The organism is Aminipila sp., assembly GCF_032051575.1.
Classification (GTDB): domain Bacteria; phylum Bacillota; class Clostridia; order Peptostreptococcales; family Anaerovoracaceae; genus Aminipila.
In genome coordinates, this window is sequence record NZ_DAMBYD010000002.1 from 1 (window position 1) to 45125 (window position 45125).

Sequence of the window (45125 nt, forward strand, 5' to 3'; positions counted from 1 at the left end):
CTCAGAGAATCATGATTTCCCGTCAGGGCAACATTAATGCCAAGAAAGAACTTGCGAAAGCAATTGCAGGAATTAAATAAGAATTTCATCTAGAGTGGAATTTGATATAAGCCATTCAGTTGAATGCTGGATGGCTTCATTTAAAAAGGCATTAGTTTAGGGGGGAATTAAGATGAACTGGAAAGAAATTTATGAAGACAGAAAGTGTACAGCAGAAGAAGCTGTCAAATTAATTAAGTCCAATAATAAAGTTGTATTTGCTCATGATGTAGGTGAACCGGCGGCATTAGTAGCTGCAATGATTAAAAATGCAAAGAACTACAAAAATGTAGAAATATCTCACATGTTTACATTAGGCACGGGAGAATATTGTAAGCCGGAGTATAAAGAGAACTTCCATGCAAATCTTTGGTTTTTAAGCGGCCAGACACGTAAATGCGTGGAGGAAGGGTACGGTGATTATACACCACTATTCTTCCACGAAGTACCAAGACTAATGAGAGATGGAACTATTCCTGTAGATGTAGCTATGATTATGGTTACTCCTCCAGATGAACATGGTTTTGTATCCACAGGTGTTTCAGGAGACTATACAGTGCAGGCTGTAAAATCCGCTAAAACGGTTATAGCCCAGGTCAATAAAGAAGTTCCGTTTACATTTGGAGATGCCGTTTTTCATGTTAGCGAAATAGATGTATTCGTAGAGCATGACGAACCCCTGCCAACCCTGCCAGCTGCAAAAATTGGAGAGATTGAGGAAGCCATAGGAAAACATTGTGCAGAATTAATTAATGATGGAGATACTCTTCAATTGGGAATAGGAGCTATACCTGATGCTGTATGTCATCAGTTATTAGATAAAAGGCATCTGGGTATTCACTCTGAAATGTTAGGTGATGGAGTCGTTAAGCTTTATGAAGCAGGTGCAATTGATAATTCCATGAAGGGCATTGACAAAGGAAAGTTTGTATTTAACTTTGTAATGGGTTCAAGTGAATTATATAAATTCTGCGACAAAAATCCGGCATGTCTTTTGAAATCAGTGGACTATGTAAACCACCCACAGGTTATAGCACAGAACCCTAACATGGTAAGCATCAACGGAGGTCTTGGAGTAGACCTTTATGGGCAGATTGCTTCAGATACAATAGGATATAAGCAATTTTCAGGTGTAGGCGGCCAGGTAGACTTTATAAGAGGTGCAGCTATGTGCACAGGTGGAAACGGAAGGGCTATTATCGCAATGCCTTCTGTAGCTAAGAAAAAAGATGGATCCATGGTTTCCAAGATAACACCTTCTCTAGGTGAAGGTCAGGTAGTGACTACATCAAGACATGATACAGACTATGTTGTAACTGAATATGGAATTGCAAAATTAAAAGGCAAAACTGTAAAAGACAGAGCCAGAGCATTAATTAGTATTGCACATCCAGAGTTTAGAGATGAATTGAAAGAAAGCTTCGAAAAAATGTTCAAAGAAAAATTTTAATAGTAGTGAAAGGAATTTAATATGAGAGAATATATGCCTTACGGCGCAGAGGCGCCATACATAAAAGCAGGTCCCTTTAAATTCAGATTACCATTCATTCATTATCGTTTTGAAATAGCCGATTATGTTCAGGGGCTATTGATGTGTGCAGTATGCTTAGGAGCCATCCCGCTTTTACAGGATACTTTAAAAATGCCATTTGAGATTGCATTAGCCATTGTTGTATTAAATGGATTCTTATATACTTGGCATACTTTCCTTGGAGATCCAGTTGTACCTGGATGGATTACCCCAGCGATACCTTTATTAGTAGCATATTGCTTGACTTTCCCAGAAGGGCATGCAAGAATGCAGGGGCTGGTTGCCTTTGAAATAACTCTTGGTATCTTTTCAATTCTTTTAGGATTAACGGGTGTTGCTGGAAAAATTATTGGCCTAGTGCCTTCATCCATTAAGTCAGGTATTATATTAGGCGCTGGTATTTCAGCTATTTATATGATTTTTAAAGAAGGCGGCAAGTTTGAGGCTATGCCAATGACTACTACAGTATGTTTAATCGTTGCATTTTATTTACTATTTTCTAATGGTTTTAAGAGATTAAGTACGAAGAATAAAGTATTTGAATTAATTGCAAATCTTGGAATTCTTCCGTCGGTACTTATCGCTGTAATTGTAGCTCCTCTAGTAGGAGAAAGTGCTATGCCAAATATCCAGTGGGGATTCTCATCTCCCGATTTTGTTGGACTATGGACTGACTGGGTGCCTTGGGGTGCTGTAGGCTGGCCTACTCCGGTAATGTTTTTACAGGCAATTCCAACTGTATTGGCTATTTATATTGTATTATTCGGTGATGTAGTTCAAAGTAAGGCATTAGTGCATGATGCAGATATAACCAGAGAAGATGAAGTCGTAGATTACAATCCGAACCGTGCCCATTTGATTTTTGGCCTAAGAAATACGATCATGGGCGTTATTGGTCCTGATATTACAATGTGTGGACCTCTATGGGCAGCCATGCAGGTAGTTGTATGCGAAAGATATAAAAAGGGCAGAAAGAGTATGCAGTCCCTGTTTGGTGGAGCAGCAAGTTTTAGATTTGGTACATTTACTGGTTATTGGTTAATGCCTATCGTAACACTTGTTCAACCTATCTTACCTGTTGCATTGGCTCTGACAATGATTGTTCAAGGGTTTGTAAGTGTTCGTATCGGTGTTCAGCAGTCAACAAGCTTTAAGGATTTAGGTATTGCTGGCGTAATTGCAGGCGTACTTTTAGCAAAAGGATCTGCATGGGGGTTGGCAGTAGGTATTCTAGCATGCTTACTGTGCTATGGTAAAGATTTCTTTAAGGGCGATACTACTTTTGGACATTTATGGTCAGAAGAAGTAGAAGCTATGACAAGAGAAGATTCTACACTTGAACCAGACGAAAAACCTGCATTAAAAGCTATATAAAAATAAATAGAAAGCAGTGTGTTTTTTAGCACACTGCTTTCTATATTAGCGGAGTGGCGAAGCCACATTTTTTAATCAATCATACCATACTTCTGTAATTTCCTATGCAGGGAACGCCTACTGATTCCTAAGGCTAATGCAGCTTTTGTCTTATTACCATTGGATTCTGACAGTGCTTTTTTTATTACCTCTTTTTCAATATTATCAATTGCAGCATTAAGAAGCGGCTCCTGCTCTGTACTTCCTGCCACATAAGTTTTACTGGCCTCCCGTATTTCTACAGGTAAACAATTAATATCTATCATAGAACCAGAAGAGATAACTACACAACGCTCAATTATATTTTCAAGTTCTCTTATGTTTCCAGGCCAGCAATAGCCTTTCAGGCATTCAAGAGTTTCATTACTTACAACTTTAGGATTTGTAATTCCAGATATCTTTGCGGAGTTTTCAAGAAAGTATTTAATTAAATCTTCAATATCTTCAGGGCGTTCTCGTAAAGGAGGTAAATGGATAGGTACTACGTTTAAACGGTAGTATAAATCCTCCCTAAATTGGCCCTTTTGAACCTCGTCCTTAAGGTTTTTATTGGTGGCAGCTATCACGCGGACATCCGCGTGAATACTCTTGACTCCACCTAATCTTTCAAAGGTCTTTTCTTGAAGAACACGAAGAAGTTTTACTTGCAGGGAGGGGGAGACGTCTCCTATTTCATCAAGGAAAATAGTTCCTCCGTCAGCTACTTCAAAGCGCCCTGGCTTAGAAGAAACCGCGCCAGTGAAAGCACCTTTGTCGTATCCAAAAAGCTCACTTTCCAGAAGATTATCTGGAATGGCACCACAGTTTACTTTAATAAGTGGTTTGTCCTTTCTAGGGCTCCAACGGTGGATAGCAGAGCAGATGACTTCCTTACCAGTACCTGTCTCACCGGTTAACAGGACTGTGGAGCCAGCGGCAGCCACTTGTTTGGCTAATTGTAAGACCTGCTGCATTTTAGGACTTTTACTTTTAACTTTTAAATCAGATGTATCCATATTGGCATTAGCACCAAATTTATAGGTATGTTGTCTTGTCATAGTTAATTTCTTCACAGCTGTTAAGATTTCTGTAAAGTCAAAAGGTTTTGTTACATAATCCTGAGCACCATTTTTTATAGCTTCAATGGCCGTTTCGGTAGTAGCGAATGCTGTGATTAATATAAAACCAATATCTGGTTCTAGTTCTTTTACTTTGTGCAAAAATTCCAGGCCTGTCATTCTCGGCATTTTTATATCGCTAACGATAATGTCTATACTGATAGTCTGAAGCAGCTCTAAACCTTCAAGCCCATCACAAGCAGTATAAACTTTATAACCTTCTTTTGACAAAACTTTGCTTAGGAGCTGTCGCACATTGAGCTCATCATCAACTACTAAAATATTTGTCTGTTCCAAATAAAGTCCCTCCTACCATTCGTTTGAAGTAAATGGATCAAATGATTGTAAAAGTATAGTAAACTTTGTCATTTGTCCTATAATACTTTCTACTTCCAAAATACCTTTATGCGCTTCTATTGTTCTTGAAGCTATAGCAAGCCCCATTCCGGAGCCATTATCTTTAGTTGTAAAGAAAGGCTGGAATATTTTTTCTGATAATTCTCTAGGTATACCTATTCCGTTATCCCGTATTTCTATATATACCATTTTCCTTTTTTCGCTATATCCTGTTTTTATATCAATGTTTCCACCATTAGGCAGAGCCTGTACCGCATTAAGTATTAAATTTAATATAACAGGTTCAAAAAGCTCAGTATCTATCAGGACTTTTGGAATAACCCCAAAGTTAGTTATTATCTTAATATTTGATGGAAGTTCGTTTTGAACTAAAGTAATGACATATGAAATGATATCCTTGATTTCTACTTCAGCTAATTTTGGTATTTTGGGCCGGGCGAAGTTTAAGAAACGGTCAAGCATCAAACTCAGCCGGTCTACTTCATGCATAATAATCCCTAATTCATCTAAATTAATATTCTGCTCACCTAATTCTAATCGGATTAATTGTGCATAGCCTCGTATACTGGTTAAAGGGTTCTTTATTTCATGTGCCAGACTTGCAGCCATTTCTCCTAATGATTCTAAATTCTTTGTTCTGTTTGCACTTTCTTGAAATCTTTCGATGTCCTCTATTCTTCTAAAAACACAAATGGCGCCAATCACTTCATTCCTTAAACCAAACTGGATATTAATACTATATAGAATAGGGATTTTTGTACCACACACATCATAAATATCTGTTAAAGTTTTTAATTGAAGGCTGCCTTTTGCAAGACAACGACGTAAGGCATCTATAAGGGGTTTCAGTTCTTTTGGAATTGGATTTTTTACATCAAGTCCTAAGACTTCTTCGGATTTAATTCCTATTAAGGACTCAGCTATTTCATTATAAGTAGTAATCTCTCCGATATTGTTAATGCTTATAATTCCTGCAGATAAATTGTCATAAGCCTGTTCTACATACTCCATAATTTCATGCATAGAAGCAGCTTCACCAGATTTTAAAAGGACTTGCTGCATAGTTGACTTTAGCTTATTTAACATGGTATTAAAAGAGGTTGCAATATCTGAAAGTTCATCTTTGTTTTTTGTAGTTATTTCATGACTTATGTCACCTTGTGCAATAACTTCTAAAGCATTGGATAGAGATTTTATAGGTTCTGTAATTGACATAGAGATTTTTTTTGCTAAAGGCCATAGAATAAATAGCAAAATAGTAATTAAAACGATAACTCCTGTCTTTAGATTATTAAGAGCACCGAAGGAGGAAGAAAAGCTTTCTTCTGTACAGACATACCAGCCTTGCAACTGTGGTATGCCATCAATTGCGGAGATTCCGCAAATATATTCCTGACCATTTTTATATATATATTGATAAGTATTTTTTGACTTGAATTCTAAATTATAAGGTATCTCGGTATCGGTATATCCAACCGTTTCATAATTTTTACTGAGTAAAAAAGTATCTGCTAAAAAGGACTCAGAAAGCTGGCTTTCCTGTTGTATTAGTAAGAAGTAGTCTTCGGGAGTCAGACTATCTTTCTGAGAAGCCTCTATAAATTTACAAATTAGCAGGGCACGTTCTTCAAGGGCTGATTCTTTCATATTGTGGCCTATTTTTTCCACACTGGAAGTTAAAATAAAACCTATAGTTATGAGTAACCCAACAGCTAAAATGACTAAATAGTACATGGTTCTTGTCTGAATTGATTTAAACATACTAAACCTCTATTTACCTTTTATTTATATTTGTTAAGAATGTAACAACATTATAACATAAGAAAGGTCCGCAAGGAAGAATTATCAGGATAATTTAGGCATAAGTCCTCAAAAAACAATAAAAAAACGTGGCCTTGATTGCCACGCCTTAGATTATTTAATCAAAATGTTTTTAGATTCTAAAGTTTGTTTTATAAGTTCATAAGTATTCTCATCCCTGCATCCGATTTTATGAAGATGGACACCTTCAGTCAAAATACTTAAAGGTAAATCGGTACTATTTTTGATTTTATCAAGAAATACATCAACATCATAACGGGAAATGATGTTAAGTCTGCCGGAAAGCTGGCCATATAATGAATGCTCTATGGTTACATCGATAACTTCAGCACCAAAATCAACTATGGTATAAAGTTCTTCACGCAATTGCTCCGCTGTATGTTTACAGGCAAGAATCCCTTCGAAGTTATGATTGTTTTTTGCAGTATCATATTCAGAAAGAATATATCCTCTAGGAGTTGCTGAGATATCCAACCCCCCTGCACGAAGTATCGCCACATCACTAACTATAATCTGGCGGCTTACATTTAGAAGGGTGGCCAGACTAGAAGCACTTGTTGGTGCGGAACTTGACTTTAAATGGGATATGATAAGTTCTCTTCTTTCGCCTGCATTCATATAGCTCACTCCTTATAACAGTAAATTTTATAAAAACATCATAACATCGATTTATATATTGGTCAATAAAAGAAAAAACTGCCCTAAATTAGAATTTCTAATGAAGGACAGCTCTCCCCTTAAGTTGAGTTATATATTATATGATTAAGGCTAATTAATGTGGGCAAGCAACTTATAATATTCATAGCCTGCCAGTAAAATATCTTCGTCAAAGTTAAAGTTATTACTGTGAAGCGGTACCTTAGCACCTGTTCCTAAAAGAGTAAATACAGCAGGGGCTTTCGTTCCATAGTAAGAAAAATCTTCTGAAATCATAACAGCCTCTGATAATTCCTCATAATAACTTAGTTTTTGTAAATGTGGCTTTATAGTCTGGTAAAGTTCCACATTGTTTATAACAGGAAGGTAGCCATCAGAGCAGTGCACTTTGATTTGGCAACCATATTTATTTTCATACTCTCTGGCAATCTCATTCAAGCGGGATTCCATCAAATCAAAAGTTTCAAGGTTAAAAGCACGCATTGTCCCTAAAAGGGCAGCTTTCCCAGCGATTACGTTGCGAGCAGTTCCACTATTTATTTTACAGATTTTCAATAGTGTGCGTTCATCCACAGGAGATTCAGTTTCCTGCATTTTATAGATGTCTAATATATACTGAGCTGCAATATATAGCGCATCAATGCCCTTTTGAAAAGTAGCAGCATGAGTACTTTTTCCTTTGATTTCTATGCTGACCTCTGAGGATTTGGGCATTAAAGGGCCACCTTTTGTAGATAACTGTCCCTTTGGAATACTTGGCCATAAATGTAGGCCAAAGGTTCTTATTACTTTATATTTTTCAAATATACCTGATTCTGCAATAGGCCTTGCGCCTCCAGTAGTCTCCTCAGCGGGCTGAAATATTAGCAGTATATTGTAAGGTAAATCCTCCGTATTATTTACGTATTCAGCAAAACCCAAAAGCATTGACATGTGACCATCATGACCACATCCGTGCATCTTTCCAGGATGTTTAGAAACGAAACGGTGCGTATTTGTTTCGGGAATGGTCAAACCATCCATGTCACTTCGATACGCTGCTGTAAATTCCTTACCTTTATTAAAAAAAGCACAAATTCCAGTATTCACAACTGTAGTGAATTCGCAATCCATATCACCTATGACATTCATGATATAATCTCTGGTTTCAAACAATTGATCACCTATCTCAGGTATTTTATGAAGTGAACGGTGGTGCTTTATTAAAGTACTGAGCATGTCATGGTCGTTAAATTCAACTGCCATCTTTTCTGTCTCCTATCATGACCTAATATTGTCTTTAAACAAATATGAATAATGATACAACTTTTATTACTTTATGTCAAATAAAATAATAAAAGTTTTTTAATTGTAATATTATTGCAACATAAAATCTTCACACAAATATGATATAATAATCGTTATATTAGCATTATGGAGTTAAAATAATGTTTTAAAGGGAGAGAGCACTATATGCTTGGATATGTAATTCCTGATAAGGGAGAACTGAAAATGCGGGAATATGAAGTATACAGTGCATACTATTGTGGTATATGTAAAAGTATTGGCAGACGGTATGGACAATTACCCCGATTTACATTGAGTTATGATTTTGTGTTTTTGGCCGTATTACTGGCGGCCCTTGAACAGGAAAAAGATGATATAACAGCAGAACATTGCATCATTCATCCGATAAAGAAGAAACCCATATCAGTAGAAAACAGAGCTATTGAATATGCTGGGGATGTGATGCTGATTTTGGCGTATTATAAACTGATGGATGATTATTATGATGACCATAGCTATAAAGCGAAAGCCGCAGCTATAGGGTTATTACCAACCATACAAAAGATACGTGTGAAGAAAAAAGAACTATGTAATCTTACAGAAGAAAATCTTAAACTCCTTTCTGACCTGGAGAAGGACAAGTGTTCAGAAATTGACCGGGTAGAAGAACCATTTGCACAGATTATGCTGGAGATATTCAAAAATGGTGTGCAAAAAATAGAAAAAAACGAGAGCTTGATTAAACTTCTTGCCCATATTGGGTATCATTTGGGGAAATGGATTTACCTGATGGATGCCTATGAAGATGTGGAAGAGAACATTACAAAAAAAACTTATAATCCACTATTATATAGATTTGAATATGGACAAACTAAGGAATCTATACAAGAATTTAAAGAAAGAATAAAACCCATAGTGGAGTTTAATTTGATACATTATCTAGCAGAAATAAGTAATGCAGCAGATCTTTTAGATATAAAGAAAAACAAGGGGATAATTGAAAACATTATATATTTCGGATTGCGCAGACGTACGGAACAAGTACTAGAAAGTAATATAGAAAATACCGAAAATGATGAAGAAGAGGAGAAATAGTATATGAATAATCCATATGAAGTATTGGGAGTAAGTCAAAATGCAAGTGAAGATGAAATCAAATCAGCTTATAGAGAACTTGTAAAAAAATACCATCCAGATAAATATCAGAACAATCCATTGGCAGATTTAGCTCAGGAAAAGCTGCAGGAGGTGAATGAGGCCTACGATTATTTGATAAAAAATGGTTCTGGTGGAAGCTATAATAATGCCTACAACAGTACTACAGGGCAGGGGAGTCAAGAACAGTCTGTACCTGAATATAACGATATTCGAGGTATTATTGATTCTGGGAATTTAAATTTAGCAGAACAGAAGCTGGCTAGAATTCGAAATCGTGATGCAGAATGGTTTTTCCTTTCTGGTATGATTTCTTATAAAAAGGGCTGGTATGATGATGCATTAGCTAAGATTCGTACAGCAGCCAGTATGAATCCAAATAATTTTGAATATCAGAATGCCCTTAGCAATATAATGAATGCAGGCAGAATGTATCAGAACAACTCTTATGGCAGAGGGTATCCTAATGATGATATGATGTGCAAGTTATGTCAGGCATATATGTGTGCAGATTGTTTATGTGATTGTATATAGGTGATAACAATGATGAATGGAATTGGTGTTAAAAGAAAAAGCGGCAAAATAATAGCCCTTGGTGGTGTGCTTTTAGCATTATCTTTAATATGCCTTTATGTGGCTTCTTTTGTTCCTGGGCTTGAAATAACTTTTTATACAATCAGTTCAGTTTTTATACCGATTATGATGATAGAAAGCAAAGGCAAAGGTGGGTGGCTTTTATATATTGCCTGTTCTGTCATGTCTTTGTTGATATTGCCCAATAAAGTAGCTGCTGTACCTTATATTTTTTTCTTTGGAATCTATGGAATAATCAAATGCTATATAGAAAAAATGAAAAATCCTATTTTGCAGCTGACTTTAAAGTTTGCTATTTTTACAACAATAATTTTGGTGGCATATAACTTCTTTTATAGTTTATTCTTTGGAGTAATAAATTTAAAAGATGCGCCTCCATTCATACTACTTGTAATGGGCGAAGTGTTTTTCTTACTATACGATTTCATATTAACCGGCGTAATAAATTATTATTATCGAAGGTTTTACGGACGAATTTAGAAAAATCCTCGAAAGAGGATTTTTTATATTTTAGTTATATTATTCAAGCATAACAAATAACTTATTTATAAGAAACATTTTTGTGTGAAAAACTTATAAATAGGGAGGAGCTTATATGAATATAGCCATTATAGGTAAAGGAGCTATGGGAAAGCTTTTAAAGGAGCTTATAGATAAAAAGGACGGGCTCAAGTGTGTCGGAATTATTGAACCACTGGGTGGAGAAAAGTTAAATGATATAAAGGAAAGCATTCATGTAATTATAGATTTTAGTAATCCCGCCAATTTAAATATGATTGAAGAATTTGCAAGAGAAAATGGATGCGGGGTTGTTATAGCAACCACGGGCTTTAGTGAAAAGCAAAGACAGCAGATTTTGGAGCTGTCTAAAAAAGTGCCAGTTGTAAAGGCTGCTAATTTTTCATTAGGCATTACGGTAATGAAAAAAATGCTTACACAAATAACACCTATATTAAAAGATAATTTTGATATGGAGATCATAGAAAAGCATCACAATAAAAAGCTGGACTCTCCAAGCGGTACAGCTAAAATGCTGGCAGAGGCTATGAATCCAAAAGGCGAATTTGATCAAGTGTATGGGCGGAAAGGTGATGGCAAACGGGGTAAAGAAATAGGAATCCATGCGGTTAGAGGAGGAACAATAGCTGGAGAGCATACAGTTATTTTCGCAGGCGAAGATGAACTTTTTGAGATCAAACATACAGCGGCTTCGAAAAAGATATTTGCATTAGGAGCTATAAAAGCAGCGGAATTTATAGGTGAAAGACTTGCAACGGGTGCTAACAATGGTGAAATCAGTGTGGGAATGTACGATATAGAAGAGGTGTTATTCTTATAAAGAACTCCATAATAAAAGAGGCGGTAGCAAAATAAGATTGCTACCGCCTTTTCTTTTCAAAGAGACTGTAGCGGTTGCTACAATCTCTCTATAATTCCCGCATATAAAAGAAGGTCTGCATTAAATTTAAAGATCCATATCCCCACTGCGGATTTGGGTATTCCATTACATCCGTTCGATCACAGCCTCTAATGAGAAAAGCTTTAATCAAAGGCGCACAAAACCCTAAATCGTTACCCTCTATAATTCCCCATTGAAGCATCAATGCACATGCACCGCAGATAATAGAAGTAGCAACACTTGTGCCATCCATGGAGCCATAACCCGAAGGAAAGAATCCGCCTACTTGATAACCTGGAGCAACCAAATCAGGCACATCTGCGGATAAAATAGAAGGCCCCCAGGATGAGTCAGGATAGAGACTGCCACGAATGCTATTGTAAGCACCACACCGTATAGTACCCATACCATTGCCTGGAGACGTAATGGTAGTATATGGGTTGGATGATAAAAATTCAACGTCAGGAGAAACAAAGCCAGTCAACGGCAGCCAGGCATGAATCCTGCCATCTATGATGATATCGCCATAAACAGTGATAGTCCATATACCTGGAGTAGCATCAAGAATTTTTACGATGGTAACTTGATCCCCGCTGCCTTCCAGTGGAAAGCTATATGAAACACTGACTTCAGAGCGTTCAAGAACAAGACGGGTAGTGAAAGTGTACTTAGATTTTGCGGGAACCCGGCTTACCAGCTCACCAGTAGGGGATCGGACGGAAACTGAAATTCGGTCACATATTTTAGAAGTAATATTAACAAATATATCACCTGCTCTTTCCCCTGCCTTTATATCTATATTTTCGGGTTTTCCATTCGCAGACAATTGTTGGAAAAAGTGATGCCTAGCCTGACTCTCGTTACCAACAGCTGTACATACACAGACACCTGGGATATTAGAAACATTAAAGAGATATTCTTCCGTGTTCCCAAAACCATCGTGGCTGTCATAATTTGCACCGAGCCCAACGCATATGACTACTGGACGGTTAAGTTCTTTTGCCTTTTGCAATATATACTCTACGCCAAGTAAGACTCCAGAAGAACTAAAAGCATTCTCCTGATCCACTGGTACTAAAAAACGATTTAGATAAAAAGGATATGCTTTTTTTAGTTTCACCATGATTATTTCAGAATCAGGTGCTGCCCCTACAAAATCTCCAATAGATCGGCCTGCGGCTACAGAGGCTAAAAAAGTCCCATGGCCGGCCACGTCTCTATGCGGTACAACATCATAAGGATTGTCAGATGCTAAAGCGATATTAATCTGCGCATTTGTATATTCTGTACCCAGAGGAAAGCCAGCAGGAGGGGTTCCAGGAATACTCTGATCATAGATATATTTAATTTTGCTGGTACCATCTTTATACTTAAACACATCTAGCGTATAATCAATCCCAGTATCTACAAAACCAATTAGTACATTTGCGCCATTGAGATTCAAGTAAGGCTGCTGCTGGACTTGTATGATACCTGAAGATTCTAAACTCGGACGAGCCAAAAGTCCCAAAAGTTTTGGAACACTATTGATGTAGTCGGTACCCATATATTGAATCATTTCTGTATAGTCTTTTATTTTTGCATAGCATATTATGGTGGAACCCTTAACCGTATGACTGGTAATGAGTCCTGGATGATTTAGTATGAGCCGTTCATAATAGGAATCCTTTAGTACATAAAAGTCTACAACATCTGGTGAATATAGGATATCGTCATTCAAGTAAATACACCTCCAGTTTGCTTGCATTTATAGTTCGCGCATATAAAAAAACGTCTGCATTAAATTCAATGTGCCATATCCCCATTGGGGATTTGGGTAGTCCATTACATCTGTACGGTCACAGCCGCGAATCAGATAAGCTCTAATTAAAGGTGTACTAAATCCTAAATCGTTACCTTCTACAATCCCCCATTGGAGCATTAGGGCACATGCACCGGAGGTAATGGCGGTAGCAACACTTGTTCCATCCATAGTGCCATAGCCGGCAGGATAGAAGCCGCCTACCTGATAACCTGGAGCTACTAAATCAGGCATATCCAGAGCTAACCTAACAGGACCCCAGGAAGATTCAGGATAAAGACTGTTACGAATACTGTTGTAAGCACCACAGTGTATACCGCCAGGTGCATTAGCAGGGGATGTAACAGTGTTATAGGGGGTTGATGATAGAAATTGAACACTAGGGGATACAAACCCTGTCAGGGGCAGCCATGCATTAATGCTGCCGTCTAAAACAATGTCGCCATAAATCGTAATAGTCCATATACCTGGAGTGGCATCCAGTATTTTGACAATAGTAACCTGATCCCCACTTCCTTCAAGAGGAAAATAATATGAAATTCTAACTAAGGAACGTTCAAGTACCAGTTGGGTTTCGAAAGAATATCCCGATTTAGCAGGTACACGGCTGACCAGTTCCCTCGTAGGCGAACGGACAGATACGGAAAATCGGTCACTGATTCTATTTGTAATTATGAGGTATATATCGCCAGCATTTTCTCCTACCATTATATCTATGCTTTCATTTTTTCCGTCTTTAGAAAATCTCTGAAAATAATGATGCCTTGCCTGACTTTCATTACCTACAGCCATGCACAAACAGACTCCAGGCAAATTGGAAATATTAAATAGATAATCTTCGATAATTCCATATCCATCATGACTGTCGTAGTTTGAACCCAGTCCAACACATATGACTGCCGGACGGCCAAGTTCCTTTGCTTTCTGTAAAATGTATTCTACGCCCAGCATAAGGCAAGTAGATTCAAAAGCATTTTCCTGTTCCACTGGAACCGCAAACCGATCAAGATAAAAAGGATATGCCTTTTTTAGCTTTACCATGATAATTTCGGAATCAGGTGCTGCCCCTATGAAGTCACCAACAGAGCGTCCTGCTGCGACGGAGGCTAAAAATGTACCATGCCCGGCAGAATCCATGTGCGGAACGATACCAGCAGGGCTATCAGAGGCTAAGGCAGCATTAATTTGTTCATTCGTATATTCTGTACCCAGCGGAAAACCAGCAGGCGGGGTTCCAGGAATACTTAGATCATAAATAAACTTGATTTTACTGGTACCGTCTTCATACTTAAAAACATCTTGTGTATAATCAATTCCAGTATCCACAAAACCAATTAGTACACCTTGCCCGTTTAGATTCAGGTAAGGCTGCTGTTGGACCTGTATGATACCGGCGGCTTCCAGACTTGCTCGGTCTAAAAGTCCCATAACCTTTGGTACAGTATTTATATAGTCAGCACCCATATATTCAATCATCTCAAGATAATCTTTTATTCTTGTATAACATATGATATACATATCTCTAATCGTCACACTGGTAATAATCCCTGGGTGATCCAGAATAAAACGTTCATATGCGGAGCCTTTTCTAATATAAAAGTCTACAATATCGGGAGAATAAAGGATGTCGTTATCCACGAAAATGCACCTCCTGTCTGGTATTATTAACCAAGTTATCATCGCATTGATTTATTATAATTCACGCATATAAAAAAACGACTGCATTAAGTTCAAGGCTCCAAATCCCCACTGCAGATTTGGGTATTCGATGACATCACTACGGGTACAGCCACGAATCAGATAAGCTTTTATTAAAGGAGTGCTAAATCCTAGATTATTACCTTCTACGATTCCCCATTGAAGCATCAACGCGCATGCACCAGCAGTAATAGCGGTGGAGACACTTGTGCCGTCCATAGTGCCATAGCCAGTAGGATAGAAGCCCCCTACCTGATAGCCAGGTGCAACTAAATCTGGCACTTCTTCAGATAATCTGGTAGGTCCCCAGGAAGATCTGGGGTACAAACTATTTCGAAGGCTGTTGTAAGCACCACAGCGTATAGAACCTAGGCCATTGGCAGGATATGTAATGGTGGTATAAGGGTTTGATGATAAAAATTCAACAGTGGGTGAAACAAAACCTGTCAGTGGCAGCCAGGCGTTAACACTGCCATTAAGGAGGATATCCGCATAAACAGTAATGGTCCAAACACCTGCAGTAGCCTCTAGTATTCTGACTATAGTCACCTGATCCCCACTTCCTTCAATTGGATAGTAATATGAAATGGTGACTTCAGAACGCTCAAGCACAAGACGGGTTGTGAAAGTGCGTCCCGCTTTGGCGGGAACACGGCCTATCAGCTCTCCTGTAGGTGAACGTACGGATACTGAGGTTCGATCACTGACTCTATTGGTGATAATAATGAATATGTCCCCAGCATCTTCACCCACTTTAATATCTATGTTTTCAGGTGCTCCCTCTGAAGAGAACTGTTGAGAGTAATGATGCCTTGCCTGGCTCTCATTACCGACTGACACACATATACAAATTCCAGCTATGTTAGAGATATTATATATATATTCTTCAAGCATTCCATATCCATCATGGCTGTCATAGTTGGAGCCCAGTCCAATGCATATAACGACAGGACGGTCAAGTTCTTTCGCTCTTTGGAGAATGTATTGAATACCAAGCATAACTGAAGTTGATTCAAAGGCATTTTCCTGTTCCGCTGGAACAAGAAACCGATCAAGATAAAAAGGATATGCCTTTTTTAGCTTTACCATGATTATTTCTGAATCGGGTGCAGCCCCTATAAAATCATCAACCGGGCGTCCTGCAGCTATAGAAGCCAGAAATGTCCCATGACCAGATACATCCCTGTGAGGGACCATATCATAAGGCGTTTCAGAGGCTAAGGCAGCATTAATTTGTTCGTTTGTATATTCTGTTCCTAGTGGAAAACCAGCAGGCGGGGTTCCAGGGATACTTAGATCATAGATATACTTGATTTTACTGGTACCGTCTTCATACTTAAAAACATCTTGAGTATAATCAATACCTGTGTCCACAAAGCCAATCAGTACCCCTTGCCCGTTTAGATTCAGGTACGGCTGTTGCTGGACTTGGATAATACCAGCAGCCTCCAAACTTTCCCGATCTGTCAATCCAACAACATTTGAAACACTATTTATATAATCTGTACCCATATATTCAATTACTTCTGTAAAGTCATTTTGCTTCATGTAACATATAATATATGTACCAAAAACTGTGTGAGTAGCAAGAAGGCCTGGATGATTTAGTATAAAATTTTCATAATAGGAATCTTTCCTTATGGTAAAGTCTACGATGTCTGGGGAATATAGTATATCTTCATTCACAAAAATGCACCTCCAGTTTGAATATATGAGTCAACAGGCTTATAATTCACGCATATAAAAAAAAGTCTGTAATAAGTTCAAGGTCCCAAATCCCCATTGTGAATTTGGGTATTCCATTACATCGGTACGATCACATCCTCGAATCAGATAGGCCCTAAGTAAAGGTGTGCAAAATGCCAAATCGTTTCCCTCTACGATGCCCCATTGAAGCATTAAAGCACATGCACCAGAGGTAATGGCAGTGGCAGCACTAGTGCCGTTCATCGTACCATAACCTGTAGGGTAAAAACCGCCAACCTGATAACCCGGAGCTACTAAATCTGGCAAGTCGATAGCTAATCTGGTTGCACCCCAGGAAGACTCCGGATAGAGACTGTTGCGGATACTGTTGTAAGCACCGCAGCGTATACAGCCAGGAGCATTGGCAGGTGACGTAATGGTGTTATAGGGGGTAGCTGACAAAAATTCAACGTTAGGTGAAACAAAACCGGTTAATGGCAGCCAGGCGTTTACACTGCCGTCTATAATGATGTCACCATAAACAGTAATAGTCCATATTCCTGGAGTCACATCTACTATTTTAACTAAGGTTACCTGATCCCCGCTTCCCTCGATGGGATAGTAATAGGATACAGTGACTTTCGAACGATCAAGCACAAGCTGGGTGGTAAAAGTAAATCCTGATTTGGCAGGAACCCGGCTTACCAGTTCGCCTGTGGGTGATCGGACTGACACGGAAATCCGATCACTAATTAGATTTGTAATAACAATAAATATGTCGCCAGCATTTTCTCCCACTTTTATATCCATGTTTTGAGGACTGCCTTCTTTAGAAAATTGCTGATAATAATGGTGCCTTGCCTGGCTTTCATTCCCTACGGAGATGCATACGCAGACCCCGGAAATATTAGAAACATTAAATAGATATTCTTCAAGAATTCCTGAGCCATCGTGGCTGTCATAATTAGTCCCAAGTCCAATGCATATAACGACAGGACGGTCAAGTTCCTTTGCCTTCTGTAAAATGTATTGTATACCAAGCATAAGCGCAGATGATTCAAATGCATTTTCCTGATCCACTGGCACAGAATACATATTTAGGTAATAAGGGTATGCCTTTTTTAGCTTTACCATAATTATCTCTGAATCAGGAGCAGCACCTATAAAGCCACTGATAGGGAGCCCTGCTGCCACAGAGGCTACGAAGGTGCCGTGACCGGACACATCCCTATGAGGAACCATATCATAAGGGACACCAGAAGCCAGGGCAGCATTAATTTGTTCGTTTGTATATTCTGAACCTAAGGGAAAACCAGCAGGTGGAGTTCCAGGGATGCTTTGATCGTATATATATTTAATTTTACTGGCACCATCTTCATATTTGAAAACACCTTGAGTGTAATCAATACCAGTATCTACAAAACCAATGAGCACATTTTTCCCTTTAAGGTTCAAATAAGGCTGTTGCTGAACTTGTGTGATACCGGCGGATTCTAAACTTGGATAATCCGAAAGGCCCATTATCGTAGGTACACAATTTATATAGTCAGTACCTGTATACTGCATCATTTCTTCGTAATCCTTTATTTTTGTATAGCATATTTTAAACATACTTATATTATGAACAGCAATCAGACCTGGATGATCTAATATAAATGAATCATAATAGGAACCTTCCCTTATCATAAAGTCTACAACGTCGGGTGAGTATAAGGTATCATCATTCACGAAAATCCACCTCCTGTTTCATTATAATTGACGCATATAGAGAAAGGATTGCAATAAGTTCAGAGTGCCATATCCCCACTGTGGATTTGGGTATGAAATCACATCATTTCGCCTACACCCACGAATTAGATAAGCTCGGATTAAAGGGGTACTAAATCCTAAATCGTTTCCTTCTACAATTCCCCATTGAAGCATCAATGCGCATGCACCAGCAGTAATAGCAGTGGCAACACTTGTGCCATCCATAGTGCCATAACCAGTGGGATAGAATCCACCTACCTGATAACCTGGAGCCACTAAATCAGGAACATTAGCTTCTACTCTGGTGGGCCCCCAGGAAGATTTGGGGTAGAGGCTGTCACGAAGGCTGTTATAAGCACCGCAGCGTATGGCTCCGAAAGCAGTGGCAGGGGAGGTAACGGTGTTATAAGGATTAGGGGATAAAAATTCAACAGTAGGTGATACAAAACCCGTAAGTGGCAGCCATGCGTGGATTCTGCCGTCTATAATGATGTCACCATAAACAGTAACGGTCCAAACACCTGCACTAGCATTTCGTATTCTAACGATAGTCACCTGATCCCCACTGCCTTCAAGTGGATAGAAATAGGTAATGCGTATTTCAGAAGGCTCCAGTACAAGCTGGGTTGTAAATGTGCTTCCTGATTTGGCAGGAACACGGTTTACCAGTTCACCTGTGGGTGAACGCACTGATGCAGAAATCCGGTCACAAATTCTATTGGTAATCATAATAAACAGATTACTGCCACTTTCCCCCACTTTTATGTCTATGTTCTGGGGCGCTCCTTCTTCAGAAAACTGCTGAAAAAAGTGGTGTTTTGCCTGACTTTCATTACCCACAGAGATACAGGTACAGACTCCAGGGATGTTACAGGTATAATATAAATATTCCTCAAGAGCGCCAAAACCATCATGACTGTCATAATTTGATCCAAGTCCAATACATATGACTACTGGACGTTTAAGTTCTTTAGATTTTTTTAAAATATATTGAATTCCAAGCATTACAGAAGAAGATTCAAAAGCATTTTCCTGCTCCACTGGAACAAGATATCGATCCAAATAAAAAGGATATGCTTTTTTTAATTTCACCATGATTATTTCAGAATCGGGTGCGGCACCTATAAAATCACCAACAGAACGTCCTGCTGCCACAGAAGCTAAAAAAGTACCGTGACCTGATGCATCTCTATGAGGGAGAACCTCATAAGGAGTATCAGAAGTCAGAGCCGCGTTAATTTGTTCATTTGTATATTCTGTACCCAGAGGAAAACCAGCAGGTGGAGTTCCGGGTATACTCTGGTCATATATGTATTTGATTTTACTGGTACCGTCCTCATATTTAAAAACCTCTTGTGTATAGTCGATACCAGTATCCACAAAGGCCATTAAGACATTTCCACCATTGAGATTCAGGTAAGGCTGCTGCTGAATGGGAATGATGCCAGCAGCTTCCAAGCTTTCCTGGTCTGTCAATCCAAGAATGTTTGAAACATTATTGATATAGTCTGAGCCCATATATTCAATCATTTCTGTCAAATTCGCTATCCTTACATAGCAGAGGATATAGGTATCTGCAATAGTCTGAGTAGTAATTAATCCTGGATGTTCCAGTATAAAACGTTCATAATAGGAACCTTTTCGTATGGTAAAGTCAACAACATCTGGTGAATATAGAATATCGCCATTCACGAAAATGCACCTCCAGTTTGGGTATATAAAAGCAACAGATTGTTATAATTCGCGCATATAAAAAAAAGTTTGTAGTAAGTTCAAGGTTCCAAATCCCCATTGTGGACTAGGATAGTCCATTACATCAGTACGGCGGCAGCCTCGAATCAAATAAGCTCTGATTAAAGGTGAGCTAAAGCCTAAATCATTACCTTCCACAATCCCCCATTGAAGCATTAATGCACAGGCACCAGAGGTAATGGCAGTAGCTGCACTTGTACCGTCCATAAAGCCATAGCCAGTGGGATAGAAGCCGCCTATCTGGTAACCAGGAGCTACAAAATCAGGTAAATCTAGAGGTAATCTGGTAGCACCCCAGGAGGAATTAGGATAGAGGCTGTTACGAATACTATTGTAAGCACCACAGCTTATACCTCCAGGAGCATTGCCAGGGGATGTAATGGTGTTATAGGGAGTTGATGATAAAAATTCAACAGTAGGTGAAACGAAACCTGTTAGGGGTAACCAGGCATTAATGCTGCCTTCTAAAACGATGTCACCATAAACAGTAATCGTCCAGATACCTGGAGTAGCGTCTAGTATTCTTACTATAGTAAGCTGGTCCCCGCTGCCTCCAATGGGATAGTAATATGAGATGTTAACTTTAGAACGCTCAAGCACAAGCTGTGTTGTAAAAGTATAGCCCGATTTGGCAGGAACACGGCTCACCAGTTCACCTGTAGGAGAACGTACAGATACTGAAACTATATCACTTATTGTATTTGTAACAACAACAAATATGTCCCCAGCTCTTTCGCCAACCTTTATGTCGATGTTTTCAGGTTTCCCATCCGTAGATAATTGTTGAAAGTAATGATGTCTTGCCTGGCTTTCGTTCCCAACTGCGAGGCATAGACAGATCCCTGGATTGTTAGAAATATTATATAAATATTCTTCAAGAATTCCATATCCATCATGACTGTCATAATTTGAACCTAGTCCGATGTTTATAACTACTGGACGGTCAAGTTCCTTTGCTTTCTGTAAAATATATTCCACTCCAAGCATAACGGATGTAGAAGAAAAAGCATTTTCCTGTTCCACTGGAACACAGAAACTGTCAAGGTAAAAAGGATAGGATTTCTTTAGCTTCACCATGATGATTTCAGAATCGGGGGCAGCACCTATAAAATTACCAACAGGGCGTCCTGCTGCTACTGAGGCTATGAATGTGCCATGTCCTGCAACATCCAGGTGCGGAACGATTTCATAAGGGGTATCAGATGCAAGAGCCGCGTTAATTTGCTCATTTGTATATTCTGTACCCAGAGGAAAACCAGTAGGCGGATTTCCAGGAATACTCTGATCATATATATATTTAATCTTACTGGTACCGTCTTCATATTGAAAAACTTCCTGCGTATAGTCAATGCCAGTATCCACGAAGCCAATCAGCACATTGCTACCTTTGAGGCTCAGGTAAGGCTGCTGCTGGACCTGTATGATGCCAGCGGACTCCAGACTTGCTCGATCCAGAAGTCCCAGAACGGTTGGGATGCTATTTATATAGTCATTACCCATATAAGCAGTCATTTCTGTGAAATCTTTTATTTTTGCATAACATATTATATATATACCAATAGAGTGACTAGCAATAAGCCCTGGGTGCTGTAGTATAAGTGGTGCGTAATAGGAGCCTTTTCGTATCATAAAATCTACAACATCTGGAGCATATAAGATATCGTCATTCAAGTAAATACACCTCCTGTTTAAATATATTACAAGATTACCTATAGTATTATAATCGGCGCATAAGAATAAATGACTGCATTAAGTTCAAGGCACCATATCCCCATTGCACATTAGGATATGTTATTAAATCACTACGGCTGCAGCCACGAATCAGATATGCCCTAATTATAGGGGTGTTAAATCCCAAATCATTACCTTCCACAATTCCCCATTGAAGCATCAATGCACAGGCCCCGGAGGTAATGGCTGTAGACACACTAGTACCGTCCATAGTGCCATAGCCGGTCGGATAGAAGCCGCCGACCCGGTAGCCGGGAGCTACAAAATCAGGCACATTTGGAGAGTGCCTGGTAGGACCCCAGGAGGAATTGGGATAGAGGCTGTTATTCATGCTATTATAGGCGCCACAGCGAATAGGACCCAGATTGATGGCAGGAGATGTAATCGTGGTATACGGGGAAAACGACAAAAATTCAACCGTAGGAGAAACGAAACCTGTCAGCGGTAACCAGGCATTAATGTTGCCGTCTATAATAATGTCACCATAAACCGTAATGGTCCATACGCCTGGAGTAGCATCTCGTATCCTGACCACAGTAGCTTGATTTCCGCTGCCTCCAACGGGGAAGTAATAGGAAACGCTCACCAGGGAACGCTCAAGCACAAGCTGGGTTGTGAAAGTACGTCCCGCCTTGGCAGGAACGCGGCTTATCAGCTCACCAGTAGGCGAACGTACAGCTACCGAAATTCTGTCAGAATATTTATTTGTAACAATGATGAATATGTCTCCTGCATTTTGCCCTGCTTTAAAGTCTATGTTAATAGGCGCCCCTTTTTGAGCCATCTGTTGAAAAAAGTGGTGTCTGGCCTGGCTTTCGTTCCCAACTGATATACATGTGCACACCCCAGGTATACTACACGTATTGAATAAATAGTCTTCAAGAAGTGACTCTCCATCATGACTATCATAATTTGAGCCAAGCCCGATACATATAACTACTGGACGGTTCAGTTCCTCTGATTTCTGTAAAATATACTCTACGCCTAGCATAACAGACGAGGAGCCATAAGCGTTTTCCTGTTCCAGTGGAACACAATAGGTATTAAGGTAAAAAGGGTATGCTTTTTTGAGTTTTACCATAATGATTTCTGCATCAGGTGCAGCACCTATATAATCATCAACAGGGCGCCCTGCCGCCACAGATGCTAAAAATGTGCCATGACCTTCTGCATCAGTATGAGGGACAATTTCATAGGGGTTTTCAGAAGCCAAAGCAGCGTTAATTTGTTCATTTGTATATTCTGTACCAAGAGGAAATCCAACTGGTGGATTTCCAGGAATACTCTGATCATATATGTATTTAATTTTACTTGTTCCATCCTCATATTGAAAAACCTTCTGGGTATAGTCAATACCAGTATCTACAAAGCCAATCAAAACGTTACTGCCAGTCAGATTCAGGTAAGGCTGCTGCTGGACCTGAATGATGCCTGAGTCCTCTAAACTTGCTTGATCTGTAAGCCCAAAAACATTTGAAAGACTATTTATAAAATCAGCACCCATATAGCTCATCATTTGTGTAAAGTCATTTAGTCGTACGTAGCATATGGTATAGGTATCTGCAACTGTGTGACTAGTGATTAGGCCGGGGTGTTCCAGTATATATGGGGCGTAATAGGCATTTTTTTTTATAGTAAAATCAACAATATCTGGGGAGTATAAAATGTCATCATTCATAAAAAGGTACCTCCAGTTCGGATATATACAAGCATAGGGTCTTTACAATTCACGCATATAAAAAAACGACTGCATTAAGTTTAAGGTGCCAAATCCCCATTGAGGATTTGGATATTCCAATAAATCACTACGGCTGCAGCCACGAATCAGATAAGCTTTAATTAAAGGGGTACAAAACCCAAAATCATTTCCTTCTGTAAATGCCCATTGAAGCAGTAGAGCGCAAGCACCAGAGGTGATGGCGGTGGCAACACTTGTTCCATCCATGGTCCCATAACCAGTAGGATAGAATCCACCTACCTGATAGCCAGGGGCTAATAAATCAGGGGCGCCAGATTCTAATCTGGTAGGTCCCCAGGAGGATTTGGGGTAGAGACTGTTACGGAGGCTGTTGTAAGCGCCGCAGTGTATCAGGCCGTACCCGGCAGAAGGTGATACAATGGTGCTGAAAGGGTTTGATGATAAAAATTCAACAGAAGGCGAAACAAAACCAGTTAATGGCAGCCAGGCATTAATTCTTCCATCTATGATGATATCCCCGTAGGCAGTTATCGTCCAAACCCCGTGAGCAGCGTCCCGGATTTTTATTAAGGTGACCTGATCCCCACTGCCTTCAACTGGAAAATAATATTCAATGGTTAATTGGGAGGGTTCAAGAACGAGCCTGGTTGTAAACGTATATGCCGCTTTGGCGGGTATGCGGCCAATAAGCTCTCCTGCTGGAGAGCGGACAGATACAGAAATTCGGTCGCAAATTCTGTTTGTAATAACAACAAATATATCTCCAGCATTTTCGCCTACCTTTATATCAATATTTTCAGGTGTCCCCTCCTGGGAAAACTGTTGAAAGTAGTGATGTCTTGCCTGGCTTTCGTTACCTACCGCAGCACATACACAAATTCCCGGGATATTAGAAACATTAAATAAATATTCTTCAAGAGGTCCGAAGCCATCATGGCTGTCATAATTTGAGCCAAGCCCAAAACATATAACTACAGGGCGGTTAAGTTCCACAGATTTCTCAATGATATATTCAACCCCAAGCATCGCAGAGGAAGTTTCAAAAGCATTTTCCTGTTCTGCTGGCACTGCAAATCGGTCAAGATAAAAAGGGTATGCTTTTTTGAGTTTTACCATGATTATTTCAGAATCCGGGGCCGCACCTATGAAGTCACCAACAGAACGTCCTGCCGATACAGACGCTAAAAATGTACCATGACCAGAGGTGTCCCTATGTGGTACCATTTCGTAAGGGGTATCGGAGGTTAGGGCGGCATTGATTTGTTCATTTGTATATTCTGTGCCAAGGGGAAAACCAATTGGTGGATTTCCAGGTATACTTTGATCATATATATATTTGATTTTGCTGGTACCATCTTCATATTTAAAGATATCCTGCGTATAATCAATACCAGTATCCACAAAGCCAATCAGTACATCTCTGCCATTAAGGTTTAGGTTAGGCTGCTGTTGAACTTGTATAATTCCAGCAGATTCCAGACTTTCTTGATCTAAAAGCCCTAAAACATTTGGGATACTATTTATATAGTCGGTCCCCATATATTTTCCCATCTCTAAATAGTCCTTTAACTTTGCATAGCATAGTATAAATGTATCCTTTATAGTATGAGTAGTTATAAGGCCGGGGTGTTCTAATATGAAATTATCATAATAAGAATCTTTCCTTATGATAAAGTCTACAATGTCCTGTGAATATAGGATATCGTCACTCACGAAAATGCACCTCCCGCCTGATTGTATTCAACAAGTAAATCCATGGTATTGCATAAGCTTAAAGTGCCATATCCCCATATTGGATTTTGATAGGTAATGTTAGTAGATCTTTCTGCACCTTTCCATAAAAATGCTTTTATCCGTTGTCCGTAAAGAAACGGATCATTACCACGAAGCAGACCCCACTCCATCATTAATGCAGCAGAACCTGTAACAAAAGGCGCAGCAACGCTAGTGCCAGTAAAGACATCATAGCCTCCACCTGTGCGAGTGGTAAGGATATCTACAGCCGGTGCTACTAAATCAGGTTTGATAAAGTCTATATTCCTTATAGTCCCTTGGCCTGTAAAATCAGCGATGCTATTGAGCGTTGAATTATATCCTCCTACTGATATGACATTTTGCGCAGTTGCAGGGAGAGTAATAGTGTTTGTTACAGCTGGTCGCAGAAAGGACGTATTTTGACCCACTTCTTCTAAACTGGGAAGCCACATATCAAATAATCCGTAGGAAATTTCCACGCCACGTACTCTGATGCTCCATAAACCTCCTGATATGGGTTTGCTAACACCTCTAAATAAAATATATATTTCTTGTTCTGGATTATAATGATTAGGCTGACCATATAAAACAGAGACAAGTACGTCGTCTAAAGTGAACCGGGTGACACGCTGTAACGGGGTTATTATGCCTGTAGATCTGCCACTTGGTGAAATAACCTCAAAATACATTGTGTCAACAAAATTTTTCCATATAGTCATGTAAAGCCTCGGAATGTTGTCTGAAATAGAAAACTCAACCGTATCCATAGCCCCTTGGGTCAGTACTTTGCTATAATGATGACCTGAAGAACCTTCGTTTCCTGCAGCAACAGTAATGCTGGATCTCCAGCGCTGCGACACATTGGTTAGATAATTTTCAAAAAGAGAGTTGCCCAAATGAGAGCCGTTACTTGTTCCATAGCTTATATTGATGGAAACTGGCATATTTAGTTGCTGGGCTTTATCTGAAATGTATTTAGCAGCTCTCATAATCTCGGTAGTTCGAGTAAAAGAAGCGCTTCCTTTATGTCCTAATTTCACGACGATTAGGGAAGCATTGGGAGCAACCCCTCTTTCAACGCCATCAGAAGAGTTTCCATTTCCTGCCGCAATTCCAGCTACTGCTGTGCCATGACCCACATAGTCGGTACTAGGGACGTATGTATAAGGGGTATCGCTGTCTAGAGCTTCATCAATTTGTGTTTTGGTAAATTCAGACCCATTTCTAAAGCCTTCAGGTGGAGCCCCGTCTAGAGTCTGATCCCATAAAAATAATATCCGAGTTGTTTCATCTTGATTTTGGAAGTCAGGATGTGTGTAGTCGATGCCAGAGTCGATGATACCAATTAAAATACCATCCCCGGTTAACCCAAAGGAGTTCTGCCTCTGCACTTGGGAAATACAGGAACTCTCTAAATTTTTACGCAGAAAATAAGTAAGATTTTTAGGCAATTCGATGTATTCGATTTGGTCATAACCATAAAGCTGTTCTAAGTTTTTTAATGATATAGTAAAAATGGCATAATTCGTATCCAGTATTTCTACAAAGGCATCAAGCGCAGCTCCGACTGCCAGCACATCTCCACTGTATTTTACGATAACTTCAATAAGGTCCCCTTCACTGGATTCATCTGATTCGAATCGTGTAAGCTGGTCAATTGGAATAAAAGGTGAGCGGATCATAGACATTACCTTCTTTCATAAAGCATATACATATTATATTTGGGAGGGGTGTAAAATATGAGAAATTTCAATTACTTCAAAAATCAGTTAATAGACCAGGGGCAGCTACAGGTCAGCGTAGCTATAGAAGAGCAAGCGATGCCTATAAGTAATGTAAAAATAGAGGTTCTACGAAAATATGATTCTACTATGGTTGAAGAACTATATACGGATTCATCCGGGCAGACTGAAACTGTGGATTTGGGAGCGCCGCCATTGGAATTTTCCTTGAATCCAGAAACAGGGAAGCCTTATAGTGAGTATGATTTAACTGTTAGTGCAGAGGGTTTTGAGACTGTGGATATACAAGGCGTACAAATATTGCCGCAAAGTAAGGCGCTGCAGTCAGTTCGTTTAAAACCATTAGTACAAACAGATTCGGCTACTCAGATTATTCCTATTGAAGAACATACATTGTGGGGAATCTTCCCACCTAAAATACCAGAAGCCGAGGTAAAACCTTTGCCCGATGCGGGTGGTTTTATTGTGCTACCCGCACCTGTTGTTCCGGAATTTGTTGTAGTTCATTTGGGAGTCCCAGAAGATACTTCTGCAGGTAACGTATGGGTGGCTTTTAAAGACTATGTTAAAAATGTGGCAAGTTCTGAAATTTATTCAACATGGCCCAGAGAAACCATAAAAGCTAATGTTTTAGCCATACTATCCTTTGTGCTTAACAGAGTGTATACCGAATGGTATAGAGGTAAAGGATATAATTTTACTATTACAAACTCAACAGCATACGATCAGGCGTTTGTGAATGGGAGAAATGTTTTTCAGGAAATTTCAACCGTTGTTGATGAAATCTTTACAACTTATATCACTAAACCAGAAATCAGGCAGCCACTGTTTACTCAGTTTTGTGACGGAGTAAGGACACAGTGTGAAAGAGGGTTAACCCAATGGGGTTCAAAAGATTTAGGCGATCAGGGATATGATTCCTTAAGTATCCTTAGAAATTATTATGGATATGAAATTTTTCTTCAGCAGGCAGAAAGAGTAGAAGGTGTTCCGATGTCTTTTCCAGGTACAGCTCTTACCATAGGGTCCACCGGACCAGCGGTAAGAACCATACAAGAGCAATTAAATGCCATTTCCAACAATTATCCAGCAATAAGTAAGGTGAAAGTGGATGGCGTGTATGGCCAAAGTACTGCCGATGCGGTAAAGACTTTTCAACAGATTTTTAATATGCCCGTTACAGGTGTTGTTGATTTTGCAACATGGTATCGTATATCAGGTATATATGTGGCTGTTACAAGAATTGCAGAACCAGCATTTAGAAATTTTCATAATATATACGAACCATACAGATATTAAGCAGACATAAAATAAGAAAAAGCAGAAACCAAAATAGGAATATAATTTTAGTTTCTGTTTTTTTGTTGAAATGTGTAATTTATTGGGTTTTATGGGATTGTAATTTATGGTACAATTTACTAAATAGGTATTTTAGTTGATTAAGGGTGAACAGAGGATAAGAATGATTAGAATTTTAGTGGTAGAAGACTCCGAGAAGGATCTGTTACTTTATAAAAATGTTTTAGAGAAAATTGAGGGCGTTCAAGTTTGTTATGCTTTGTCTGGAGAAGGGGCTTTGGAAATTCTAAGGGACAATCACGTTGATATATTCATCTTAGATATAGAGCTGCCAGGAATCAGTGGACTTGAATTGGCAGGCCGGATAAGAAATTTACCGGACTACGCTTTAACATTAATTATGTTTATAACAGGATATGAAAAAAATCAATTAGAAGCTTTTAAACAATTCCATTGCTATGATTACATAATAAAACCCTTTAGCTCAAGAGACTTTCATAAAAAAATTGCTATGCTAATTAAAAACATATCAGTAGAAAAACAGAAAAGATTTAGAATCAGAATGCTGTTGTATCCTGATGTCAATAAAGAAATATTAATACCCATAGATCAAATAGTCTATGCAGAGATTTCCAATAGGCATTGTTACCTGTATACGGAGTTGCAGGAGGAACCTTTTAAGAGCAGTATTATTGTCTTAAAAGAACTCGTCAATGATGTAGATGACCCTTATTTTATACAATGCCATAAATCTTATGCTGTAAACATTAAAAAAATTAAACAAATAGAAAGGCAGAATTATAGACTTTGGACCATTACTTTGCTAAATTCAGAGCATAAATTATATATCAGCAACAAGTATTATGAGTTAATTGATGAAAAGATTGGAACATGGATTACAGAAAAGAAGGGATAGCAAAATGAGTTTTAAGGAAGATATATTTGGGTCATTTGTAGAGATTTTAAACACTGTCATTTTAATGAGTTTATTTAGTCAGCAGTATTTTAAAAGTAAAATTAAACTTTTAACATCTATAGCGATTATGTCAGTAATGATAGGTGTATTAGATTTAATGGATACACCTTCTATTTCAATAGTTGTTTACGTTATAATAATTATAGGCTTGAACATTACGGTTAAACGAAGTATCTTTAATATTTTATTCGAGATGATTTTTGCAACAGCGATTACCATATTAATTGAACATGTTTTGGTAATGTTGTTTTATAAAGTACAGGGGATTGAATCACTGGATTTTATAAATAGATGCATTCAACTTTTTATTACTTTTATAATATGTGTTTTATTGGGTTTAAACCGTAAGCTACAGATAAAAGTTCAATTTTTTTATGAAAAATATCAGGAGGAGTTTTATTTAATTGCAGTAACATTATTTTGCTTTAGTATGATTGAAGTGTTTTTATGGAAAAGTAACAATGAACTTGTATTTCGCCAATCTGCTGTTATTTCGGCCTATACTGCCATATGGTTTTTATTATGTTCATTTTTATTAAAAAAATTAATTGAAAACAGAAGACAGAAAGAAAATATACGGTTACATGAACAGTACATGGAAACCACAGAAAACCTGTTAGATGGCCTCTACAGCGAAAAACATGATTTTAATAAGCATTTGCAGGCTATTCAAAGCTTATGTGAATATGAGGAAGAAAAGCAGGCCGTGAAGGAAATTGAGCTGTATATTGAAGCGTTAAAAGAAAAAGAATTAAACAGAAAAAAGACCACCGTTTCTATCAACACGGGAAACGGGGTGGTAAATGCTTTGCTTTATTCGAAAAGGAAGGAAACTGAAAAACGAGGAATTCAGTTATTTTATATTCCTAGTGGTATCTTTCCGCAGTTCCCTTGTGAGACGTATGAAATAGTTCAAATAATTGGAAACTTATTGGACAATGCTTTTGAATACGTTGATGAGCTAGAAGAAGAACAACGTATCGTCATGCTGTGCATTAGTGAAAAGGAGAATAAAAAACAAATTGAAGTGAGAAATACCTACTTTGTAGAGAAGAGCGGACAAGTAAGTATTTCTCCCAATAAGAATAGTAGTACTAAAGTCGGTGAAAGACGTGGCTATGGGTTACAAAATGTCAAAACTATCACCTTTAAGTACCATGGAAAATTTAATATTTTCCATGAAGAAAATAAATTTATTGTTGAAGTTTTATTTTAGTAATTCTTTTGGACACTCAGGTTCTCCATGAAGATTTACTGATGCAACAGAAATGGCTGAAGTTGCTACTCCAATTAAAAATAATGCACTTGAACTCATCAATACTGTTTTTAGTTTTTTAAACATGTTAAATCATCCTTTCTCTTGTGTAATTTTAAAAATAACAATTCAATAGCGTGTAAAAATAAAGCCCATATACTCATGATGATAATTCCTTGGTTTTTTATAAAAACCAATAAAATTAAAGTAAATATAACGAGATAGAGAAGTGAAAAGTATTTGTTCTGCAGATACTTTTTTCTGCTTATTATAGGCCGCTGCTCGGAAGGAGCTAACGGACAAATGCAGATAATGAAAATACTCAATGCTAAAAGAATATAGTATGTAAGTTCTCCAAACTGCAACGCTGGAAGTATACAAATAGCAGAGATAAAATATCCTAAGCTGAATAAAAAACAAGGAATGTTTTTTTTGAAATGTAGGCCGCCGGTACTGACCCGAATAGGAAGGATTAATAGCATAACAGCTAAAAACGCTTCTAACTGGCCGATTAAGGCGAAAATACAAATCAAAATAAAGGTTTTAATTAACTCATTTTTTAGAACAGCCAACGCATATCTTATTTTAATGATGCCTAGTTCGTCTGTTATATTATTTTCCTGTAATTTTATAATATATGCTTCAGAAATACTTTTCATATGCGCCTACCTTCTTTATATCATTACCCCTTCATGATATGTGCTTTTGACATAATCATAGTTCTTTTTACAAAAAAATCAATAACTTATGTATGAAATGTTGTCTGGAGTGTATGAAATGTGATTTTTGCACATTTCATACGCTCCAGACAACATCTTATACGTAAAAGGTTGAAAAAAAATAGCAAATATGTATGATGATAACGAAAGCTAATATATGAAAAATAAAATTTGTTTTTATATTTAAATGCAAATTGGTAAATGTGGGAAGGGTGAAATGATTTGGTATATTTTTCTCTGTTTTTGTCATTATTTTATTTATTGAGTTGTCCTCTTATGGCCATCATAAATGTCAAGAATTTTGACAATCTGTATGTATTTTATCCGGTCATGCAGACAGTGGCATACATATTATATTTGTTAAGAGATATTAAACATGATTACACCCAAAATGAAAACGACAACAATGTTCAATTGCAAGATAGCAAGTTTGACAAATTTTTTTGCATTTTTAATGTGGCATATATTATTTTTTTATTTGTATTATTTAACGCAACTATGAATGTAATCGTTCTTAGTTTTGCCTTATATCCATTGGGACTAAAGGTTACGATTATAGATGCTATATTTATTAAAGATGCTGCCTGTATGGGAGTAACTAAAATAGGGGAAAAATAGAGAAAAAATAGGGGATTAGAAGATAAATGTTTGAAGATATCAGAAACCACAAATTTGTTTTTTTTATGATTCGTTTCATTATATTTTATATGATAATTTGTAATGCTTTTGCAAATGTTTATTATCATTTAAAAGCGGATCAAAAAGTAGAAAAAGTGATTGTTAGAACCCCAGCACAGCAAGAAATCGTCATTACATCAAAAGAAATATTAGAAAAAGTAAATCGACAATTTCATATGCAGGTATTTTTTACATCCGGATTGGGGGACATAACAAAGGGAAAAGAACAAAGCTATCGAATTATATTCTATAACGGTAAGGATAAAGAGATGAAAGGATTTAATTACAGTTCTGAAAATAAAAAAATTTATCCAGGAGAAGTGAATTTACCTAAAAATACAGAACTGGTCATGGATGAAATTGTACGCTCGATTTAAATGTAAAAAAATGTAAGATAAATCGTAAACCCCTTGATTTTTTTTGTAAAAAGTGTTATCATAACCTTTACGTGATTTGTATAGTCTTTAAGACGAGCACATATTAGATGGATTACAGAGCATTAGAAAGTAAAGGTACAAATATGGAAATTGAAATGAAATACGGCATAGGGGATAAAGAAACTGCCGCAAGCATTTGGGATGATGAGTATCTTTTAAGTATTGAAGAGTCGGATACAAGAGAAAAGATATTGATGAAGGCTGCGTATTTTGATACAGAAGACTTTGTTCTTTCAAAGAACGACATTGCACTTCGTGTGCGCATGGAGGGTACTAGAATTGTTGCTACGCTCAAGTGGAAAGGCAAGAATGAAGGTGGACTGCATATAAGGGAAGAAGTGAACGTTCCAGTAGATGATGAAGCGTGTTTTATCATGCCTGATCCACAGATTTTTAAGGAAAGTGAAATTGGTCAGGAAGTGATTGCTTTAATTGGATTTAAAAAGCTTCACAGCATTATGGAAACCAATTTTGTGAGGAGCAGGTTTAGAATTGACAATGGAAGTGGTATCATGGAAGTGTCCTTAGATAATGGAGAGATTATTACAGATAAGGGGACAGATCCTATTTGTGAAATCGAGATCGAATTATTTTCAGGGGAGCAGGGAGCTTTAGAGGCTGTAACAAAGATTATAGCCGAAAAGTATGGACTAGAACCAGAAACAAGGAGTAAATATGCTAGGGGGCTTACACTTTTAGGGTTTGATAGATAATAAAAAGATATAAAAAAAGTTTATATTTTTATGAAAAATGGTAATAAACTAATTAAATGGCTATGCAAAAAGGCCATTTTTTAGTTTATTAATAGTTTTTGGACTGTTAAGATGATTGTTTTAAGTTTTTGTAAGGTATTTTTGCTATATTTCTTTACTTTAAGCCCTTTACGAGGTATAATAATGTGCATTATGTGTAAGGATTCATAATGTACACAAAAAGCAGACAGACTGATTACCCGAGGACTAAAGAGGTATATATAATATATAAGTAGCGGGGTTTAATATTTAGGAGGAAAATAATAGAATGAAATCAACATTTATTTCAAGAGAAAAGAACGATGTAAAGCTTACGATGGAATTTACAGGTGAAGAATTTGATGCCGCTGTTATTGCAGCTTATCAGGAAAACAAAGGCAAGTTTGCTATTGATGGTTTCAGAAAGGGAAAGGCACCAAGAAAGTTAATTGAAACACATTACGGTGAAGACGTTTTCTTTGAAGATGCTATTAATAACCTATTCTCACAGAACTACTTTAAAGCTCTTGACGAACTAAACATCAATGTTATAGACAAACCAAATGCTGACTTCAGTGAAATTAAGAAGGGTGAAGGATTCACAATTACTATTACAGTAACTGCTTACCCTGAATTTGAAGTAAAAGATTACAAGGGCGTTGAAATTGAGAAAGTTGAAAATGCTGTAACTGATGAAGATATAAACAAAGAATTAGAGGCATTACAGAGTAGAAATGCAAGAATGGTTATCGCTGAAAGACCTGCAAAGGAAGGCGATACAGTTCTTATTGATTATTCAGGATTTGTTGGAGAGGAACAGTTTGAAGGTGGTACTGCTGAAAGACAGCCATTAAAGATTGGTTCAAACACATTTATTCCTGGATTTGAAGAACAGTTAGTGGGATGCAGTGCTGGGGATGAAAAGGATGTTCTTGTAACATTCCCTGAAGAATACCATGCAGAAGATCTTGCAGGTAAGGAAGCTGTATTTAAGTGTAAAGTGCATGAAATTAAGGAAGAAGAAAAGCCAGAGCTAAATGATGATTTTGCTAAGGATGTAAGTGAATGTGATACACTGGAAGAATTAAAGAAAGAAACTAGAGAAAAACTTGAAAAGTCAGCTGAAGCTGCTGCTGTTAGCGAAATGAAAAATGCAGTATTAGAAAAGATTTTTAATGCTAATGAAATTGAAGTTCCAGCAGTTATGGTTGAAGATGAAATTGATAATATGATGCAGGAATTTGACCAGCAGTTAAGATATCAGGGACTAGACCTTCAAAAATACTTCCAATATCTTGGAAAAGAAGCGAAGGACTTCAGAGAAGAATTAAGAGAAGATGCTACGAAGAAGACCAAGACTAGAATGTTAATCTCTGCTATCGCTGATGCTGAAAAGATTGAAGTTACTCCAGAAGAACTGGATAAGGAACTTGAATTAATGTCCATCCAGTATAAGCTTGAAGTAGAACAGATTAAGTCAATGCTTGGTGCTGAAAACTTTGCAGCTCTTGAAAAAGATATTAAAATGAGAAAAGCTGTTGACTTTACATTTGACAATGCAGTAATTAAATAAGAATAAAAATTTTATGTGCAGTTGGTTAAAATAGGAATCAGCTGCACATAATATCTAAGTATGAAAAAACAAAGTACAAATAAGAAGGGGGTACAGTGAATATGCCAATGATACCTTATGTCATCGAGAACACTGGAAAAGGTGAACGCTCCTACGACATTTATTCAAGATTATTAAAAGATAGAATTATATTTCTTGGAGAAGCCATTGACGAGCATGTGGCAAGCCTGGTGGTTGCACAGCTATTGTTCTTAGAAGCAGAAGATGCTAAAAAAGATATTTGTATTTATATTAATAGTCCAGGGGGATCTGTTACAGCAGGGATGGCTATATATGACACTATGCAGTATATTAAACCAGATGTATCTACTATATGCATCGGTATGGCAGCAAGTATGGGCGCATTCTTATTATCTTCAGGGACAAAAGGCAAGAGATTTGCCCTTCCAAATGCGGAAGTAATGATTCATCAGCCGTTAGGCGGTGTGAATGGTCAGGCATCAGATATTAAGATTCATGCTGACTGGATATTAAAGACTAGAGAAAAGCTAAATACCATTTTAAGTAACAATACGGGTCAGGATTTAGCAAGAATTGAAAGAGATACAGATAGAGACAATTTCTTAAGCGCAGCAGAAGCCGCAGACTACGGCTTAATTGATAAGGTAATTGAATTTAGACCATAACTAAGGGGGACAATTATGACCAAATATGACGAAAGCAAGCAGCTAAAGTGCTCCTTTTGCGGAAAACCTCAGGACCAGGTAAGAAGATTAATTGCAGGTCCAGGGGTGTATATCTGTGATGAGTGCATAGAGCTTTGTCAGGATATCATAACTGAAGAATTTGCGTCTATGGATAAGGACAAGAAAATAGACGAAGGATTTAAGCTTCTAAAACCTATGGAAATCGCTCAAATTCTATCTGACTATGTTATCGAGCAGAATGATGCAAAAAAAGCGCTGGCAGTTGCCGTATATAATCATTATAAAAGAATTAACGCTTTGAACAAAAAAGATAATGATGGCGTCGAAATCCAAAAAAGTAACATTATTATGATTGGATCAACAGGCTCAGGAAAAACCTTATTGGCTCAGACTTTAGCAAAAATTTTAAATGTTCCTTTTGCTATCGCAGATGCTACAGCTTTAACTGAAGCGGGTTATGTTGGAGAAGACGTTGAAAATATATTATTAAAACTAATTCAAGCCGCAGATTACGACATAGAGAAGGCTCAACGGGGCATAATATATGTTGATGAAATAGACAAAATTGCAAGAAAATCAGATAATCCTTCTATTACTAGAGACGTAAGTGGAGAAGGAGTTCAGCAGGCTCTTTTGAAAATACTTGAGGGTACTGTTGCAAGCGTTCCACCTCAGGGAGGAAGAAAGCATCCCCATCAGGATTTTATACAGTTTGACACAACAAACGTATTGTTTATTTGTGGAGGTGCCTTTGATGGCATGGATAGAGTAATACAAAGACGTATCGGTGAAAAAACTATTGGATTTAATTCTGAAATCAATGATAAAGAGGTTGAGATTAAAGAACTTTTAAAGAAGATTCAGCCTGAAGATTTAATGAAGTACGGATTGATACCTGAATTTATTGGAAGACTTCCAGTTATTGTGACCTTGGAGGAACTTTCCAAGGATGCACTTGTTCGTATTATAACAGAGCCGAAGAATGCTTTATTAAAGCAGTATAAAAAGTTGTTCTCTATGGATGATGTTGAGCTTGAAATTGAAGCTGATGCCATTGAACGCGTTGCTGAAAAGGCTATTGAAAGAAAAACAGGAGCAAGAGGTCTTAGAAGTATACTGGAACGTATTATGACAGACATTATGTATGAAATTCCGTCAAGAAGCGATGTACGTAAGTGCATCATTACAAAGGGCACAATTGATAATGACATAATGCCAACATTGGTGCTTGTAGATTCGAGCAAAGAAGAAAATACAGAATCTGCATCATAACAGAAATAACAGGCGGCAATTATGTCGCCTTATTTTGTTTAAAATGATATGCAGGAGGATAATATATGACTGATCAAAAAAAGAAAGATATTTTAGATAAATTAAAAGATGAATTAGAAAAAGCGCTTGATGAATCAGATCGCTTACTTTCTGATTTTGAAGATTATGAAGGGTTAGAGGAAACGGATAGCGAAAACGATCAAAGTACTGAGGAGCTTGAGGAAGAAAGTGAAGATGGCAGCCGTGTATTACCAATGATTCCCCTCAGAGGACTTTCTGTTTTTCCTAGTATGGTTCTTCATTTTGATATTGGCAGGGAAAAGTCTATAAATGCCTTAGAGAAGGCTATGATTATGAATCAGCAGATTTTTCTGGCAACCCAGAAGGATGAAAATACGGACTTACCTACCATAAATGATTTTTATCATGTAGGTACTATCGCTAAGATTAAGCAGATGTTAAAACTTCCAGGGGATTCAATCAGGGTCTTAGTGGAGGGAGTAAGCAGAGGAGAAATCAAAGATGTTGTTCTTGAAGTACCATACTTTAAATGCAAAGTAATAGCTACCCCTGATGATGAGACAGAAGACATTCCGCCAAAGACTTCTGCATTAATGAGAGCAGCTCTTTCTAGTTTTGAAGCGTATTTGTCTCTTAATACAAAAACTTCAAAGGATGTGTATTCAAGTATTGCATCTATAAATCAGCCAGGAAGATTAGCAGACTTGATAACTTCCCACATTTCTATTAGAGCTGAAGAAAAACAGGAAATATTAGAATGTTACGATATAGATGTAAGACTAGAAAAGGTTAACGGAATCCTGATTAGGGAAATCGAAATTCTGAATATTGAGCAGGACATTAATATAAAGCTTAAAACTGCTATCAATAAACACCAAAAGGAATACTATCTGCGAGAACAGCTTCGTGTCATACAAGAGGAACTTGGACAGACAGAAGATGTAGAAGATGAAGTAGATAATTGGAATAAACAGCTTAAAAAGTTGAAACTTCCTGCTAAAACTGCAGATAAGGTCAGCAAGGAAATTAAAAGGTTTAGTAAATTACCGCCTTCGTCTTCAGAGAGTGGCATTATTAGAACCTATGTGGAAACTATTTTAGCATTACCATGGAACAAGTCTGCCAAATCAAATATTGATTTGAAAAAAGCGCAAAAGATTTTAAATGCAGATCATTACGGACTTGAAAAAGTTAAGGAAAGAGTTCTGGAATATTTAGCTGTAATACAGCTGTCAAATAGTATTAAAGGCCCTATACTTTGCTTGGTTGGACCTCCAGGAGTTGGGAAGACTTCTATAGCAAAATCAGTTGCAAGGGCTATTAATAGAGACTTTGTAAGAATGTCATTAGGCGGCGTTCGTGATGAGGCCGAAATTAGAGGACACAGAAGAACTTATATTGGTGCCATTCCAGGTCGAGTAATATCAAGCATAAAGGATGCAGGTACAAATAATCCGGTATTCTTATTTGATGAAGTAGATAAGATCGGTGCAGATTTTAAGGGTGACCCAGCTTCGGCGTTACTAGAAGTTCTTGATCCTGAACAGAATAAAGACTTTATGGATCATTATTTGGAAATTCCATTTGATCTTTCCAAGGTGATGTTTATAACTACTGCTAATACCATTGACACTATTCCAAGGCCACTATTGGACAGAATGGAAGTTATTCATGTTTCAGGGTATACAGAAGAAGAGAAAGTAAATATTTCTGAAAATTATTTAATTCCGAAGAAGATTAAGGAGCATGGATTGAAGCCGGCAGATATAAGTATCTCAGAGACTACTGTTCGTGATTTAATAAATTACTACACTAGAGAATCTGGTGTAAGAAATCTTGAGAGGGAAATTGCTAACCTTTGCAGAAAGGTTGCAAGAAAAATAGTCACAAACAAGGAAAGAAACTACAGGATAACTCCTAAAAACTTAGAAAGCTATTTAGGTAAAAAGAAATACAGGTACGACATTATTCAAGGTGAAAATGAGATTGGTGTGACAACAGGTCTGGCTTGGACCATTGTAGGTGGAGATACTTTATTTATTGAAACTACATGCGTTCCTGGTACAGGAAAACTTGTTTTAACAGGTCAGCTTGGAGAAGTAATGCAGGAATCTGCTAAGGCTGGAATTAGTTATATCCGGTCTATAGCAAATAAGCTTGGTATAGCTGAAGATTTCTATAAGAGTCAGGATTTGCATATTCATATACCAGAGGGCGCTACTCCAAAGGATGGTCCTTCTGCCGGTGTGACTATGTGCACAGCTATTATTTCAACACTAACCAGCACGCCTGTTAGAAAGGATGTTGCTATGACTGGTGAAATAACACTGAGAGGAAAAGTTTTACCTGTAGGCGGCATTAGGGAAAAAGTTCTTGCGGCTCACAGAGCAGGGATTACCAAGATCCTTTTACCTACAGATAATGAAAGAGATATTGACGATATACCTGCAAATATAAGAAAGAAACTAGAATTTGTATTAATTAGAACAGTAGATGATGCTCTTGAACATGCACTTGTTAAGTAAATAATAATCAAGTACATTGAAAGAATTAAGGAAAAGTGATATGATTATAAAGAAGGCAGATATTGAGACTGTTGCAGTAAAGCCTAGCCAATATCCCGAGGCAAATGTGCCAGAGATTGCTTTTGCGGGGCGGTCAAATGTTGGAAAATCCTCGCTTTTGAATCTTTTAACCAATAGAAGAAACCTTGCTAGAACGAGTGGAAATCCTGGAAAAACAAGAACAATCAATTTCTATAGAATCAATGATGAGTTTAGAATCGTTGATTTGCCCGGTTATGGATATGCGAAGATTTCAAGGTCACAGTCTGAGGGCTGGGGTGAAATGATAGAGATGTATCTTGAAGGAAGGCCAACGCTTTTAAAGGTTATACAGCTGGTTGATATCAGACATGCTCCGTCAGTACAAGATGTTCAAATGTATGAATATTTAAGGCACTTTGGATTAGATGGCATTGTTGTTGCAACTAAGGCTGATAAGGTATCTACAAACGAAAAGCAAAAATGTATAAGTGTTATAAAAAAGACATTGGGGTTATCTGCAGAGGATAAGGTTATACCTGTTTCAACTTTGAAAAAGACTGGTTATGACATGCTGCTTGATGAGCTTGAACAACTGATAGAAGCCTCTGCAAGTGTAACTGAATAGTGGTAAAACCAGAGGAGAGAACTTAGATGTATCAATTTATTGGTTTCAATGTTATCTTCAAAAGAATTAAAGCAATAAAGTTTATGATGAAGGATAAATCTGTACCTTTAAGAAAGAAACTCTTGATTGTTTTGGGTATAATTTATTTAGTCTCTCCCATAGACTTAATTCCTCCTGTGCTTTTTCCTATAGCATGGATGGATGATTTAGTAGTCTGGATTTGGATTTTATGGCACTTAAAGGATGTATTAGACAAATACTGGGTAGGAGAAAAGACAGAGGACCTGTCAAAGAAATATAAAGACAAAAATATAATAGATGACGCAACTTATGAAGTTAATGTGCATGATAACAAGGAGTCAGATTGATGGAAAATAATTATCAGGATAAAATAGGAACTGTAATGATTACGCAGGAGCAGATTTTAAAAAGGGCTGAGGAAATAGGAACTCAGATTTCAGAGGAATTTGCAGGCCAGGAAGTTCTTGTTGTAGGAATTTTAAAGGGTGCAGTTCTTTGGATGGCAGATATTGTGAAGAATATTAAATTGGATTGTGCGATTGATTTTATGGCATGCTCAAGTTATGGAGCATCAACTAAAACCTCTGGAGTAGTTCGGATTTTAAAAGATTTAGATACATCCATTGAAGGACGAAATGTAATTATTGTTGAAGATATTGTAGATTCAGGTATTACATTAAAATACCTAAAGCAAAATCTTGAAGGCAGAAATCCAAAATGCATTAAGATTTGTTCGCTTTTAGATAAGCCTTGTGGCAGACGCATTGAATTAGAAGCTGATTATATAGGATTTACAGTAGAGGATAAATTTATTATTGGTTATGGTCTTGACTATGACCAGAAATATAGAAACTTACCATATATAAGTTTTTTAGAAAGCTAGAAATATCTTTTGATTAGTTTTATGCCTTTCTAAACATTTGTTTGGATAAGGCATTTTATTATTATACATAAAGGAGAACACAAAAATGAGCTATGAAGTAAAAATTGGTTTATCAAACAAACACCTGCACTTAAAAGATGCAGATATTGAGACACTATTCGGAGCAGGACATAAACTTACTCCCACTAAGGATCTTGTACAGCCAGGACAGTTTGCTTGTGAAGAAAAAGTGGATATCGTAGGACCTAAGGGGACTTTAAAAGGTATTAGAGTTCTTGGACCTGCTAGACCTGAAACTCAGATAGAACTTGCTATGACTGATGCAAGAACTATCGGAATTAAAGCACCTGTAAGAGAATCTGGTAAGCTTGAAGGAACACCTGGATGTAAGCTAATTGGACCTTGTGGGGAAGTAGAACTTGATCATGGTGTAATGGTTGCCCTTAGACACGTTCATCTTTCACCAGCACAGGCTGCTGAAGCAGGCGTTAAGGATAAAGACATCGTAAGCATAAAACTTGAAGGTGAAAGAGGACTTGTATTTGACAATGTTCTAGTTCGTTCAGGAGATGCTCACGAAAGAGAAGTACATCTTGATACTGACGAAGGAAATGCAGCAGGCTGCGGTCCTGATTCAGTCTGTACAATTATAAAATAGTTTTTCACAATATAACTAAAAATTAGAGGCAAGCTGGAAATGATATCTTTTTTTGGTATCAGACAAGAGCTTGCTTTTTTTATTTTAGTCAATAAACGTCGAAAAATCATTGAAGGTATCAGATATTTTGTTATGATACACACTAGCAAATGGGTAATAGATAGTAGTACAATAATATGCAGTAATCTTGATAAAGTTATAGATTAAAAATGCACAATATATTTACCAATTAATTAAGACTCTATGAGATATATAAGTTTTATAATCATTTCATTTAGAGTCTTATTTTTAGTTTTTGTTATCTTAAAAAAATTAGTTACATATTTTAGCATTTATTTCGCACAATTATATATAGGGTCGATAAAAGGAATAAATTCCCGGATTAAAATTTGTAAAAATTCAGATATAATAGTAAAAGTCACAAAAAATGTAACGAAAATCTGAGAAAAGAGCAGTTTGTGACCGAAGAGCTAAGAAATATAAAAAAATTATTTAAATAAGTAAAAATGTGACCGGTTTGTGACTATCAGATGTAATAATGCACATGTAGGATAAATATGTAATAATCCATTAATAAAAGGGGAAAAATATGGGAGAATTAGAAACAATAACGACATTTCTACCTAATTATTTAGTCTGCATAGACAAGTGCATAGAGGGGGCGTTAGTAGGACGAATATATTCTGGCTACAACAAAGTTAATTCTATTAGGTTTAGAGACATACATCAAATGTTAATAATGATAGAAGAAATAATGGATGCTGTACAATGCCCAGGTGCAAGTACTAATATAAGGGGATTTAGAAATGAAGACAAAATCGTTGCTCTCAATAGAACCGAAATAAGGGAGGCAAAAAAAGCAATGAGAAAATTTGATACTGGTAGTGAAAGCGGTGAAAAGGCTACTTTCATATTGCAAATAAAATTCAGACAAAATGCCAGTTGGCAGGGTACAGTCCAATGGGTAGAAAAGAAGCAAAAACTTAATTTTAGAAGTGCATTGGAGCTAATCAAAATCATAGACAGTGCATGCGAACAAGGATATGAAGCTAACGTAATTGGGCTAGAACAAAATATTATTTAAGAAGGGAGTTTTATGGAATGCGAAGAAAACGAATGGGAGCAGCATTAGTTGCTTTAGTAGTTGCAGTTGGCATACCTTCAAGTGCATTTGCGGCGGATATAGCTGATAATGCAGTTGCAACTGGTGCGGTAGAGTCAGTAACAACGAACAACGAAATAATTAGTACAGTTCAAAGTAATGAAAATGCAGAGCAGAACAAGGTTACGGTAAAAGACGAAAGTGGGAATTTACCGGAAACAGACAAAGATGTAGTTGAAAAGCCTGCACTAGAACCAAAAGCAGAGGGACCAGTAGCGCAAGAGCCTGTGCCTGAGAAGCCAACAGCTGAGGAACCAGTTGTTGTGGTTGAAGGGCCAGTGGTTACAGAGCCCGCTGTTGTGGTTGAAGAGCCAGTGACTACAGAACCGGCTGTTGTGGTTGAAGAGCCAGTGGCTACAGAACCGGCTGTTGTGGTTGAAGAGCCAGTGGCTACAGAACCGGCTATTGTAGTAGAGGAGGCAGTGGTTACAGAGCCTGCTATTGTAGTTGAGCCAGCAACACTGACTGTAACCCATATTCTAAAACTGGATGATGGCCAGTTAGAGCACACTGATATCATTAATGGGATAGCAATGGGTTCTGATTATGATATTTCAGCTCTAGTAAATGAAACAGAAGAAGTTAAATGTATTTCTGACATTAGAACTGTCAAGGTTGATGATTTAAATAAAACTGTAGTTTTGGAATATCAAATCGTTAAGAAAGAACGTGCTACGGAAGATACTGAAGGTGGTTCCTTGAATGATTAATGCGATTAAGTGATGGAGGTTAATGTATGAAAATAAAACAAAGGTTAGCACTATTACTAGTAATAGTAATGTGTATGACGCTTATTCCCCCAGTAGCTTTCGCAGATACTAAGATTAGTCCGGAATTATTGAAAACAGCTCAATGGATTGATGCTAAAGAAGGCACTGCAAAGATTACTTTACAGACAAAAGGGTCTCCTATAGAAGTAAATAATCCAGGAGCAGATGTAGTAGTTGTTATGGACTATTCTGGTAGTATGGGTTATGACTCAGGAGTTACGAAGCAGTGCGGAAGCACAAGTTTTACGAAGCATAAGCCATGGTTCGAGCATTCTTATTATGAATGTGATGCTTGTGGTGAAAGGTATTATGATGATAAGCCTAGCACTTGTACCCATATGGTAAATGTTAACAGATGGACCCTTGCAAAAGAAGCCTTAGGAGTATCATTAAATACTATTATCCCTAATGCTGATAGTAATAATAAGGTTGCATTTGTTGCATTTGATAGTGATGTGAGAAAAGGATATACCGTAGACGCTACTAGTAATAAAAATCAAATATTGAATTTAGTAGACGGCTTGGAAACACCGGAACCGTCAAATATGTGGGATCCAATACAAAAAGGTACAAATTATACTGCAGCTTTAAAAAAAGCAAATCAGTATATAGATAGCCTACAGGCAAGCAGTGGTGACTCAAAACCTGTCTATGTGATTTTCTTGTCCGATGGCAAGCCAGACAGTGGTTTAGAAGGAGAGTCGTATAAACAGATTATAAAAGATAAAGCGAATGTTTATACAATTGGTTTGTCTTTAGACAACGGAGCAAGTAATGTTCTGAAAAAGTATGCCTCTAGCCCAACTTCTAAATATCACAATAATGTAACAAATCCAAGTGATTTATCTGATACATTTAGTGATATAGCTAAGACAATTACTTCGCAAGTAACGGTTAAAGATGTTATTAACCAAGAATTTTTTGATGTTGTCGAAGTGAAAAAACCAACAAGCGGAGCGGCGTCATTAGCTTCAGATGGGAAAACTGTGACATGGACGTTAAATAACTTTAGCCCTGAAGGGGATACTCTTGACATTATTGTCCGATTAAATAAGGAGTATATTGATAAGTATCAGCAATTTGTAACAAATGAAAGTGCGGGAGCAAGTTATATAGCGGAAGATGGTGCTGTAAGGACTGTAGACGTCAGCAATATAAATCCAAGTAATGAAAAACCAATAATCGAGAGAACAAAGACTCAGTATGCAGTTAAGTTCTATAATGAAGATGGAAAAACACAACTTGGGGAGACTCAGAATGTAGACGAGGGAGCAGCAGCGACAAAACCAGGAAATCCAATGAAACTGGAAACAGCTAGTGAAATCTATACTTTTGCAGGCTGGGTGCCAGTAGATGAACACGCAGGCTATACAATAGACAATATAGGCAGCGTGACGCAGCCAATGAGTTTTAAGGCAACATTTACAGCACATGAAAAGGATAAATTTACCATAATATATAATGCAGGAGCTGGAACGGGAACAATGAAACCGGACACAGCTTATGTAGGAAGTGAACTAACAGTAAAGGGCAATGAGTTTACGGCTCCTATAAACTGCATATTTGATGGTTGGAAAGACGCCAGTGGTCGTAATGTGGCAAGCGGAAGTACCCTTACGGAAAACACAGTGTTGACTGCGCAGTGGAGAACTCTTGAGGATGTACCCGGTGTAAAAGCAGAAGGCTATGAAGGAATCTATAATGGAACAGCTCATGGGATAAAAGTAGATGCACCATCAGGAGCAAAGATTGAATACAGTGTAAATGGAACTGACTGGACAGAGGCTAACCCAACGTATACAAATGCAATGGATAGTAAAACAGTACAGTACCGAGTTTCAATGAAAGGT

The 45125-nt window shown here is 37.6% G+C and carries 38 protein-coding genes; 23 read left to right on the forward strand and 15 right to left on the reverse strand.

Annotated elements, in window-relative coordinates:
* Positions 1–172: 172 nt before the first annotated feature.
* Both RTW14_RS02205 and RTW14_RS02210 read left to right on the forward strand, forming a co-directional pair.
* Complete coding sequence (locus RTW14_RS02205) at positions 173–1489, forward strand: acetyl-CoA hydrolase/transferase family protein (RefSeq protein ID WP_312647903.1); 1317 nt, start codon at positions 173–175, stop codon at positions 1487–1489.
* 21 nt (positions 1490–1510) lie between these two features.
* On the forward strand, positions 1511–2944 hold the full coding sequence (locus tag RTW14_RS02210) for a hypothetical protein (RefSeq protein WP_312647905.1): 1434 nt from the start codon (positions 1511–1513) through the stop codon (positions 2942–2944).
* 71 nt (positions 2945–3015) lie between these two features.
* On the opposite strand, the gene RTW14_RS02215 is transcribed toward RTW14_RS02210, so the two are convergent.
* The 4 genes from RTW14_RS02215 to RTW14_RS02230 all read right to left on the reverse strand — a co-directional run bounded on the left by RTW14_RS02215 (position 3016) and on the right by RTW14_RS02230 (position 8160).
* Positions 3016–4377 carry a sigma-54-dependent transcriptional regulator gene (locus tag RTW14_RS02215; RefSeq protein ID WP_312647907.1) on the reverse strand — a complete coding sequence of 454 codons (1362 nt, stop codon included), beginning with the start codon at positions 4375–4377 and terminating at the stop codon, positions 3016–3018.
* A gap of 12 nt (positions 4378–4389) precedes the next feature.
* Positions 4390–6198 (reverse strand): ATP-binding protein, encoded by a 1809-nt coding sequence (locus RTW14_RS02220; RefSeq protein ID WP_312647909.1) that lies wholly within the window; start codon positions 6196–6198, stop codon positions 4390–4392.
* A 153-nt stretch (positions 6199–6351) separates the two neighbouring features.
* Positions 6352–6876 carry a 3H domain-containing protein gene (locus RTW14_RS02225; protein WP_312647911.1) on the reverse strand — a complete coding sequence of 175 codons (525 nt, stop codon included), beginning with the start codon at positions 6874–6876 and terminating at the stop codon, positions 6352–6354.
* 150 nt (positions 6877–7026) lie between these two features.
* On the reverse strand, positions 7027–8160 hold the full coding sequence (locus tag RTW14_RS02230) for an amidohydrolase (protein WP_312647912.1): 1134 nt from the start codon (positions 8158–8160) through the stop codon (positions 7027–7029).
* Between the two features lie 207 nt (positions 8161–8367).
* Between RTW14_RS02230 and RTW14_RS02235 the strand changes: the two genes are divergently transcribed.
* The 4 genes from RTW14_RS02235 to dapB all read left to right on the forward strand — a co-directional run bounded on the left by RTW14_RS02235 (position 8368) and on the right by dapB (position 11269).
* Entirely contained in the window at positions 8368–9276 is a 909-nt protein-coding gene (locus tag RTW14_RS02235; protein ID WP_312647914.1) for a DUF5685 family protein, read from the forward strand.
* 3 nt (positions 9277–9279) lie between these two features.
* Positions 9280–9870 (forward strand): DnaJ domain-containing protein, encoded by a 591-nt coding sequence (locus RTW14_RS02240; protein WP_312647915.1) that lies wholly within the window; start codon positions 9280–9282, stop codon positions 9868–9870.
* A 9-nt stretch (positions 9871–9879) separates the two neighbouring features.
* Positions 9880–10410, forward strand: coding sequence for a hypothetical protein (locus tag RTW14_RS02245; RefSeq protein WP_312647916.1), 531 nt, complete (start codon positions 9880–9882; stop codon positions 10408–10410).
* Positions 10411–10525: 115 nt separating this feature from the next.
* Positions 10526–11269, forward strand: a complete 744-nt coding sequence (dapB, locus tag RTW14_RS02250) for a 4-hydroxy-tetrahydrodipicolinate reductase (protein ID WP_312647917.1) — start codon at positions 10526–10528, stop codon at positions 11267–11269.
* A gap of 88 nt (positions 11270–11357) precedes the next feature.
* On the opposite strand, the gene RTW14_RS02255 is transcribed toward dapB, so the two are convergent.
* From RTW14_RS02255 to RTW14_RS02295, 9 genes are read right to left on the reverse strand one after another with little or no spacing between them, the layout of a single operon-like run.
* Positions 11358–13049, reverse strand: coding sequence for a S8 family peptidase (locus tag RTW14_RS02255; RefSeq protein WP_312647918.1), 1692 nt, complete (start codon positions 13047–13049; stop codon positions 11358–11360).
* A gap of 27 nt (positions 13050–13076) precedes the next feature.
* Positions 13077–14768: a S8 family peptidase gene (locus RTW14_RS02260; RefSeq protein ID WP_312647919.1), complete on the reverse strand. Its 1692-nt coding sequence runs from the start codon at positions 14766–14768 to the stop codon at positions 13077–13079.
* 54 nt (positions 14769–14822) lie between these two features.
* Complete coding sequence (locus tag RTW14_RS02265; RefSeq protein ID WP_312647920.1) at positions 14823–16514, reverse strand: S8 family peptidase; 1692 nt, start codon at positions 16512–16514, stop codon at positions 14823–14825.
* 39 nt (positions 16515–16553) lie between these two features.
* Positions 16554–18242 carry a S8 family peptidase gene (locus tag RTW14_RS02270; RefSeq protein ID WP_312647922.1) on the reverse strand — a complete coding sequence of 563 codons (1689 nt, stop codon included), beginning with the start codon at positions 18240–18242 and terminating at the stop codon, positions 16554–16556.
* Positions 18243–18263: 21 nt separating this feature from the next.
* A complete protein-coding gene (locus RTW14_RS02275) occupies positions 18264–19955 on the reverse strand; it encodes a S8 family peptidase (protein ID WP_312647923.1) in 1692 nt (563 codons plus the stop codon).
* 42 nt (positions 19956–19997) lie between these two features.
* Entirely contained in the window at positions 19998–21686 is a 1689-nt protein-coding gene (locus RTW14_RS02280) for a S8 family peptidase (protein WP_312647925.1), read from the reverse strand.
* 46 nt (positions 21687–21732) lie between these two features.
* The gene (locus RTW14_RS02285; RefSeq protein WP_312647927.1) at positions 21733–23424 is read right to left on the reverse strand and encodes a S8 family peptidase; all 1692 of its coding nucleotides are present in this window, start codon (positions 23422–23424) and stop codon (positions 21733–21735) included.
* A 42-nt stretch (positions 23425–23466) separates the two neighbouring features.
* Positions 23467–25158: a S8 family peptidase gene (locus RTW14_RS02290; protein ID WP_312647928.1), complete on the reverse strand. Its 1692-nt coding sequence runs from the start codon at positions 25156–25158 to the stop codon at positions 23467–23469.
* On the reverse strand, positions 25155–26882 hold the full coding sequence (locus RTW14_RS02295; protein WP_312647929.1) for a S8 family peptidase: 1728 nt from the start codon (positions 26880–26882) through the stop codon (positions 25155–25157). Before RTW14_RS02295 ends, RTW14_RS02290 begins: the two co-directional genes overlap by 4 nt.
* A gap of 57 nt (positions 26883–26939) precedes the next feature.
* On the opposite strand from RTW14_RS02295, the gene RTW14_RS02300 reads away from it, so the two are divergent.
* From RTW14_RS02300 to RTW14_RS02310, 3 genes are all read left to right on the forward strand, one after another.
* A complete protein-coding gene (locus RTW14_RS02300; RefSeq protein ID WP_312647931.1) occupies positions 26940–28241 on the forward strand; it encodes a peptidoglycan-binding protein in 1302 nt (433 codons plus the stop codon).
* Positions 28242–28404: 163 nt separating this feature from the next.
* The gene (locus RTW14_RS02305; protein WP_312647933.1) at positions 28405–29157 is read left to right on the forward strand and encodes a LytR/AlgR family response regulator transcription factor; all 753 of its coding nucleotides are present in this window, start codon (positions 28405–28407) and stop codon (positions 29155–29157) included.
* A gap of 4 nt (positions 29158–29161) precedes the next feature.
* The gene (locus RTW14_RS02310) at positions 29162–30433 is read left to right on the forward strand and encodes a sensor histidine kinase (protein WP_312647934.1); all 1272 of its coding nucleotides are present in this window, start codon (positions 29162–29164) and stop codon (positions 30431–30433) included.
* On the opposite strand, the gene RTW14_RS02315 is transcribed toward RTW14_RS02310, so the two are convergent.
* Both RTW14_RS02315 and RTW14_RS02320 read right to left on the reverse strand, forming a co-directional pair.
* Entirely contained in the window at positions 30425–30559 is a 135-nt protein-coding gene (locus RTW14_RS02315) for an AgrD family cyclic lactone autoinducer peptide (RefSeq protein ID WP_312647936.1), read from the reverse strand. The two genes, RTW14_RS02310 and RTW14_RS02315, sit on opposite strands and share 9 nt — an antisense overlap.
* Positions 30544–31131 carry an accessory gene regulator B family protein gene (locus RTW14_RS02320; protein WP_312647938.1) on the reverse strand — a complete coding sequence of 196 codons (588 nt, stop codon included), beginning with the start codon at positions 31129–31131 and terminating at the stop codon, positions 30544–30546. Before RTW14_RS02320 ends, RTW14_RS02315 begins: the two co-directional genes overlap by 16 nt.
* A 336-nt stretch (positions 31132–31467) precedes the next feature.
* Between RTW14_RS02320 and RTW14_RS02325 the strand changes: the two genes are divergently transcribed.
* The 14 genes from RTW14_RS02325 to RTW14_RS02390 form a co-directional block, all read left to right on the forward strand.
* Positions 31468–31809 (forward strand): hypothetical protein, encoded by a 342-nt coding sequence (locus RTW14_RS02325; RefSeq protein WP_312647939.1) that lies wholly within the window; start codon positions 31468–31470, stop codon positions 31807–31809.
* A gap of 26 nt (positions 31810–31835) precedes the next feature.
* Positions 31836–32246: a hypothetical protein gene (locus RTW14_RS02330; RefSeq protein WP_312647940.1), complete on the forward strand. Its 411-nt coding sequence runs from the start codon at positions 31836–31838 to the stop codon at positions 32244–32246.
* A 107-nt stretch (positions 32247–32353) separates the two neighbouring features.
* Positions 32354–33019 (forward strand): CYTH domain-containing protein, encoded by a 666-nt coding sequence (locus tag RTW14_RS02335; protein ID WP_312647941.1) that lies wholly within the window; start codon positions 32354–32356, stop codon positions 33017–33019.
* 307 nt (positions 33020–33326) lie between these two features.
* Positions 33327–34610 carry a trigger factor gene (gene tig / locus RTW14_RS02340; protein WP_312647943.1) on the forward strand — a complete coding sequence of 428 codons (1284 nt, stop codon included), beginning with the start codon at positions 33327–33329 and terminating at the stop codon, positions 34608–34610.
* Between the two features lie 101 nt (positions 34611–34711).
* Complete coding sequence (gene clpP / locus RTW14_RS02345) at positions 34712–35296, forward strand: ATP-dependent Clp endopeptidase proteolytic subunit ClpP (RefSeq protein ID WP_312647945.1); 585 nt, start codon at positions 34712–34714, stop codon at positions 35294–35296.
* Between the two features lie 15 nt (positions 35297–35311).
* Positions 35312–36589, forward strand: a complete 1278-nt coding sequence (clpX, locus tag RTW14_RS02350) for an ATP-dependent Clp protease ATP-binding subunit ClpX (RefSeq protein ID WP_312647947.1) — start codon at positions 35312–35314, stop codon at positions 36587–36589.
* A 254-nt stretch (positions 36590–36843) separates the two neighbouring features.
* Positions 36844–39135, forward strand: a complete 2292-nt coding sequence (gene lon, locus RTW14_RS02355; protein ID WP_334308158.1) for an endopeptidase La — start codon at positions 36844–36846, stop codon at positions 39133–39135.
* A 40-nt stretch (positions 39136–39175) separates the two neighbouring features.
* A complete protein-coding gene (gene yihA, locus RTW14_RS02360; protein ID WP_312647950.1) occupies positions 39176–39781 on the forward strand; it encodes a ribosome biogenesis GTP-binding protein YihA/YsxC in 606 nt (201 codons plus the stop codon).
* 26 nt (positions 39782–39807) lie between these two features.
* Positions 39808–40149 carry a YkvA family protein gene (locus RTW14_RS02365; RefSeq protein ID WP_312647952.1) on the forward strand — a complete coding sequence of 114 codons (342 nt, stop codon included), beginning with the start codon at positions 39808–39810 and terminating at the stop codon, positions 40147–40149.
* Positions 40149–40685: a hypoxanthine phosphoribosyltransferase gene (gene hpt / locus RTW14_RS02370; RefSeq protein ID WP_312647954.1), complete on the forward strand. Its 537-nt coding sequence runs from the start codon at positions 40149–40151 to the stop codon at positions 40683–40685. Before RTW14_RS02365 ends, hpt begins: the two co-directional genes overlap by 1 nt.
* An 85-nt stretch (positions 40686–40770) precedes the next feature.
* Positions 40771–41343, forward strand: coding sequence for a phosphate propanoyltransferase (locus RTW14_RS02375; protein ID WP_312647955.1), 573 nt, complete (start codon positions 40771–40773; stop codon positions 41341–41343).
* A gap of 589 nt (positions 41344–41932) precedes the next feature.
* Complete coding sequence (locus RTW14_RS02380) at positions 41933–42427, forward strand: hypothetical protein (protein WP_312647957.1); 495 nt, start codon at positions 41933–41935, stop codon at positions 42425–42427.
* A 17-nt stretch (positions 42428–42444) separates the two neighbouring features.
* The gene (locus RTW14_RS02385) at positions 42445–43215 is read left to right on the forward strand and encodes a hypothetical protein (RefSeq protein WP_312647959.1); all 771 of its coding nucleotides are present in this window, start codon (positions 42445–42447) and stop codon (positions 43213–43215) included.
* 26 nt (positions 43216–43241) lie between these two features.
* Positions 43242–45125 (forward strand): vWA domain-containing protein (locus RTW14_RS02390; protein ID WP_312647961.1); only part of this gene is annotated, 1884 nt, incomplete at its 3' end.

Bases quoted from the DNA above. Each gene is read 5' to 3' on its own strand.
- RTW14_RS02205 (WP_312647903.1), top strand. From the start codon at position 173: ATGAACTGGAAAGAAATTTATGAAGACAGAAAGTGTACAGCAGAAGAA.
- RTW14_RS02210 (WP_312647905.1), top strand. From the start codon at position 1,511: ATGAGAGAATATATGCCTTACGGCGCAGAGGCGCCATACATAAAAGCA.
- RTW14_RS02220 (WP_312647909.1), bottom strand. From the start codon at position 6,198: ATGTTTAAATCAATTCAGACAAGAACCATGTACTATTTAGTCATTTTA.
- RTW14_RS02225 (WP_312647911.1), bottom strand. From the start codon at position 6,876: ATGAATGCAGGCGAAAGAAGAGAACTTATCATATCCCATTTAAAGTCA.
- RTW14_RS02230 (WP_312647912.1), bottom strand. From the start codon at position 8,160: ATGGCAGTTGAATTTAACGACCATGACATGCTCAGTACTTTAATAAAG.
- RTW14_RS02235 (WP_312647914.1), top strand. From the start codon at position 8,368: ATGCTTGGATATGTAATTCCTGATAAGGGAGAACTGAAAATGCGGGAA.
- RTW14_RS02240 (WP_312647915.1), top strand. From the start codon at position 9,280: ATGAATAATCCATATGAAGTATTGGGAGTAAGTCAAAATGCAAGTGAA.
- RTW14_RS02245 (WP_312647916.1), top strand. From the start codon at position 9,880: ATGATGAATGGAATTGGTGTTAAAAGAAAAAGCGGCAAAATAATAGCC.
- dapB (WP_312647917.1), top strand. From the start codon at position 10,526: ATGAATATAGCCATTATAGGTAAAGGAGCTATGGGAAAGCTTTTAAAG.
- RTW14_RS02285 (WP_312647927.1), bottom strand. From the start codon at position 23,424: ATGAATGATGACATTTTATACTCCCCAGATATTGTTGATTTTACTATA.
- RTW14_RS02295 (WP_312647929.1), bottom strand. From the start codon at position 26,882: ATGATCCGCTCACCTTTTATTCCAATTGACCAGCTTACACGATTCGAA.
- RTW14_RS02300 (WP_312647931.1), top strand. From the start codon at position 26,940: ATGAGAAATTTCAATTACTTCAAAAATCAGTTAATAGACCAGGGGCAG.
- RTW14_RS02305 (WP_312647933.1), top strand. From the start codon at position 28,405: ATGATTAGAATTTTAGTGGTAGAAGACTCCGAGAAGGATCTGTTACTT.
- RTW14_RS02310 (WP_312647934.1), top strand. From the start codon at position 29,162: ATGAGTTTTAAGGAAGATATATTTGGGTCATTTGTAGAGATTTTAAAC.
- RTW14_RS02315 (WP_312647936.1), bottom strand. From the start codon at position 30,559: ATGTTTAAAAAACTAAAAACAGTATTGATGAGTTCAAGTGCATTATTT.
- RTW14_RS02320 (WP_312647938.1), bottom strand. From the start codon at position 31,131: ATGAAAAGTATTTCTGAAGCATATATTATAAAATTACAGGAAAATAAT.
- RTW14_RS02325 (WP_312647939.1), top strand. From the start codon at position 31,468: ATGGCCATCATAAATGTCAAGAATTTTGACAATCTGTATGTATTTTAT.
- RTW14_RS02330 (WP_312647940.1), top strand. From the start codon at position 31,836: ATGTTTGAAGATATCAGAAACCACAAATTTGTTTTTTTTATGATTCGT.
- RTW14_RS02335 (WP_312647941.1), top strand. From the start codon at position 32,354: ATGGATTACAGAGCATTAGAAAGTAAAGGTACAAATATGGAAATTGAA.
- tig (WP_312647943.1), top strand. From the start codon at position 33,327: ATGAAATCAACATTTATTTCAAGAGAAAAGAACGATGTAAAGCTTACG.
- clpP (WP_312647945.1), top strand. From the start codon at position 34,712: ATGCCAATGATACCTTATGTCATCGAGAACACTGGAAAAGGTGAACGC.
- clpX (WP_312647947.1), top strand. From the start codon at position 35,312: ATGACCAAATATGACGAAAGCAAGCAGCTAAAGTGCTCCTTTTGCGGA.
- lon (WP_334308158.1), top strand. From the start codon at position 36,844: ATGATTCCCCTCAGAGGACTTTCTGTTTTTCCTAGTATGGTTCTTCAT.
- yihA (WP_312647950.1), top strand. From the start codon at position 39,176: ATGATTATAAAGAAGGCAGATATTGAGACTGTTGCAGTAAAGCCTAGC.
- RTW14_RS02365 (WP_312647952.1), top strand. From the start codon at position 39,808: ATGTATCAATTTATTGGTTTCAATGTTATCTTCAAAAGAATTAAAGCA.
- hpt (WP_312647954.1), top strand. From the start codon at position 40,149: ATGGAAAATAATTATCAGGATAAAATAGGAACTGTAATGATTACGCAG.
- RTW14_RS02375 (WP_312647955.1), top strand. From the start codon at position 40,771: ATGAGCTATGAAGTAAAAATTGGTTTATCAAACAAACACCTGCACTTA.
- RTW14_RS02380 (WP_312647957.1), top strand. From the start codon at position 41,933: ATGGGAGAATTAGAAACAATAACGACATTTCTACCTAATTATTTAGTC.
- RTW14_RS02385 (WP_312647959.1), top strand. From the start codon at position 42,445: ATGCGAAGAAAACGAATGGGAGCAGCATTAGTTGCTTTAGTAGTTGCA.